The following is a 42,706-nucleotide window of genomic DNA, read 5'->3' as shown; positions in this document are numbered from 1 at the left end:
AGGCGGCAAACAGCTGGCGCGCGAACATGCACAAAGCCAACTCGACGCCGCCCTCAGCCTCAGCCAAAGCCTGGGCGACACCGCTGCCGCGCAACTGGCCGACAGCATGGAAACCGGGCCGGACGCCATCAACCCCGACAACGGCAAAGACGGCCACAAAGACAGCGGCCACCTGCAACACCACGCCGCCGCACTCAAAGCCTGGGAAGCCGGCAGCAATACCGACAAAGACGGCAAAACCGCCAGCAGCGGCAACAGCAGCCAGGCCGGCCAACAGCCGCTGCTCATCCTGTCCGCCCCGGCCGGCATTGCCAGCCTGACCGAACAAAGCCAGACCCTCAGCGCCGGCAGCAACCTCAACCTCGTTGCCCAGCGCGATAGCAACGAAACCACCGGCCGCCGCTGGCTGCACAACGTCGGCCAGCACATCAGCCTGTTTGTGGCGGGGGTGAAAGACCAGATTGCGCTCAAGCTGATAGCAGCGAAGGGCAAGGTGCAGGTGCAGGCGCAGAGTGATGCGATGGAGCTAACGGCGGATAGGGAGCTGACGGTGACGTCGGCCAAGGGGGCGGTAACGCTGGCCGCCAAGGACGAGATTCTTCTCACCAGCGGTGGCGGCTACATCCGGCTGAAGGGTGGCAATATCGAAATCCACTGCCCCAGTGCGGTGAGTGTGAAAGGTGCCAGCCACAACCTTTCCGGGCCGGATCGGATGACGGTGGCCCATCCGGCGTTTCCACAGAGTCTACCCAAGTCTGCACTCACCATTCAGATTGACCAGGCAGCGCAAGGTATGAAAAGTAGTTGGGCTGGCATGCCGTTTACCTTGTACGCCGATGGTGCCGTAGTCAAGAAAGACGTGCTGGACGAGAGTGGCAAGTTGCATATCGACCATGTGGTAACCAATCAGAAGTATCAAATTGAAATGGCGAACGGTATCAAATACGACATACCTGTTCCCAATGAATACACCAATCCCGCCCAAGGTAAACCCGCCAATCAAGGTTTTCATGGCCATATCGCAGGTGATGCTGATGAAGCGGGCCGGACCTCACCAATGAATTCTGTACGTGAGGATTTCTTGGCGATGGCCCAGAAGGGAAGTAAAAATGGGTAAGGCAGCAGCACAAAAGCCGATTCCGGCACCTGTTGCACAAAACGAAACCATGCAGGCAACGATTACCCCTCCATGGTTCGTCAATGGCTCCGAATATCACGTCCTCAATGCTAGTTTTCAGGTGCTGGTTAATGGAGAACGAGCATTCCGTGCGGTATACCAAGCCATTGCAGCCGCAAAGAAATCGGTTTGCATCATTTGCTGGGGATTCCAGCCATCCATGTATTTTATCCGTGATGGTGCTTCGCCTTGTATCGGCCAGTTGCTCATGCAAAAAGCGACACAAGGGGTAAAGGTAAAAATCCTTGGCTGGACAATGGGGGCAGGTAATCTGGCCCAGCTCGGGCCTGAGAATAATACACCTGGGTACAGTGCATTCTTCAGCCGCAGCCCGACAGAAACAGACCAGCAGCATTCATTTGATGTGATGTGGTATGCCAAGGCAAAAAGCGCGCAAGATCCAAACCTACGCTTTGTGGGCAGAGGATTTACCTTGGATGAACGCACGGAAATCCTGTATCGCTCTCGTTTCCAAGCCAAAGATTCCAACCTGGGCTGGCAGACCAAGGCTGCGCATGCCGGGGCCGTCACGCACCATCAAAAGATGGTGGTGGTGGACTATGAAGACCCGGAACATGCTGTTGGCTTTGTCATGGGTCACAACATGCTGGACGAATATTGGGATACTGATCAGCACAGTTACAAGCGCTACGGTCCAAATCGCGGGCGAAACGGCCATGGTCCGCGCCAGGATATTTCCAGCCGTGTCACAGGCCCCATCGTAGGCGACCTGTTTGCCAATTTCTGGCAAGCATGGAAAAAAGAAACTGGTGAGGCACTACCCAAACCTGATTTTAGCCGCTACCCCGTACATGCCGACAGCCAGAATCTACCGATTCAGGGGCAATTGTTGCGGACCCAGGCCCAATACAATGTCAAAAACATCCAGGATCTTTACCTGCAGGCGGTCAACAACGCCAGCACGATGATCTACATCGAAAACCAGTATTTCCGCTGGCCACCATTGGCTGCAAAAATACAGGAAGCGGCTAAAAAACAGACACAGGGTGGACGAGACCCTGGCAAGCACGACTCGCTTTATTTATTTGTCGTCACCAACTCCAGCGACGAAGGCATGGGCGATGGCACAGTCAAAACCTATGAAATGCTCAATAGCCTGGGGCGGGCAGACACCATTCCGGCAGTCGCCCGCCTGGAGCGGGCTGACGACGCCCAGGCAAGATTAAATCGCAATGAAGTAGAGTCCCGGCTATCTCAGTTGGAACAAAACCAGTTATTGCCGCCCAGCCGTTATGGTGGTGCCGCCAAGATTGCAGCCTATCAAAACAAGCTCAAGGCACTACAGCAAAAACAAGCCGCACTCAAGGCGCAAAACGAATCGCTGCGCCGACAGGTAGAAGCCGCCCGTAAACCCGATGCGCCCGTGTTGCCGGAAGAGCGCCCAGGTTTGAAAGTACATGTCTGCACACTGGTCGCCCCAGACTCACTGCCACGAGTTGCTGCTAGTGTGCAGGCCAGCCCGAGTGGCCAAACCTACCCGGCAGCTAAAGTCACCCAAACGCCGGGGCGGGACTGGACACCAGTATACGTCCACGCCAAGCTGATGATCGTCAACGACACCTTTATGACTTTGGGCAGTGCCAACATTAATACCCGCAGCATGCAAGTAGATAGCGAACTGAATATTGCGCACCATCGCCCGGAAATTACCGTGCCGCTGCGCAGGCAGTTGTGGGGTTTACATACAGCAGGTAGAGGGGCACAGGATAAGCCGAAAGATGCATTCAAGGCTTGGCAAGACATTATTGATGAAAATAAAACTGCGCAATCAAAATGGAAGAAACCCCAAGCTTCTCTAGTTGAATTTTCTCGCCCCAGCCCTGTGCGTACCAATAAGGACTAAGCCGTGAAGCGCTTGCTGTCATTAATTTTGTGCCTGCTGCTGGTCGCCTGTAGCAATAAGGAAAGAACCGTGCCTACTTTAGAAGAAGTCAAAACCAATCTAACCTTTACCTGCGTGCATGAAAAAGATCATCTCCCCAAGCTGGATGCCGAGGCCGATCAGCTGTATCGCTATGCGCGCTATCTCCAGAAAAACAATCAGTTGCAAGAAGATGTCAGCATCTATCCCGAATTGGAACGCTACTACCGTATTGCCACTGCCCATGGCCATTACAAGGCCAATCTTGAATTACGCCAGATGATAGGTAAGGGACAAGCCTGGACCGCAGACCCGGTAAAGGAAACGCTGGATCTGACTCAGGAACTGATTGATCGCGGCATTCCCGGCGGCTATTACGACATGGCACGATATCTTGAAGCAGGCTATGGCGTTAAACAGGATGCGGAACTGGCTTTGCGCTATTACCGTAAGTCTGCCGATTTGGGTAATCCTGAGGGGCAGTATTTAGTAGCGGAGAAATTGGCGCCGCTTGATAGGGCACCTGATGTTGCACGGCAAATGCGTCGTTGCGCTGCGATACAAGGTCAGGGCCGAGCTGCGACGATGCTCGCCATTGATTTGAAAGATGACAAGCATTTTGCTGATGCTCAGATTGCGCTGCAACTCGGAGTTAAAGCAGGTGATGAAAGTGCGGCTTCACGTTTAGAGCATGGCTTCTCTGCACCTGCTGAGACTGATGAGATGTATTTCTTGGCATTAGTCCAAGATCCCGAACGTAGTCGCCGCTACAAAGAAATTGGGGACATCCTCGGCCGCTATTCCTACGCCCATCCCACAGTTCCTGAGCTGGATGACATCGTCCCCCTGCCGCCAGCCAAACTGCCACCTTGGGATGGCAAGATTCAATGGCTGAAAGATCACGAAGCCAATATTGCGCCCCCCAAACCCAGTGAAGCCTTACTGGAAAAACTGGCCAAGGCCAAGGGGCTGGACCACAAGACAGGAAGACCGCTGGGTGCCGAGCATTCCTAAAACATGGCTATTGCTGTTGTGCCTGCTCACTGCTTGCGGTGAGCAGCACAGAACGCTGCCCGATCTGAACGAGGTCAAAACCAATCTGGCTTTTAGCTGCGCATATGAAAAAGATCATCTCCCCAAGCTGGATGCCGAGGCCGATCAGGTCTATCGCTATGCGCGCCATCTCCAGAAAAACAATCAGTTGCAAGAAGATGTCAGCGTCTATCCGGACTTGGAGCGCTATTATCGCATTGCCACTGCACATGGCCATTACAAGGCCAATCTTGAATTACGGCAGATGATAGGAAAGGGGCAGGCCTGGACCGCAGACCCGGTAAAAGAAACGCTGGACTTGACCGAAGAGCTGATCCACCAAGGCGTACCTGGTGGTTACTACGATATGGCACGTTATATTGAAGCGGGCTATGGGGTCAAACAGGATCAGGAACTGGCTTTGCGCTATTACCGTAAAGCAGCGGATTTGGGTAGTCCTGAAGGGCAGTATTTAGTAGCAAATAAGCTAGCCCCGATGGAAAATGCACCAGAGGTTGCCCGGCAGATGCGAAAATGTGCAGCTAGACAAGGACATGGTGATGCTGCTACTGATTTAGGCATTGATCTTAAGGATGATGTCAAAGTACTTTCTCAGGCGTGGGAGGCATTTCAGCTTGGAGTCAAAGCCGGAAATGAAAGTGCAGCTTCATTTCTTGAGCATGGTTTTCTCGCTCCTTCCAATGAGGATCGACTTTATTACATGGGCCTAGAAAAAGACCCCGAACGTAGTCGCCGCTACAAAGAAATTGGCGACATCCTCGGCCGCTACTCCTACGCCCACCCCACTGTCCCCGAACTGGATGACATCGTCCCCTTGCCTCCAGCCAAACTGCCTCCCTGGGATGGCAAGATTCAATGGCTGAAAGATCACGAAGCCAATATTGCGCCACCCAAGCCCAGTGAAGCCTTGCTGGAAAAACTGGCCAAGACCAAGGGGCTGGACCCCAAGACAGGAAGACCGCTGGGCGCCGAGCATTCCTAAAACGTAGCTATTGCTGTTGTGCCTGCTCACTGCTTGCGGTGAGCAGCGCAGACCAATGGCGGGGGTGTCGGGTTTCACTCCTCTCTGAGGATGGATACTGTGTAAATGAGACTGGGCATTGCTGATACTGCGGAGCGTTGATAGGCTTTATTCATCTTGATGTAGCAAAGGCATAGGGTGAAAGCATCAATAGTCGGGGCAAGAGGATACCGCCGCCTGATTCCTTCAATGACGGCAATACTTGAGTTTGAGGCAGTTGCGCGTCTGGGCAGCTTTACCCTGGCAGCGCACGAGTTGGGTGTTACTCAGGCTGCTGTCAGTCATCAGGTTCGTTTGCTGGAAGAAACACTGGGCGTGCGGCTGTTCGACCGGCTGCACCGGGCGATTCGGCTGACCCGCGAAGGGGAGGTTCTGTATCGCGTGGTGGCCGAAGCCATGCAAAAAATGGCGGGTGTGTTTGATCACTTGTCCAGCTCGGTAAAGCAGCAGGAGCTGGTGGTGGCGGCTACATCTGCATTCTCCCAGTTTCGCCTGCTTCCCAGATTGTCCGGTTTGCAAGAAATGGTGCCGCAATTGCAGCTGCGCTTGGCGACCCAGATGTTCAACGCCGACTTGCTGCACAAGGATGTGGATGTGGCCATCCGCTTTGGCAATGGCAAATGGCCGGATGGTGTGGCTACTTTGCTGTTTGACGAAGAAGTGTTCCCGGTTTGCTCACCGCGCTGGCTTGCCGAAAACGGAAGGCCGGCCACGCTGTCCGAACTTGCGCAGTCGGCGTTGATTGAATCCGACTCAACATCAGAAGGCTGGATGGGCTGGAGTGCATGGTTGCATTCGGTCGGCGAACCACATGCGCGCTTGCAGTACGCCTTCCGCTGCAGCTTGTATACCGATGCGGTACAGGCTGCAGAGGCCGGGCTTGGCGTGGTGTTGGGCTGGGGCAGGTTGGTGGGGCAGCAACTGGCCAGTGGGGCGCTGGTGCGTTTGCCGCTGGCCAGCTTCCAGCCCACCGAGGCCTATTACCTGCTATTGCCGCATGGCCGCTCCATTACGCCTGAGATACAGGCCCTGATTGATATCCTGCGGGCCGAGTTGCCCATCAGCCGGTCTGATGCGGCGGCTCAGTAGTCTAGCTGTACGTTGCTGCGGGGGCGGGTACAGCAGCTCAGCACATAGCCTTCTTCAATTTCTTCATCGGTGATGCCGCCATTGTGTTGCATGTCGGTTTCCCCACTCAGTACCTTGACCCGGCAAGTACCACAGATGCCCATGCCACATGCCTTGGGCAATTTGATACCGGCACTGGCCGCTGCAGCGTGCAGGGTGATCTCTGCCGAGACCTGCACCGATTTGCCCGAATCCTTGAAGCTGATGCAATGCGTGGCGGTGTCTGCCGCGCTGTCTGTTTGCGCGGAGGCCGCCTGCGCGCTGGCCAGGCTGGCGTCCGCCTCCGGCGTGGCACCGAAGGATTCTTCGTGATAATTCGCCATGTCGAAACCGGCCTGTTGCAATAGTTGGCGCACGGCTCGCATGTATGGCGCGGGACCGCAGCAGAACACTGCACGCTCCATGAAGTCAGGTGCAATCAGCGCCAGCATGTCCTTGCCCAGATAACCGCGATAACCGCTCCACGCCTGGCCGACCGGGGTGTGTTCGCAAATCAGGTGCAGATGGAAATTGTCGATGCGGGTGGACATGTAATCCAGTTCGGCACGGTAGATGATGTCGGCCGGTGTACGCGCACTGTGTACAAAAGCCATGTCGACCTCGGCATTGGTATTGAAAAACCAGCGTGCCATGGACATCAGCGGAGTGATGCCCACACCGCCGGACAGCAGCAGAACCTTGCGGGCCGGATGGTCGATGCAGTTGAACTGACCGGCCGGGCCGTGTATGGCAAGCAGCATGCCTTCGACAAGATTGTCGTGCAGCCAGTTGGAAACCACACCGCTTGGCACGCGTTTGACGGTAATGGAAAAACTATAGGGAATGGAAGGCGCGCTGGAGAGGGTATAGGAGCGCATCTGCGGCTCTCCGTCGATTTCCAGCTCCAGCGTGACGAATTGGCCGGGCTTGAAGAAAAACAGCACCGGCTCCTGCATGCTGAAGCAGAAGGTGAGCACATCGTGCGTTTCGCGGATCAGTTTGCAACAGCGCACCAGATGACGGCCATTGACCCAGTTTTGTGTGTGAACCGGGTTCAGGTATTCGGAGCGGGTCAGGCTGGACATGCGTTCTCTCTTTTACTGCAGCGCAGTACATGCTGGCACCACATTGGCTATGCCGCTGCGTGCCGGGGTGGGGGTGGCCGCCAGCCGGGCGCATAGCCCGGGCGTGACAGAATGGATGGGGCGTTCAGGCCTCAAGCCGTTGTTGCATGGTCGTGCAATACCAGTCGTCAAACTGGTTGGGGCCATGCTCTGCCACATCGGAGTAACGTCCTGGCTGGTAGGCGGGGGAGCTGACACCTGCGTGGGTGCCTTCCACCAGTTCGCGGTCCTGATCGTTGGTGGCAATCCACACCCGGGTCAGATTGTGCAGATCGTAGTCCACGCCTTCTTGCGCGGTTTTTGGTACCAGCCATTTGGTGGTGACCAGGGTTGCATCCGGGCCCAGTGGCAATACGCGGAAACTGAGGGCATGGTCGCCCAGAAAGTGGTTCCAGGTGGAGGGGTAGTTGAAGTACAACAGCGCACCGATATCTTCCACATCGCTGGAATCCAGGCGGCCACGCACGGCAGGTTTGCCATCCATGGTGTAACTGACCGCACCGGGAGCCAGTGGAATGCGCGTCATGCGGAACTGGCCGTTTTCAGCCATCAGCAGGTGACTTGGTAGCCCGCCAGCTTCGCAGCGATCCCAGAACGCAGTCAGTTGCGGGTCATCGCCGTCGCTCACACCGGCTACCGAATGGTTTTCCACAAAGGAATTGAGCAGTTCCGGGTGGGAGCCGTCGCAGTGATAGCACTCGCGGTTGTTTTCGAATACCAGTTTCCAGTTGCCCTTTTCCACGATGGATGACTCATGGGCCACTTTGCAGTTAGCCAACTGATGTGGGGCGAGGAAAGGGCGTAGCGCACAGGCAAAGGTATGGAAGTCCGGTGCGACATCCGCCACGCAGACATAGATACAGGTTTCCACGATGGCACAATGCACCGGTTTCAGTCCGTGTGCATCAGGATCAAAACCTTCCCCCATATTGCCGGCGTACAGCAGCTTGCCATCCAGTCCAAATGTCCATTTGTGGTAGGGGCAAACCAGTTTTGCGGATTTCCCACTGGCATCCTGACATACCTTGGATCCGCGATGGCGGCAGACATTGTTGAAGGCCCGTACCGTGCCATCGTTGCCACGCACCACTGCAACCGGGTGATCCCCGATTTGTACCGTCATGTACTGGCCCGGCTGTTCCAGCTCCAGAGTATGGCCGACAAAAATCCATTCGCGATGCCAGATTTGCTCCAGATCCGCGCGGTAGACCGCCGGGTCGGTATACAGCTCCCGGCTTAGCGTGTGGCGTGCTTTACGTTGCTTGATCAAGGCCAGCGTTGTTGATTCCTGCGTCATGACTGCTTTCTCCTTTGATGATGTGGTGCAGCCCTTTCTGTGACGGGCTGTCAGCCATGGTTTTGCACTGTGCTGATGGTGTTGGCATCAGTTTTACTGAGTATTGAAGTGCTTGGAGATAGCGTCAATGCGGTTTATTTTGTTCTATGCATTACTTTAATTTATGTGAAATGGGGTGGTGTACTGATGTGTGCCGGTCTGATATGAAAGCAAAATCTGATACTGACAGGCATGCCCTGGCAGGACGCAAGCTGATTGACCGCAGGCCAGCGCTCTTGTTACTCGGCATGCTGGTTTGTTGGCATGGCGCAGTTGCGTGTTGACGGATTAGAGCCATTCCTCACCGGTTTTGCACTGTCGGATACGTGGGATTCCTTGGTACAACAGATAATGTTGTTCCTCGGGTTTGGAGGGGCAACCCCTTCCTTTTTGACCTGTTTGCTGGATTCGACCGCGTGGTGGTCTCTTTGGTCTGCCATTCTTCCGGATGGCAGTTTTTTTTGATATGGCATGCCTTGATCTTGCATGTCCTGATTGATTGCTGCCGTCAGATGGCTGGGAGATATTCTGAATGAAGGTTGTTAGTCGCAAGGCAAACGGTGCAGAGTTCTCACTACGCGCGCACTTGGTCCTTGCTGGCTGTTCTGCCGAAGGGCTGACATTTCAGCAAGTGCTTGAGGTCGGATGCTATTTGCAAAGTGCCTGGGAAGCTTCCTGCCTGGAGTTCAAGAATCCGCCTCGTGTGCTGGCCAAGGCAAAGCATGTGCTGACGGACTGTCTGGATCGGCTGGAAAACGCAGAGCACTGCTCCGTCTCAAACGAGCATTGGTTATTGCTCAAGGATGGAATTGTCTGTGCTGATGGCGTTTGGGAAAAGGTTCAGAGTGCTCGTATCAATGTGATCAATCTTGCTTTACGCAGAGAATGCGGAATCAGCTAGTTTTATTGTATTGCGAGGTATAAACCGGTTTGTCAGTCCGGGTCGGCCCGGATGGGGGTGTCTTTTGTCCCAGACGTCCCGCAGCGTTGGCAGCAATACTGATGCAGCATGCTGCTTGCAAGTCCACCTTCAACGTTTTCTGGCCTGGGTATGGGGACGCTGGCGCAAACGCTTTTGCGTCACTGAAGGCAGTTCACCAAACAGTTGCTGGTAGTCATGTGCAAAAGCACCCAGATGCAGAAATCCCCACTGTGTTGCGGCATAGGTAACTGACCGGCCATCAAGAAGTGTTTGCCGCGCATGGTTCAGCCGGATTGCACGTAGAAAGCTGACGGGGCTCATGCCCGCTGCGTATTCGAATGCATATTGCAAGGTCCGGCGGCTCATGTTCAGCTGAACGCACAGTTCAGATACTGACAACGCGCAGCTGGCCGGATCGGCAAGAAGCGCCTCAACGTGTTGGACAATTTTCCAGCTTTTGGCGCGATGAAGCCGGAAATGTGTCGGATGCGACGGTACGCTGAGTGTTTCAATCAGTCCATAAAGCAGCTGCTGCTCCAGTTGCTGCCGCCAAATTTCATGCAGACCTTGAACCTGGTCGGGTGCGGGTGAAATCAACAGCCTGGCCGCGGCAATCATGTTGCGAAGTGCATTGGCCGTATCCGGTTGCAGCGATATGGACGGTCTGTCGAGTAGAGCCAGAAGTTTCTTTGCCAGGTCCTGGCCTGTCCGGCTTAGTGTGCTTGGATTGAACTCCAGATTCATGAGCAAATGGTTCTCTGGCGAGGCGAATTCAAATTCCGGATAACAGGAAAATACATGCAGGGTGTCCTGACTGCTTGCCGAGCCGCACATGCTGGAGTGCCCCTGCAGAACCAGCGGAATACCTACTGCAATCTGCCCTTGTGGTACACGTCCACGCTGCAGGATCCTCTTGTTGAGCTCTTCAGCATGAATGCTGAAGCCTGGCCAGCGTGTAATGCTGGAGCGTGCACAAAAACGGCCTCCGGAAAGTTGCCGGTATTGCAGCGTCCATCCTGTAAATTGGCCAACCTGTTCTTCCGGGGTGTAACTCACGCTGTAGCTATGCTGTTGCAGTAACGCACGATCAGTTGCTGAAGGTTGTTGCATGAGTGCCTCCCGTTAAATGTTGTTGCACTAGCATGCACGCAAAGCGTGCAGGACTCTTGCTCTTGCACGACATGATGAACAACGGTCATGCAGTGCAGTACATCGTTAGCAAGAAATGCACCTGCGACAATACTGCCAACCATCATTGCCAATATCTGATAGTTGTTGCGAATTTCTTCCCGTAGATTTTTTGCGTGCAGCCAGAACTGCACCGGTTGTCACAACAAATCATCTACATCAGGACGAAAAAGAGCATGGACATCGAGAACAGAAGCATTGAGTTCATTCCGGAGAATGAACGTTATGGGTCCGCCAGGCGGTTGTTTACCATCTGGTGCAGTGCCAATATGCAGGTCACTACCATGGTCATTGGTGCATTGGGCATCGTTGCCGGGCTGGATCTGGGCTGGACGTGTATCGGTCTGATCCTGGGTAATCTGATTGGCTCCATTTTCATGGCGGCACACTCTGCGCAAGGCCCCCATCTTGGAATACCGCAGATGATCCAGAGCAGGGCGCAGTTTGGTGTAATTGGTGCAGGCGTTCCACTTGGCATCGTGGTGATTGCCTACATCCTGTTTACCGCGGCCAACGGCGTGGTAATGCGGGATTCCATCAAGGCGGTGGTGTCGGTTTCGGATAACGAGGCCATCATTCTGTTTGGCGCACTGACACTGGTGGTGGGCTTTATTGGCTACGAACTGATTCACAAGATCGGTGCTTACATGAGCGCCGTCTCACTGGTGATTTTTGTCGTTGCCGGTTACGTGGTGCTACAAAAGGGATTGCCTGCCGGGGTGTGGGATGTGTCAGCTCACAGCTTCAAATTTGCCACCTTTTGTCTGGTGGTCACGCAGGCTGCATCCTGGACGCTGGGGGCCGGGCCTTACGTGGCGGACTATTCGCGTTACTTGCCCTCCGCCATCTCGACCCGTTCCACTTTCTGGTACAGCTATCTGGGTATTGTGGTGGGTTCCGGTGTCGTTATGTTACTGGGAGCCGTGATGGCCGCTGCGGCCATGGACGTCACCACCGACCCGGGTAGTGCGATTGCCAAGCTGTTTCCTGGTCACAGCCAACTGGCCTATTACGTGATCATTCTGGGTGTACTCGAGTGGAACGTGATGAACCTGTATAGCTCCTACATGTCCACCACCACCATTTTTACCGGTTTTAAAGGTGCACAGCAGATCGGCATGCTGGCCAAATTCGTCATCATGGGGATTGTGGCCATCATCGTTACCTGGATTGCCATCGCAGCGCAGTACAACTTCAATGCCTACTTCAGTGACATCCTGATTGGTCAGGTGTATGTGCTGGTGCCATGGAGCGCCATCAATCTGGTGGATTACTACCTGATTCGCAAGGGAAATTACAGCGTGCCAGCCATGTACGACGTGAATGGCATTTATGGCAAGGTCAATTGGAGCACCTTGTGGATCTATGGTCTGGCCATCATTGTGCAGATTCCCTTCATGGAGCTGTCCTTCTACAAGGGGCCGATTGACCATCTGGTAGGCACAGACATTGCCTGGCTGCCCGCCTTGGTGGTGCCCGGCGTTCTTTATTATCTTGCCAACCGCAACAAGCAACTGCATTTGGACGTGCAGCTTGGGACTCAACTGGCTTACAAGTCCAGATCCTGATTCGGGAGGCCGCATGAACAAATCATCAAGACTCGCTGGGAAAGTAGCCATTATCAGTGGCGGGGCCAGTGGCTGCGGTGCAGCAGCTGCCCATTTGTTTGCCCGCGAAGGTGCGGTCGTCGCCATCGTGGACCGTAACCGGGAACAGGCTGAGACCGTCGCGGCCATCATCCGTGACGAGGGGGGGAGGGCGTCGGCGCATCATGCGGATGTTTCCAGCCATGAGCAGGTCCGACGGGTGATCGCGGACATCCAGTCCCGACATGGCGATGCTGACATTCTGCTGAACCACGCTGGTACGCTTATCGTCAAACCTTTCCTTGAGGTGGAAGAGCGCGAATGGGACTGGCTGATGAGTGTGAACGTGAAGAGCATGTACCTGATGACTCAGGCGGTTCTGCCGCAAATGCTGCGCAAGGGTAAGGGCAGCATTGTCTGTACATCTTCCATTTCTGCGGTATGTGCTACGCCGGGAGAAGTGCTGTACGACACCACTAAAGGTGCTTGTCACATGTTTGCTCGTGCCATTGCTGTGGAATACCGCGACCGTGGCATCCGCTGTAATGCTGTGGCGCCGGGTTTTATTCGTACGCCGCATGGCATGCGCGAACTGGAAGACCTCAAGGCCATGGGCGTGGATGCGAGCGAAGCAGTCATCATTCAGCAGCAGGGCAGGCTGTGCGAGCCAGAAGAAGTCGCCAGGGCGGCGCTATTTCTTGCGTCGGATGAAGCCAGCTTCGTCAACGGGACCCAACTTTTTGTAGATAACGGTTTCAGCGCAATGTAACAAACCCGGCATCTGCGCTATGTGGATGCCGGGGCTACGTCTACTTTCCTGGCATTCATGCCGGCAGGTGAGCTTGACCACATATGCCAGCAGCTACCGCGCTGTAAGGGGGAACAGCGCGGGGTGATAATGCCTCAGGCAAAAACGAAATACTTGCGCACCGTCTCCACGACTTCCCAACTGCCCTTCATGCCCGGTTCGATCACGAACACGTCACCGGCTTTCAGGTGCACAGCGTCCTCACCCTCGGGGGTAATGATGCAGTAGCCCTCAAGGAAGTGGCAGTACTCCCATTTTTCGTAGTTCACTTCAAATTTGCCCGGTGTACAGATCCAGGTGCCCATGATCTTGCTGCCATCCTTGGACAGATAGGCGTTGAGGTTGACGGTCTGCGGGTCGCCGCCAATGCGCTTCCACTTGGTGGCGTCTACCACCGGAGTGGGACAGGTTTCACGCAGGACGGTGATGAAATCGGACATGAAAGCTCCAGACAATCTGTTGAGTGAGCGGCCATTATCCGTACTACCCGATGCAAGAAATTGTCTGGTTCCGACCAGATTTGTTGGTGAATTGGCCGCACACTATCCGTGTTTCATGCAGGGTGACGGGAAGTGGGCTTGCGCTTGCCCTTGTCACTTTTAAACCGTAGGCACGCGTCATGGTGCCGAGAACCACGACCAATGAGGGAGCGGGTGATGCACGCAACAGATAGTATTTCTGCTGGCGATTTTGAATTCCAGCTACACGGACAGCAGGTTTGCCTGGACGATGTGTTCCCGGGGTTCCATCCTGCAGATCGCATCGGGGTGGTGGTTAACGGGCCTTGTCGTGCCATGGGGGTGAGTGCACTACTGATGGCGGCAACGACCCGGTTTTATGATGTGTACCGTCCGGCGTTGGGAAACGCCCCGGACAAACTCAGAATTTACCCGGACTATTTCATTTTCCATGTCGGCCAGTGCCAGGGGAATCACGCTCAGCTGGATGTGTGGCCACCGCACAAAGAAGTCATGGTCGATGATGATGCCGAGCAGATTCTGGAAGCCATCAATGACCGAGGAATCACGCGATTGCTGGTGGAGGAGAAACCCCTCTCTTCAGGTATTTTTCTACGCGAAACACTCAGTAGCGCCCGTAACCGGATTGTCAGTGCGCTGGCGTTTTCTGCAACGGGTCGTGTTGCAAACGGGGATGTCTGCGGTGCACATGATCTGAATGTTGAGGCTTATGTTCGCAAAATGATTGGGGATTCCTGCGCACTGCTGCAATTATCCGAACAACAACATGCTGCGATGCTGCAAATGAGGGCGTGCCTGGCAATCGACGGACGTGTTGTGGAGCACTACCGCCGACTCACTGTGGAGCGTGCGCTCGGAATGCTGACAGAGAATAAAGAACGCTCGCCGCAGACACAGCACTATATCGCCGCCAGCAACAAAAATGCAGCAACCAGATTGGCGTTTTGATCAAGCGCAATGGGGTGATGCGCTGCCAAGGGCTGGCAAGCCTATGCTGCATCTGCGATACGCAACGCGAGCGACAGTCACCCCTTGATCAGGCGCTCTTGCTTGTCCTTACAAATACCAGAACGCTAACTGGCAGGCTTGCAAGCTGATCATCCGGCAAGTGGCAGCGCCTTGTCTTGCTTGGCAAAGCCATGGGCTGACAGCCACTTCCCAACGGTAAACGGGGCTGCCAACTTGCTCAGAGATGTATCTCACCGGACAAGCCGGTCTGGCGCTCGATCTCATTCACATAACCAGTATCACTTCATGCACCAAGGCCGGCATCAAAGGTAAAGCAGCGAAAACCGTCTGGTATTCGCTGAGGATGGGAAGACATGGTTTGTGGCTGGCTCAGGCTGCTGCTTTTTGCTGGAATTTCTTGATGGTGCCGCGCTTGATGCGCATTTCTGTCGGTGTCAGGCCGAATTCCAGTTTGAAGCGTCTGGAAAAGTGGGAGCAGTCAACAAAACCACATTCAAAAACAATGAAGGAAATGCGGTGGTCGGTGTTCAGGATAAGGTGCCGGGCGTGATCCAGCCGCAGCTTGGCTGAATAGCTTCTGGGCGTCATGCCCAGCTCGGCATGGAATAATCGTTCCAGATGGCGAATGCTGACATTCACTTTCTGCGCGATGTCATCCACGCTCAGCGGGTTGCTGATATTGCGTTCAATCAGCTGCACCGCTTTGCGCACACTGCGGTTATATACCTTGTCGGTGATGACTGCGTGCGGCTGTGGTGTGGAGGCGGGCAGGGGCATTTCTTCCAGCATGATGCGCAAGGCCTGGGCTGCCTCGAACTTGCCGCAGTGTTTTTCAATCAGATGCGCCGCCAGATGCATGACACCGGCACCACCGGCACAGGTCATGCGCTTGCCATCAATATTGAACAGTTCGTCGGAGCTGACCGGGTGCTTGGGGAATTCCTGCTCGAAGTGATGGTAATGAAACCAGCTGACGCAGCTGTGATAACCATGCATCAGCCCGGCACGCGCCAGAATGAAACTGCCGGTACATACGCCAACCAGGGTGACTCCGGCCTCGTCAGCCTGTTTCAGATAGGCAGAAATCTGTGGTGAGATTTTTTTGCCGGCATGCAACAAGCCGCCCACCACCACGATGTAATCGAAGTGCTGCGGGTCTTCCAGACCAGCGGTCGGGATGACCTCAAGCCCGCTGCTGGACAGAATGGGCCTGCTGTCATGACTGAGAATCTTCCATTTACAACGGATCTGTCTGCTGAAATCACCTTCATCCGCCGCCAGACGCAGGACATCGACGAAATTTGAAAATGCACTCAGCGTGAATTCCGGAGCCAGGATAAATCCGACTGACAAAGGTTTTTGCGGTGGGTAATGGTCGGTATGGACTGACTGGTTCATTTTGCGGTCCGTTTATAAACAGGTCTGTTTGATTTCAGAATGATTTGAATGACTGTTTTATATGTTTTACGTCGAAATAAGCATGGTGCAGTGCATTATATGTGGCGCACCAAGCAGTATTTCTGTGCCGGTTTTAAGCTTGGCCTGCCCTGATTGCAGCTTGGCAAACCGCGCTTGTTTCCAGCAGATCATTGCAATCCTGTGATTGCCCAGTCAAGTTGCCCTCCTGCACCGTTGTGGTGCTTTTCCTCTTCCACTTACGACATCTGGCTAGCCATTATTCGCCAGATTTTTCATTTTTTTATCATGTAACTTATTGATATTTATGTGAAAAAATAAAGTTGGCTGTCGCTTTTGTACCGGACGGCCAAATCCGCACATTACGGATGCATTACCAAAAGTAGGTGAAAGGGTGCAGAAAATGTAACTGGAGGTAATGAAGAGAATTGGTAGGCTTGTTTGCAAGCGTTACACGCAGATGACGACAAGCGGAATGGTGAGTCGGCAACGGTGTTAATGCGGCAATGTGTCGTTGTTTATCTGACCCTGCATTTTTTGTTGCATTGCACGATAAACCACACAGATTGCCAATGCTGAATGAAGCCCCGGATGGGAATTGCATGCAGTGGGTAAGCCTGGGGGCTTCGATTTCTTGAACTTGCAAGTTGGGATAAAGAATGGCCCCAAATATGGCATACACACTGAAAGAAGCCGTTGCGCCTGGTGCGGTGACACAGCTTGCTCCACCGCAAAGCACCTATGGCAGCGACATTCTGACGGTGAAGAACCTGTCCAAGATCTTCGGCCCCAAACCTGAGCGTGCTGCGGCATTGCTCAAACAGGGCATGGGTCGCAACGAAGTACTGGAACAAACCGGCAATATGGTGGCGGTCAACAATGTCAGCCTGAGTGTGAGGGCGGGGGAGATCTTCGTCATCATGGGACTGTCCGGTTCCGGCAAGTCCACCCTGGTGCGGCTGCTGAACCGTCTGATCGAACCCACTTCCGGTCAGGTCATTCTGGAGGGGCGCGATATTGCCCCGATGTCCACGCTGGAGCTGCGCGAAGTACGGCGCAAGAAAATGGCCATGGTGTTCCAGTCCTTTGCCCTGCTGCCCAACCGCACAGTGCTGGACAACATTGCCTACGGGCTGGAAGTGGCCGGTATCCCTAAAGCCGAACGTTATGAAGTGGCACGCAAGGTGCTGGTGCGGGTGGGCCTGGGTTCCTACGAGAAGTTCTTGCCCAGCGAGCTGTCCGGCGGCATGCAGCAGCGCGTGGGCCTGGCCCGTGCGCTGGCAGTCAACCCATCGGTGTTGCTGATGGATGAAGCCTTCTCCGCGCTGGACCCGCTGATCCGCTCTGAGATGCAGAACGAACTGCTGCGTCTGCAAAAAGAAGAACAGCGCACCATTGTGTTCATTTCTCACGATATCGAAGAGGCCATCAAGATCGGCGGTCGCATCGGCATCATGAAGGATGGCAGCCTGATTCAGGTGGGCACGCCTGCCGAGTTGATCCAGTCTCCTGCCGATGACTATGTGCGTGATTTCTTCCGCAATGTCGATATCTCCCGTTTCCTGAAAGCTTCCAGCATGCTCAGTCCGGCGGGGCGTGCCCAGGTCCACTGTAGCCTGGCCAGTCCGGCCCTCTCCCAGCTTAACCATCTGATCGATAGCGGTGCCGAATGTGGCTATGTCTGCGATGAGAGCGGGCGCTATCTGGGTTGTGTCACCCCCGGTTCGCTGCATCAGGCTGGCGACGCAGCGGTAGCCGATGCCCTGCTGGGGAATGTGCGCACAGTGACGCTGGATGCGGACCTGAACCAGTTGGCCGCCATTGCGCTGGAGCAGGAACACGATGTCCCGGTGCTCGATGGCGCCGGCAAGCTGGCGGGCGTGGTGTCCTGCCGCAACATTCTGAAACAAGTGATGGAGCGCAGACAGTCATGAACTCTTCCGGAATCGGCAAGTTTGCCGAAGATTTCGTCAATTATCTCTTCTTGCACTTCCGTGGTGTGTTTGATGCCTTCTCGGCCAGCCTGGGGGCGGTGGTCAAGCTGCTGGAAGACATGATGCTGGCACTGCCTTTCATGTTGGTACTGGTGGCGCTGGTGGTGGTAGCCCTGTGGCGCCGTGGTGTGGTGTTTGCCATTTTTGTTGGGTGTGCCATGCAGGCCATTCACTTCATGGGTTTGTGGACGCAAACCGCTTCCACCCTTGCGCTGGTGATTGCCGCCACCTGTTTCAGCCTGGCATTGGGCGTACCGCTGGGTATCTGGGGGGCACGCAACAACCGGGTGGAAATGGTGCTGCGCTCCTTGCTGGACTTCATGCAAACCATGCCGGCCTTTGTTTACCTGATTCCTGCGGTGATCCTGTTTGGCCTGGGCCGGGTGCCTGCCGTGATGGCCACCATCGTGTTCTCCATGCCGCCAGTGGTACGGCTGACCACGCTGGGCATTCGCCAGGTGCGTGAAGAACTGATGGAAGCCGGGCGCTCCTTTGGCAGTACCGAGCTGCAACTGTTGTGGAAGATCCAACTGCCCAATGCGCTGCCGTCCATCATGGCCGGTGTGAACCAGACCATCATGATGGCGCTGTCCATGGTGGTGGTGGCCTCGATGATTGGTGCCGGTGGCCTGGGTGAGTACGTACTCAGCGGCATTCAGCGGCTGGATATCGGTATCGGCTTTGAAGGTGGCCTGGGCGTGGTGTTGCTGGCCATCGTGCTGGACCGTCTGACCGAGAGCTTTGGCATGAAGGCCAAGAAGAAACCCAAGACCGTGCGTGCCAGCAAACCGGCAAGCAGCAAGGCAGTACAGGGCTGAGCGTAGTGCAAGCAGGGCACGGCCATCCGGCTGACCTGTGGTAGTGAACGCGCGGTATAGAGGACAGCGCGTGATTCAAAAAACCAAAGCGGTGACAAAGGAGAAACACGATGAAAAAGCATTTTTCCCAATCGATGGCACGCAAGCTGCTGGTATCCATGGTGGTGGCTGCTGGTGTGAGTGCTGCGCCTGCAGCATCTGCTGCCGAGCCGGTCAAGATTGCCGTAACCAACTGGGCTGACGTACTGGCAGTGGCCAATGTGGCCAAGTACGTGATGGAAACCAAGCTCAAGCAGCCGGTGGAATTCGTGCAGGCGGCCATCGGTATTCAGTACCAGGGCGTGGCGCGTGGCGACCTCGACCTGATGGTGGGCGGCTGGCTGCCGGTGACCCACGGTACTTACTACGCCAAGTACAAGGACAATCTGGACGACGTGGGCATCATCTACACCGGCGGCAAGAATGGCTGGGTCGTGCCTGCTTATGTGCCGGAGTCCGAAGTGTCCACCATTGCCGACCTGAACAAGCCCTCGGTCAAGAGCAAGCTTAACGGCATCATCCAGGGTATCGAGCCGGGTGGTGGCCTGATGCAGGCATCGGAAAAAACCATCAAGGATTACAACCTGTCCGGTTACAACCTGCAGTCCTCCAGTGAAGCCGGCATGCTGGCCGGGGTATCGCGCGCCTACCAGAGCAAGCAGTGGATTGTGGCCACCGTATGGAGCCCGCACTGGTTGTTCCAGAAATGGAAAGTCCGCTACCTGAAAGACCCGAAAGGCACGCTGGGTGGTGAGGAGCAGATTCACGCCTTTGCCTCCAAGGCCTTTGCCGGCAAATTCCCGCGCGCCAATGTGTTCATGAAGCACTTCAAGCTGACCCTGGCTGACGTGGAAGCCATCGAGCTGGAAGGCAATAGCACCAATGACTACGCCACGGCCGCGATGAAGTTTGTCGACAGCCATCCGGAAAAACTGAAAGCCTGGTTGCAGCAGTAAGCCCGGCATGGCAAGGCCTGCTGCCAGTGGCAGGCCGTGGATGTTGTGTTGACTGGCGCAGTTGGCGTCACCCTGTGGAGCTTGTCCATGAATGAAATTTCGCGCTTCTTTGCCGAACCACTGCTGAGTCGGGACCCGGTCATCGCCTCGGAAGTGGCGCTGGAATTGCGCCGCCAGCAAATGCAGGTGGAAATGCTGGCATCGGAAAACCTGGTCTCCGCCGCCGTGCTGGAAGTGCAGGGCACGGTGCTGGCCAGCCGGGGCAGCGAAAGCCATTTCATGCCACGCGACTATCCCGGTTGCGAGCATCTGGACCGGGTGGTGTCACTGGCCGAAGACCGGGTGAAAGCCCTGTTTGATGCCAACTACGCCAATGTGTTGCCGCACTCCGGCTCGCATGCCAGTCATGCTGCAATGCTGGCGCATGTACAGCCCGGCCAGACCGTGCTGCGCATGCTGCCGGATAAGGGAGAGGGCGCCCAGCTACCCGGCAAATGGTATGACACCGTGTATTACGGCAGGCAGATGGAGAGTGGCCTGCTGGACTACGCGGACATTCGCCAGCTTGCCATGCAGCACCGTCCCACCGTGCTGGTGGCTGGCGGGTCGGCCTATCCACGGCAACTGGAGCTGAAGCGCTTCCGGGACATTGCGGATGAAGCAGGCTGCTTGCTGGTGGTGGACATGACCCACATCGCCGGACTGGCAGCGGCTGGGCTGCATGCCAATCCTCTGCCCGAGGCCGACCTGGCCATTCTGCCCACGCACCGGACCCTGCGCGGGCCACGTGGCGGCGTCATCCTGAGCAACCGTGCCGAACTGGCGGCCAAGACCGATGCTGCCGTGTTTCCCAGTCGACAAAGCAGCCCGCTGATGCATGTGATTGCGGGCAAGGCCGTGGCTTTTGGCGAGGCGTTGCGGCCGGAGTTTTCCCGTTACATCCAGCAAATGCTGCGCAATGCCCAGGCGTTGGCGCGGGTGTTGCAGACGGGGGGTGTCCGGCTGCAAAGCGACGGCACCGACAACCACCTGCTGCTGCTGTCGCTACCAGACAGGGAGAGTCTTGCCTTTGCGGCAGAAAGCTCACTGGTCCGTGCCGGTATCTCTTGCAGCCTGTTCGGCATGGATGCCAAAGGGCAAGTCGTATCGGACGCCGGCATTTGCCTGTCGACGGCAGCCGGTACCAGCCGGGGCTTTGGCACAGCCCAGTTTGAGCTGTTGGGCGAGTTGATTCTGCAAGTACTGCATGGCCTGCAAGCCTGTCCTGACGGGGACGAGCAGGTCGAGCGACTGGTACGCAGCAAGCTGCGCGAGCTGTGTTGCCAGTTTCCCATCTACCCGATGAGTGACACCCATATCTGATTGATGCGCCAGTCCGGTTCTGGCCGGGCTGGGCGCTCCTGCATCCCTCCATGTTCGTGGAGGGGAGGGATGCTGTTGTCTTTTGCATGCCTCCACGGCGTTGTCGGCCTTGTTGCAAGGCCCGCGCCAAGTGGAAAACAAGGAGAAATGAAATGCGTTTTGAAGGCGTACACACCCCCCTGGTCACCCCGTTCTTGCCGGATGGCGAAATCAACCATGGCCTGCTGGCCGAGCACGCCGCTGACCTGGCCGCCAAGGTGGATGGCCTGGGCGTGGGCGGCACCACCGGCGAATACTACGCACTGAGCTTTGACGAGCGCGTGCGCACATTCAACACCGTGGCCGAAGCGGCTGGCGGCAAGAGCTGGCTGACTGCCGGTATCAACGCCACTACCACCAGCGAAGTCATCCGCCTGGGTCAGGCTGCCAAGGCTGCGGGCATGTCCGCCCTGCTGGTGGCCGCACCGTACTACGCCCAGCCCACGCAGGAAGAGCTGCTGGAACACCTGCTGAAGGTGGACGATGCGCTGGACCTGCCCATCATGCTGTACAACTTCCCGGCCCGTACCGGCACCGCCATTGGCGATGAAATCCTGGAAACCCTGCTGCAACGGCCTAATTTCCAGGCGATGAAAGAAAGCACCGGTGATATCGGCCATCTGCATCACCTGTCCACCCACTTCAAGGATTCGCTGGTGCTGAGCTGCGGTATGGACGATCAGGCACTGGAATTCTTTGCCTGGGGTTGCCGCAGCTGGGTATGCGGTGCTTCCAACTTCCTGCCCGAAGCCCACGTGGCCTTGCTGGACGCCTGCGTCAAACAGGGCGATTTCCTGCGCGGCCGCCAGTTGATGGCGCAATTGCTGCCGGTGCTGGAACTGCTGGAACGCAGCGGCAAGTTCATCCAGTACGTGCGCTATGGCTGCGAACTGGCTGGCAAGGCAGTCGGCGCAGCACGTGCACCGCTGGGTACGCTGAACCAGGCTGAGCGTGAAGCCTTTGCTGCCCTGGTTAACCCGATGATTCAGCAGAGATAAGCATCATGGCGGAAAAACTGGAATTCGCCCGTTTCCCCACGCCGGATGGTGAGAATGGCTGGTGGGAAAGCCTGCCACCTGCCGCCCCTGTGCGGCAGGTGGTCAGCGGCAAGCAGTACGACTGGGTGGTGATTGGTGGTGGCATTACCGGGCTGTGTGCGGCGCGTCGCCTGGCCGAGCTGGCGCCGGATGCCAGCATCGCCTTGCTGGAAGCCGACCGGATCGGGCGTTCTACTGCCGGGCGCAACTCCGGTTTCTTTGTCGACCTGCCACATGACATCAGCAGCGAAAGCTACTCGCACAGCGTGGAGGCGGACCAGGCCGATGTCCGCTTCCAGCGCCACGGTATTGATTATGTGCGCACGCTGGTACAGCAGCATGGCATCGACTGCGACTGGCGTGATGACGGCAAGTTTCATGCCGCCGTCAGCCGCAAGGGCGAGGCCGCACTCCAGCATTTTGCCGACGGGCTGGAGCGCATCGGCGAAGATTTCAAATGGCTGGACCAAGCCGCCATTGGCCGGGTAACCGGCTCCGGCTTCTACCACCGTGCCATTTTTACGCCCGGTTGCAGCACCGTGCAGCCGGCGGCACTGATGCGCGGGCTGGCCACCAGCATGCCGGCCAATGTGCAGGTGTTCGAGATGAGCCCGGTACGCGATATCACCAGCCAGCCGGACGGCCATGTGCTGCGGCTGGATGGCGGGCAGATCCGTGCGCGCCGCATCATCCTGTGTACCAATGCCTACGCCGCCAGCTTCGGCTTGCAGCATAACGGCCTGCTGCCGGTGTACACCTTTGCCTCGCTCACGCGGGTGATGACCGCACAGGAAGTGCAGCAGTTGGGAGGGCAGGTTTCCTGGGCGCTGATTCCGGCCGATCCGATGGGCACCACAGTACGCAGGCTGAGCACCAACCGTATCTGCGTGCGTAATCACTTTGCCTTCCGTCCCGGGGTCAGCGTCAGTGCGGCGGACCTGGCGCGGGCCAAACGCTTGCACCAGCGTTCTTTTGACCGGCGCTTCCCCATGTTGCCGGGGGTGGAACTGCAATACACCTGGGGTGGCGCGCTGTGCCTGTCGGCCAATAACGGCGTGCTGTTCGGCAAGCGGGAAAACAACATCTACCAGGCCATCGGCTGTAACGGGCTGGGGCTCAGCCGGGGTTCCACTTCCGGCAAGCTGATTGCCGAATTTGCCCTGGGTCAGGACAGCAGCCTGCTGCGCCAGGTGCAGGAAATTCCGCTGCCGCGCCCCTTGCCGCCGCGGCCACTGATGGACATTGCCGTTTCCACCGCCATCTGGGCCAAGGAAAAGGCTGCCGGAACCGAACTTTGACACACACGATAAAAGGATAAAGAGAGATGAAGAGCTATCAGGAATGGCAACAATACGCTGCGGCACTGACGCTGGATGGCCGCGCTTTTATTGACGGTCAGCGCACTGGCGCAGAGTCCGGCGAAACCTTCAGTACGCTGAACCCGGCTAGCGGTCAGCTGCTGGCCAATGTGGCCTGCTGCGACGCAGCCGATGTGGACCGTGCGGTCAAGGCGGCACGGGTGGCGTTTGACAGCGGTGTGTGGGCCAAGGCTGCACCGGCCCAACGCAAGGCGGTGCTGCTGCGTCTGGCCCAGCTGATTGATGACCATGCCGAAGAACTGGCGCTGCTGGAAGCGCTGGAAGCCGGCAAGCCGATTGCCGAGTGCATGGGCCTGGATATTCCCGAATCCGCTGCCTGCATCCGCTGGCATGCCGAAGTCACCGACAAGCGTTACGACGCGCTGTCGCCCTCTGGCTCCGGCGTGGTGTCGATGATTACCCGCGAGGCCATTGGCGTGGTGGGCGCGGTACTGCCGTGGAACTTCCCGGCGCTGATGCTGGCATGGAAAATCGGCCCGGCACTGTCGGTGGGCAATAGCGTGGTGGTCAAACCGGCCGAGCAAACCTCGCTGTCCACGCTGCGTATCGCCGAACTGGCGCTGGAAGCAGGGGTGCCTGCCGGGGTGTTCAGCGTGGTGACCGGCTTTGGCAGTGGTGCCGGTCAGGCACTGGGCTGCCATCCGGATGTAGACCTGATTGCCTTTACCGGCTCCACCGAAACCGGCAAGCGCTTTTTGCGTTATTCCGCCGACACCAACCTCAAGCGCGTGGTGCTGGAGTGCGGTGGCAAGAACCCGCAACTGGTGCTGCCGGATGTCAGCAATCTGGATGCAGTGGCCGAGAGTGCCGTGGCTGCGGCGTTCTGGAATATGGGCGAAAACTGTAGCGCCGGTTCACGACTGCTGGTGCCCAGCAGCATGAAGCAAGCACTGCTGGACAAGATCCAATCGGTACTGGCGACCTGGAAAACCGGCAATCCGCTGGACCCGGAAGTGAAGCTGGGGGCGCTGATCGAGCAAAAGCATTACCAGAAGGTGCTGGACCATATCGCCGTGGCCAAGGCCGAAGGCGCGAATCTGGTGTGCGGCGGCAATGCCACGCTGAGCGAAAGCGGCGGCTGGTTTGTTGAGCCCACCATTTTCGATGGGGTCAGCCCGGCCATGCGCATTGCCCGTGAAGAAGTGTTCGGCCCGGTGTTATGCGTGATCGAATATCAGGACGTGGAAGAAGCCATCCGCATTGCCAACGATACCTGCTATGGCCTGGCGGCATCGCTGTGGACTGACAATGTCAACAGCGCGCACAAGGTGGCCGCACGCATCCGCGCCGGTACGGTCACGGTCAACTGCTTTGGCGAGGGCGACCTGAGCACGCCGTTTGGTGGCTTCGGCCAAAGCGGATTTGGTGGCCGCGACAAATCCGTCTATGCTCACGACCAGTATTGTGAACTGAAAACAACCTGGCTCAAGCTGGATTGATTCCGCACACCTGCAGACAGGGTCCGGCAAGTTTGCCCGGCCTTGCCTGCCGTGTACCTGCGGCCTCCCGCTTGCAGGCAATTGCCCCGCAGGGACGGCTGCCGACCAACAGGGCCGGGTATGAAAAGCAGGCAAAGGTTGCATCCATGCAGAAAAGGCAGTTGTTTACCGACCGTTTACTGGCACAAATGCCCTCGCTGAGGGCTTTGCGCTGTTTTGTCACCGCGGCACGCTACGAAAGCTTTACCCAGGCGGCCGAAGTGTTGTGCGTGACCCAGGCTGCCATCAGCAAGCAAATCAAAGAGCTGGAAGATTCGCTGGATGTGGCACTGTTTCAGCGTACCGGGCGCCATATCGCTCTGACCGATGCCGGACGCATTCTCTACAATGCTTCCTACCTGTCCATCATGAATATCGCCGAGGCAGCCGAAGCCGTGCGGCGCACCGAAAAACATGCGCTGACACTCTGCGTTTCGCATACCTTCTCGGCGCTGTGGTTGTCGCCACGACTGGCCGCCTTCCGCCGCTGCTATCCGGGTATTCGCCTGCATGTCACCGTGACCGACCAGTTCATGGAACTGGACGAGTTGATGGAGCCGGATGTCATCATCACCAAGAACCCGCCGCGCGAACCGGAATACGAAGTAGAGCCCTTGTTCCACGATGTGGTTTACCCGGTGTGCAGCCCGACATTCTTCGAACACCATTTTCACGGCAAGAAAATCAAGCCGCTGGACTTGCTGGCCCATCCTTCGCTACACCTGTCACCGCTGGGACGCGCCCAGGTATGCGAGCATGTGGATTGGCGGGTATGGCGCAACTGGTTCCAGAAAGGCGACGATTCGGACCGGGTAAGCGAAGATAATTATCTGGAAAGCAATGACTACCGCCTGCTGGTGGCCCAGGCTGAGGCTGGCGAGGGCACCCTTCTGGGCTGGCACCATCTGGTACATCGTCAGGTGGCGCAGGGGCAGCTGCGGCGTCCAGTCAACGAATCCATTGTCTTCAATGACCGGCATCATTATCTGATTACCCACCGCAACGCCCATCATCGTCAGGAATACCAGCAATTGCGCGAATGGTTGCTGGCCGAGGTGGAAGAGATGATGAACGGACTGCGTGTGCCGCAAAGCTGATGTGCTCGATACCATCCCCGTCGCTGTCATGGATAACTGGCATTTGTCCGGGCTGCTGTCAGGGCTTGGTACTCTGCCTGACGCGTACCAGCTTGATGGCGTGTTCCGGACAGGCCGACACACACGCGCCACAGGCACGACAGGCTTCTGCATTCGGGGTGAATGCGGTTTTACGGCCATGCGCCCATACTTTCAATTTTGCCAGCATGGGCAGTTGGGAAAACTGCTGATCCGGCATCCTGCCGATTACAAATACATCAAACGGACAGACAACGGCACAGTCCCCTTTGCCTTCACAACGATGTGCATCGACCGATGGTTGAAACACGCCGGGGTCTGCCTTGCAGTCTGATCCCGCGGTTTGGCGGAAGATACGGTTTTTTCTCATATTCCATGCTCCTGGCTGAGTGATGGCATCTGACCCATGCGGCCACTGTGGTAACGCTGTATGGCCGTTTCGATCTGTTGCTGGTTGTTCATGACAAATGGTCCGAGCATTACAACGGTTTCGTGTATGGTCTGACCACACAGAAACACGGCTCTGGCTCTACTGTCCGTGGCCATCCGGATATGCCCCGTACCGACGAGGTGGACGCCTTGTCCTGACTGTAAAGACACTGTGTCTGCGCCGTTGTGAAGGCTTATTTCTCCGGATTGGACATAGACAAATCCGTGCTGATCTGGGGGCACGCTCACATCCAGTTCGCTATGAACATCCATATCCAGCATGGTGAATGGTTCGGCAGGCCGCAGCGGGGAAGCCAGCTCCTGGTACTGGCCTACCGCCACGCGCACGCTATCACCCTTTGTATTGCGCCATACGGGCAGGGCCTTGCCATCCAGCCACCAGGTTTGCGGGGCCAGTTGCTTGTTGGTGCTGCGCAGGTTGACGAAGAACTGAATGCCATGGAGTTCGTGTTCTCCGGATACGGGCAGTTCCTGATGCAGGATGCCGCTGCCCGCCTGGGTCCTGACAATGCTGCCTGCACCAAGCTGAATATCATTGCCGGTGGAGTCGAGAACGCGCAGGCTGCTTGCCGAATCTTCAAACACATAGCTGACGGCCGAGAATCCGGCATGGGGATGTGCAGGAAAGCGGTGTCCCCTTATCCGGAACTCATCCAGCAGGAGCTATGGCGATTGCTGATCTGTCGGTGAATACAGATTGAAACTGCGGACCGAAAAGTGCGCGTCACCACGTGACTGTGCGCTAAGCGGTGCGGAAATCTGGATGGACATGATGTGTGTATCCATGCGTCGGATAAGGGGAGGCGGCCAGTCACACCGCGAGTGTGGCAATAGTCAGTTCCGCATCGCTCAAGGCTTTGGCGCGGTGTTCCGGGCCTAAGGCCAGTCCTTCGGCCCTGCAGCGCAGTCATCCCCGGTAGTGGGAAATCACCTTGCCGCACCATCCCTAATCCGGCTCGAACAGAATTTCTCAGGATTGATACAGCCTGCGCAGGTGGAATGGGTGGTCTTGTCCAGTAAACACCGGCTCCATGTGCTGCACATCTTCTGCTTTGGGCCGCCCGGCGGCGGCTATTGCGGCTTGTTTGCCGCTTTCTGTTTCAGTTCTGACACAAGTGCCTAAACACGATGGCATGGAAAATTTGAATTTCCCTTATGTCATAAGACCTTGGCACGTCTGGCATGCTTCCTGCGCTAGAGAGGGCATGACAAAGCAGCCGGGAGCCGATGATGAAACTACCTATCCATCAACTGCTTCTGCTGTTTCTGGTCGGTTCCGCCTTGCCTGCGCTGACACTGGCCGCCGGGGATGGCGACATCATCATCGGCAGGGAAGTGCCCAGCCGCAGTGCCATCCGGCAGGGCGACCCCAGTCCCGATGTGAGCAAGGTGAGTGCATCCCCGGCTGAGGTGATTGTCGGTGGCACACGGCAGGTTGTCAGTATTGGTGGTCAGGCCGGTGAAATGGTGCTGGGGGCAGTACACGGCAGTGTGAACAATCTGGCCGGTCCCTTGCCTGGGCTGTCTGCCACGCCGCTGACTGTGCTGAGCGTGACGGCAGCAGCCAGGCCCGGTACCGCCAGTGGTAGTGGAGTAGGCGTGGGTAGCGCAGGCATCAGCCAGCAGCTGCAGTCAGGTTTGCAGCCCTTGAGCGGGCTGGCTCATTAGGAGAGACAACATGCGGATCCTGCAATTGTTGTGGCTTGGCAGTTGTCTGGGGCATGCGCTGGCGCACGCCGAGCAGGCTGTGATCGACAACAGCGGACAGTCAGTCAGCGGAATACTGGCGGTGAATCAGGCCGCTGGCAACGCCAATCAGCAGGGCAATCTGCAGGCCCTGGCCGTGTCCACCACGGCCAGCCATGCCAGTGTCTTCTTGTCCCGGCAGCCCTCAGGGGCGACCACCGCCGCCTCGACGGATGCCACGGCCAGCATTACCGGGTCGGCTTTTTCCGGCAGCCAGGGGCTGATGGCCATCAACCAGACTGCAGGTAATGAAAACCAGTCCCTGAATGCCCTGAGCCTGGCAATGTCACCCCGGCCGCAAGCCACCGCTCAGCCATCGGTAGCTGCCGACAGCCTGCTGGCCAGTACCGCGGGTAATGCTCCGGCCGTGGCCAGCGATAACAGCCACAGCCGAACCGATATTTCCGCCACCGCCTTCCAGGGTAGCCGGGGGCTGGTACAACTGAACCAGATTGCTGGCAGCCACAATCAGGCTGTCAATGTAGTGGCCGTGCAATGGGCCAATCCGTGAGCAGTACCGGCTGTCACCCGCATGGTGATGACCGGCATTCAAGCAAATCGCCTGGAGAATAATCATGACCGCAATGCTGCAGAAAAAAGTGCTTTTCCTCGCTCTTGTTGGTGTGTTTGGCGTAGCCTATGCCGGAGGGGCTGACCGCCCTGACGACCCGTCGTCTTCCACCAGTAGCAAGATCAGCAACAATCTGTCCAACAACTACAACAATACCAATGTCAGCCTGACAGGCACGGCCTATCTGGAAGGCATTGCCGTTTACGAAGTGTTCGATCCCAAGGCGGATGCCCTGGCCTCGGCCCGGGTGGATGATGTGCAGAAGAACCTGAATAACAGGCTGAACGTGACTGACCCGTCCAAAGCCACGGTGAAGGGTAGCGTCACCGGCATCCAGGGTAATGCCGGGGTGAACAATGCGTCCGGCTACTTTAACCAGCAAGCCAACAATGTGGCCATTGCCTCGGTATCCGGCAAAAAGAGTGGTGCGGCCGCAGCGGTTTCCTTCGAGCAGTTGAATGACGGCAACACCTACACCTTTGCCGAGCCGCTGCGCGGCACCTCCAACAGCATGGATGCCAGCGTTACCAACTCGGTAAACGGCATCCAGGGTAATGCTGGTGTCAACAATGCTGCCGGTGCCGGCAACCAGCAAAAGAATGATGTCGCCCTGTCGTCCGCCAGTGCTGCTGTGTTGGCCACGGCTTCTGCCGGTGGCACCCAGGTCAATCAGGGCACTTCGGTTACCACATTCTTCCCGCTTAACAGCACGGCAGGCATCTCCGGTTCCGTTAACAACATCAGTGGCAATGTGGGCCTGAACAATGCCGCAGGCTTGTCCAACCAGCAGGTCAACAGCCTGTCGGTTGCTGCAACCCACTAAGATCGGGAGAGACCGGCAGCGCAGTCCTGTGGCCGTGCTGCCGGTTTGTAACCATGAAACTTCCTATCCGCTTGCTATTGTCGATTCCGCTCTTGCTGTTTTGTTCAGGGGGCGGTCAGTTTGCCCAGGCTGCCGACATGGCGCTGCCTGCTTACACCGGTGAGGGTAATGTCTACAAGCAGGTGCACAGCCTGCGTGAGTTGCGCTTTCGTTATGTGGTGGAACAAAAAACCGATTTCAGCTGTGGTGCCGCCGCCCTCACCACCTTGCTGCGCTACGGGTTTGGTCTGGACCTGAACGAGCAGCAGGTCATAGCCGGCATGATGGCCGGTGCCAATCCCGATGTGGTCCGGCAGCAGGGGTTTTCCATGCTGGACATGAAGCATTTCGTGAATGTGCTGGGCTTGCGTGCCAGCGGCTTTGTCAGTGGTGCCGAACGCCTGCCTGCATTGCGCATTCCGGCGTTGATCATGCTGGACATCAATGGTTACAAGCACTTTGTGGTATTGAAGATGGCCACGCGCGACACGGTGTACGTGGCGGACCCTGCCTTGGGTAACCGTGCCATTCCCATGGCGGACTTCACGCGGCAGTGGAATGGCGTATTGCTGGCGGTGGCTGGGCCGGGTTACCGGCCACAAGGGCCGTTGCGCCAGTTTCCCAGCCCCTTGTCGGCCCGCCAGCTGATGGTGAACATGACGCCGGTGTCGCCGGCGGACCTGGTGGAATACGGTTTTCTTTACAGTGATTTCTTGTAGCCTGAGCCTGCTGGCCGAACAAGGTCGCCAGGCAGGGGCAGGGAGCTGAGCATGCGTACCTTGACTACGGCATTGCCGGCAGTATTGCTGATTGGCTTGAGTGTGCCGGCACACGCCATGCTGGCCTATGTGGATGATACGGTGCTAGACAGCATGCGCGGGCGCTATGTGGATGCCGGGCAGATTGTGCGTTTTGGCGTGCAGATGCTCAGTACCTGGCAAAATGCCGCAGGTGTGGTGCAGGGGGCGGGTGTCCAGCTTACCGCCCAGGCCGGTGCCGTACCGGTGATCAATCGCTATACCCTGGATACCACGACCGTGAGTCATGCCGCCAACAGCTTGCCCAGTGGCCTGGCTTCGGTGCAGGGCATGGTGCAGGTCAACCAGCAAGCCGGCAATGGCAATGTGTCACGCAATATCACCACGATTGATATCAATGACAGTGCCGCGTCGGCCGGCATGCCGGCTGGCTGGCAAGCCACTTCCCAGGGCAGTACCACCCAGAACGGGCAACTGGGGGTGAGCATCGATATGGGCAGTGCCGGGCAGATGGGGCAATCGCTGGGGCAGGGCCAGTTGGTCCAGTTCTCGCGCCTGACGGGTAACGGCATCGTCACCAGCAACACCCTGCATATCCAGCTGGTGTTGCAGCCACAGGCAGGCTTGATGAACTTCATCATGCCCAGCCGCAGCATGATGTCCGGCATCGGCTTGCACTGAAGTTTTGCCGGTCCTTACCCCTGCTGATCTACACCTCTGCAGGACTGTACCTTTCCTGCATGAAAGCCAGGCCTGGCTAGTCGCCAAGGCCTATCCCATATTTCTTCACCAGCCGGTACAAGGTGGCACGCGAGATGCCCAGCTCGCGCGCGGCCTTGCTGCTGTTCTGGCTATGCAGCTCCAGCGCCATTTCCACCGCCTCGCGCTCCGCCTTTTCCCGGATGGCATCCAGACTGTTTTGCTGGGCAGGGAGGATAATCCCGCCCAGCCCCATGTCCTGCGGCCGGATGACCTTGCCGCTTGCCATGGCCAGCCCCTGGCTGATGCGGTTTGACATCTCGCGGATATTACCCGGCCAGTCATGTTGCAACATGATGGCCATTGCCTCGTACGACAGCCGTTTTTGTGGCAAAGCCAGCCGCTGGGCGTTTTGCGCCAGCAGGTGTCTGGCCAGCAGGGGGATGTCGGAACGTCGTTCGCGCAAGGGCGGCAAATGCAGCTGGCAGACGCACAGGCGGTAGTACAGGTCTTGCCGGAAACGGCCGCTGCTGATGGCGGTGGGGAGGTCGACATGGGTGGCCGATACCACACGGGTGTCGATATTGCGGCTGCGGTTGTCACCCAGCCGGTCTATGGTGCCCTCCTGCAGGAAGCGCAGCAGGTTGACCTGCGCTTCTATCGCCATGTCACCGATTTCATCCAGAAACAGCGTGCCGTTATGGGCAGCCTCGATACGGCCTACCCGGCCGGAAGACGCACCGGTAAATGCACCGCGTTCGTGGCCGAACAATTCCGACTGCACCAGGTTGACCGGCAAGCCGCCGCAGTTGACGGCCTGGAAGGGGCCAGCGGCCCGGTCGGAGTGTTGATGTAACAAGCGGGCCACCAGCTCTTTGCCGCAGCCGGACTCCCCAGTAATGAGAACAGTGACATTGACACGCGCCAGCCGGCGGATTTCCTGATGCAAACGCCGTATGCAGGCATGTTCGCCCACCAGCTGTTTGTCTTCTGCCGGCGCTTCTTCCTGTTGCAGATGCCGCCGCAGGCTGGTCTTGCCGTGCAGCCTTCCCAAGGTCACCGCCAGCCTGGCGCTTTCGACCGGCAGGCAGTGGTAGTCGTAGCAGCTGTCATTGATGAAACTGCGTACCGCCGGGTGCTCCAGCTGCTGACGGTCGGTCAGCAGCACCCACTCCATATCCAGTTGACTGCCAAGCAGTTGCAGCATGTCCAATTTGCGTTGCAGCTTGTTGTCCAGTAATACCAGCCCCGCACTGAATGGGCCTGTCTGTCGCGGCTTATGTTGCTTTACTTCGTGCAGGTGGGTGATGTGCCAGTGCTGCTGGTGCAAGTCCTGCAGCACGGGGTGCAAGGCATCCGACCCCAGTGCCAGCAGTGTTTTGCTCATTTTCATTGCTGACTCCGTCAGAAGCGGTAGGGGAACTTCACCGAAAAAGCATAGTTGGGGCTGTCCGGTGTCATGCCCAGTGACAGATTGGGAATGATGGAAAGCCGTTTGCTGTAGGCATAGGTCAGGCCCAGGTTCAGGTTGGCGGCATTGGCGCTGCTGCCCACCACACTGCTCCAGCCGCTGCCTTGTTGCCGTACCTGGGCCTGGCCGACGATCTGCTGTGAGTAGGACAAGCCGAGGCTGAGCTTGTCGTTCAGTGCAAAGGCGATGCCTGCTCCCCAGTTCCAGCTGTCGCCCAGCCTTACGTCACCCGGCTGGGTGACGCCTGCCGTAGGGCTGATATCGCTGAAATGCCCATCCAGATAATGGGTGTAACCCACGCTGGCAAACAGCACGGCCGGGTCCACTGTCTTGACGAATGACAAGCCGGTGGTGATACCCCAGACCCCATTGCCGGTGGGCAGACGGTCGGGCATGGAAAGATTGTTGTTGCCGGCCGATTGCACCAGCTTGATGCCATAAGGGCTGCGCCCGGTAGGGGCCTTCACGCGCAAACTCCACACCACATCCGGCCAGTCGGCGTTTTCTTCCACCAGCTTGTAACCCAGCCCAAAACTGATATCACCCAGGGTTGGCCCCTGGCGTACCGAGCCTTGGGAAACCGTGCTGGCGGACCCGCCAGCTCCGCCCGAAAAATAGGTGGCGTCCCGTGCCACAAAGGGAATGTCCATATCCAGCTGCCAGCGCGGGCTGGGCGAGTATCGGGTGGTGAGGTCCAGCGTCAGGCTGTCGCTAACCACCTTGTCCAGGTTGATATTGCCCAGAAAGATGGAGTCCAGCGCCAGAAAGCCATTGAGCACCAGCTCGCGGGTGTCGTAATGGGTGTAAGTGAAACTGGGTTCGATGGAGAACTTTCCGGGAGCAAAGCCGCTGGCTTCCTGATAAATGTCTTCCACGCTTTTTGGCACTTCACTCACCACCGGTAGCGCCGGGCCATTGTTGCCCGCCATGGCTGTGGCGTTTGCCGGGGTATCGGGACCGGGGTTTCTGCTGCCGAGGCCGTTGTTGCCAGTGCTTGTGGCGGCAACTTGGCCATCGCGGCGCGTCAGCCCGGCCAGCTGCTGCTCCAGTTGCCGGATGCGTTGTTCCTGCTGGCGGTTGGTCTGCGCCAGATCGCTCAGCTGTTGTTGCAGGCTTTCCAGGGTGATGTCGGCCCTGGCCTGCATGGGAAGGGATAAGGACAGTACGGCTAGAAAAAAGCTGTTACGCGCGCATTGCAAAGTGGTCGGCTGCATGATCGTTTCCTTGCTGTGCAGGAGCGGTCGGCCCACCTGTTTCCTCGGCTGGTGCTGGCAGCCGAATGCAGCAAGAAGACTTCCCCGCTACCTCATCGATAGAGTGATGATGCCCCTTGGATATTTTAATTGGTAATGGTTTAAACTGTATTAATTATTATTTTCTTCTTCATTCTAGTTTCTGTCCAAGCCAACGCAAGCCCTACCAAGTTGTCATTGACATTTTTTACGCACTGGTAATTTTCACCCGCCTGAATGCCTTGAGAGTAAAAACGGCTGTTGCAAGGGATAAAGGGCTGCTCTGTCGGGCGATGCATCAATGGATAGCTGGAAAAGCAAACACCCCGCATAGGGGCGGGGTGTGGCTTAGGCTACTGACAGTCGCTTGTTTGCAAGCCCGCTTGCGGGCTTGGTGAATCGAAATGCAGTCATTCCGGTTAATCGGCCTGACTTATGCAGCGGTCTGACGTTTACCTGCCGCCTCCTCGCGGCGGCGCTTGGCTTCTGCCAGCAGGTAAACCTGGTAGTCGTCCAGGTCGCCGTCAAAGTCGCTGACACCGCCGCGCGACACCATCCAGAACTCGTCACACACCGCACGCAGCAGGGCGCGGTCGTGGCTGACCAGCATCACCGAGCCTTCAAACTCGTTAAGCGCCACACTCAGCGCCTCGCGCGTGGCCAGGTCCAGATGGTTGGTCGGTTCATCCAGCAGCAGCAGGTTGGGGCGCAGCCACACAATCATGCACAGCACCAGCCGGGCTTTTTCGCCGCCGCTCATGCTGCCCACCGCCTGCTTCACCATGTCTCCGCTGAAATTGAAGGTACCCAGGAAGTTGCGCAGTCCTTGCTCGCGGCAGTCGTTGGCAGGTGGGCGCAGTTGAGGCGGAGTTTCCCGCACCAGGCGCAGCATGTGTTGCAGCGGGTCGTCTTCCGGGCGCAAGACATCCAGCTCCTGTTGCGAGAAGTAGCCTATGCTCAGGCCCTTGCCACGGATGATTTCGCCGCTGGTGGCTTTCAGTGCTTCGGCCACTGTTTTCACCAGGGTGGACTTGCCCTGACCGTTGGCACCCAGGATGCCGATGCGCTGGCCGGCCAGCACCGAGCGGTTAACCCCTTTGACAATCACCGTAGGCGGCGTGCCAGCCGGTGCATCCTCTGCTGCCGGATAGCCGAACGAGGCCTGCGACATGGTCAGCATAGGGTTGGGCAGGCTGCCCGGTTCCTTGAACTCGAACTGGAATTCGGCATCGGCCAGCACCGGTGCAATCTTCTCCATGCGCTCCAGCGCCTTCACCCGGCTTTGCGCCTGCTTGGCTTTGCTGGCCTTGGCCTTGAAGCGGTCGATGAACTTTTGCAGGTGGGCCATCTTTTCCTGCTGCTTGGCCTGTGCGGCCTGCTGCAGAATCATCTGTTCGGCACGCATGTCCTCGAACTTGCTGTAGTTGCCGCCATAGCGCACCAGCTTGCCGTGGTCGATATGCAGGGTGACGTTGGTGACCGCGTCCAGGAATTCGCGGTCATGGCTGATGACCACCATGGTGCCGCTGTATTGCTTGAGCCAGGCCTCCAGCCACACCAGTGCGTCCAGGTCCAGGTGGTTGGTGGGTTCGTCCAGCAGCAGCAAGTCGGAAGGGCACATCAGCGCCCGTGCCAATTGCAGGCGCATGCGCCAGCCGCCGGAGAAGCTGTTTACCGGCTGATCCAGCTCCGCCACGCTGAAACCCAGGCCCAGAATCAGCGCCTGTGCCCGCGCCGGTGCGTCATGCTCGCCGGCATCATTCAGCGCGGTATAGGCGTGGGCCATGCGCATATAGTCTTCGCCCGCTTCGGCTTCGGCCACTTCGCGCCGCGCCGCCAGCAAGGTGAGGTCGCCTTCCACCACGAATTCCGTCGCGCTCTGTGCAGTTTCCGGCATGTCCTGCGCCACCTGCGCCATGCGCCACTGGCTGGGAATGGAGAAATCGCCACCGTCTTCGTGCAGATTGCCGTTGAGCACGGCAAACAGCGATGACTTGCCCGCGCCGTTACGCCCGACAAGGCCGACTTTTTCGCCGGGGTTGATGCTGACAGTTGCGTTGTCCAGCAAGACTTTGGTGCCGCGACGCAAGGCCACGTTTTTCAGAATGATCATGAGGGAATGCCGTGCTGCAAGGGTTGGGTGGCGAAAAGCGGTAGCCCGGCGTTTACTTTCGTCGCGACGGAATGCCAGGAAAAAACACCGCCCTCAGGCTCATGGGCCGAGGGCGAAGTGGGGATTATACGCAGATGCTCTGCGCGCCGCGCAGGCTTCTGCCAGCCTGCGGTGTCATGTTCCGTGCTTTGTTGACTGCGCTGGCGTGGGATGGGATGGAAATGGCGTGGCGGAACGCCCCGATAGTGCCGGGGCTTCCGCCATACGGGGCAGGGACGTGGGGGGTATGGTCTGTCAATCCGGGCTGAAGCGGTCGCCCAGGTCGGCCCGGATGGTGTGGGTGTCGTAGATGATGACCAGCTTTTCAATCAGACCATCAGCATTGAAGTCAAACACGTCCACGCAATCAAAGCCGACGGTGCTTTGGTCTTTCAGCACCCAGTCATAGCGGAAGTAGGCGGTGGCACGGCGGCTGCCCTGGCTGCTGTGGAAGAGGTCCAGCAGGGTGATCTTGCTGTTGCCGGAGGCCTCGGCCAGCTTGCGGTAAAACGAGGCGGGGCTGACCCACCCCAGCAGCGGCGAATAAATGGTGGCCTGCGGGGCAAACAGGGCCACCACTTCATCCACATTGCTCTGTTCCAGTGCCTGCAGGTAGTCTGTCAGCCTGGCTGCGTACTGCGCCGTATCGATAGCGGACATCGCTGTATTCCTTGTTTGGTATGAGTCACCACCTTAGCCTTTAGCCCATGAGCCGAATATCGACAAATTCTGAAGCCGGCTATGCAGCGGATGCATACCCGCTTGGCGAACTGACCAAACCCCTGCCATCCATCATGGGCTTGCAGGCCTTTGTCGCCGTCGCCCGGCTGGGCAGCCTGTCGCGTGCCGCCACCCAGCTGCACCGCACACAGGGGGCGGTGAGCCGTCAGATCCAGCAACTGGAGCAGTACTACCAGCTGGCCTTGTTCTGGCGCAGCGCCAGCGGCATGCAGCTAAGCCCGGAAGGCGAGCAGCTGCATCAGATTGCCCTGCGGGTATTGGCCGAGCTGTCCGCTTTTTCGCAGCTGGCTTGTCAGCAACAGCAAGTCATCCGCCTGCGCCTGCCATCCACGCTGGCACTGCGCTGGTTCCTGCCACGGCTGGACAGCTTGCAACAGTTGCTGCCCGGCATGCGTATCGACATCAGCACCTCCATCAGCGATAGCCCCGATTTCACCGGCACAGAGCTGGACGCCATGCTGGTGCGCGGCAATGGCCAATGGCATGGCCTGCATGCAGAACGCCTGTTTACCGAACACCTGACCCCGATGTGCTGCCCGGAACTGGCGCGCGACTTGCACACCCCGGCCGACATGCAGCAGCACTGCCTGATTCATGCCGATGCCGGCCAGCAAGCGTGGCAAGCCTGGTGGCGGCAATATGGCAGCGGGGAAATGGCAGGGCGGCATGTCGAGTTCGACTCGCTGGAATCCGCCATCGGGGCCGCAGTGCTGGGCTACGGCATTGCGCTGGGCGACCCGCGCCTGGCACAAGACCGGCTGGCCAGTGGCGAGCTGGTGCTGCCCTTTGCCGACAGCTACACCGGCGAACTGGCGTATTTTCTGGTGATGCCAGAGCCAGGCCGCCACAGCCCCAAGCTGCGCGAACTGACGGCGGCCCTGCTGGCCCTGGCATAAGGCGGATGCCCCGGTGGGGTAAGCCGCCCGCAGCCAGTCCTCTGCGGAAAATCAGAACGCCGTCACCACCGTCACGCCCGCACCCTCAAACTTGTCCATATTCATCAGTACCTCAATAGACTGTTCAAGGCTGATGGTGCGGCCAATCAGCTGCTCCGGTGCCAGCTTGCCGGCGGCCATCATGGCGAACATGGCATCGTAACGGTGCGCCTGCATGCCGTGGCTGCCCAGGATTTCCAGCTCGTGCGCAATCACCTTGCTCATCGGAATGGCCGGGGTGCTGTGCTCGCCCAGCATCAGGCCCACCTGCACGTGCTTGCCGCGCTTGCGCAGATTGCTGATGGAGTTAAAGCAGGTTGCCGGGTGGCCCAGCGCATCCAGTGACACATGCGCACCGCCACGGCTGATGTCCATCACCGCTTCAACCACATCCGGCACCTTGCTGGCATTCACCGTAGCCACAGCCCCCAGCTTGCGCGCCAGTTCCAGCTTGTCATCCGCAATATCAATGGCAATCACATTCGCCCCGATGGCATTGGCAATCATGATGGCAGACAGGCCAACGCCACCGCAGCCATGCACCGCCACCCACTGACCGGCCGAGGTTTTGGCCTGATCCACCACCGCGTGGAACGATGTCACAAAACGGCAGCCCAGACTGGCCGCCGTGGTGAAGTCCAGCGATTCCGGCAAGGCCACCAGATTGATGTCCGCCTGATGGATGGACACATACTCGGCAAACGAACCCCAGTGGGTGAAGCCGGGCTGGAACTGGTGGTCGCACACCTGATGATGACCCGAATGGCACTCCGGGCAATGACCACAGCCCGCCACAAACGGCACGGTCACCCGATCGCCAATCTTCCATTTGCCCACCTGCTTGCCAACTGCCGTCACCACCCCGGAAAACTCATGACCGGGCACATGCGGCAGGTGAATGTCCGGGTCGTGGCCAACCCAGCCATGCCAGTCACTGCGGCACACGCCGGTTGCCATCACCTGGATGACCACACCGCTGTTGTCCGGCGTCGGGTCCGGCACGGTAGTCAGTTGCGGCGGGGCGGAAAACGATTCGTAAACAATGGCTTTCATGCAGTACTCCTCGGTGGAATGGTGCATTTATTGTGAACGTTTGCCGAGAAATTACCTGTCAGATTGCCATTGGAATAAGCCGTAATCTGAAATAGGATTTCACTGATCAAACCTCCAGTGAAAGCTTTCTTCAAAATGACCGATCTCGACAAAGTAGACCTCGCCATCGCCGACAAACTGCAACAGGATGGCCGCCTGTCCAACGCCAAACTGGCCGAGCAATTTGCCATGAGCGAAGCCTCCTGCTGGCGACGGCAGAAACGGCTGGAAGAGCTGGGCGTCATCGAGGGTTACAAAGCGGTACTGAACCGGCGCAAGCTGGGAATAGGGGTGATGGCCTTTGTGCAGATTGTCTGCACCCAGCACAGCGAAGAAGCCACCGCCGCATTCGAACGCATCATCCAGGCCTGCCCGCAGATACTGGCCTGTCACAACACCACTGGCGAAGCCGACTTCCTGCTGCAAGTAGTCGCACGGGACCTGGATGACTACAGCCGCTTTGTCGAGAAAGTACTGCGCAAATTACCGGGGGTGTTCAGCATCCGCAGCAATATCTCGCTCCGGGAAATCAAGGTGATGAACAAGCTGCCCATCACCGATATCGAGCCAGGGCATGGCTGAGTGGCCATGATCTGCGCGGGTGGGTGGTGATTGGCGGGTGAGGGGGAGGTTGTTGCTATAGGGTGGATGCCCCGCAGGGGGTATAGGATGGTGGCGCGGGGTGATTGGTCGTTGGCAGAAATTCGGCCTAAGCGGTCAGTTGCATTTGCTCGCCTTGCGTTCCGCTTTCATTAGGAAACCGGCCACCAAGCTGGCCGGTTCATAAAAGAACAATGCAATCCGTGGATTACCTGACACCTTGTCATGAACCAGGCTCAGCAACCGTCATGGTAAATATCAGCAAGCCATCGCCATGATTAGCGTAATGATGCGGTGCATCGGTACGGGCCACCGCAGCATTGCCAGCGCTTATGGTTGTCACCGTATCTGCCACGCACAATTCCAATACGCCTTGTTCAACATGGAACAGTTCAAATGTGCCATGCGGGTGACCAGGGGAGGTAAATACCTCTCCAGGATGTATTTCCCAGCGCCACAACTCCACCATGTCCGGGCCACTGGTTCCTGCCAGCAAACGTGCGCTGCCTCCTGCTGGCCCCGTCCAGAGCACTGGAATGTCCTGTTGTTCGATTACATGAATCGATGGAGTGCTGGCTACATTCACAATGTCTGCAACGGAAATGCCCAAGGCGGCTGCCAGTTTGCAAAGGATGGCAATACTGGGATTGGCATTGCCCTTTTCGATTTCCACCAGCATGCCCTTGCTGACCCCGGCCCGGCGCGAGAGCTCATCAAGGGACAGTTTCTGCTCTTTGCGATGCTGCTTGAGTCGGATGGCGAGGGCTGCGCTGATGGCTTCTGCATCCGAACCCGAATTGGTCGATATATTGACTATTTTGGACATTGGTCGTTAATATGGGATGAAGCGGTCAGTAAAGGATACCTCAATGTCGGAATTTTTACCTTCCATCAGCCCGGAAATTGCTTCAATTGCACCAGGATTCCGGGCCCTCAGCATTCGTGTAGCGGCAACCAAACTGACTGTGCCTGACTTTGGCACACAGCAGCTACAGGCGGCCTGTGGCTTTGTTCAGACAGGAGGCCCTACATGGGCAGATGCGCATTTGCAAGCATGGGCCGAGGTCTTCCGTACCTTTGGAGCCAAGCCTCAGCGCACGCCGTGTTCGGCCGAGGCCTTGCGCAAACGTGTATTGAAAGATGGCGGCTTGCCTGCCATTGACCCTGTCGTTGATCTCTACAATGCCATCAGCTTGCGCTACGCCATTCCGGTTGGAGGTGAAAATCTGTCGGCTTACATCGGCTCCCCCCGCCTCGTTATTGCCGATGGCAGCGAGCTGTTTGACACCATGAAGGCAGGCGAGCCGGCAACCGAGTCACCAGAGGTCGGGGAAGTGATCTGGCGTGATGACGCAGGCGTCACCTGCCGGCGTTGGAACTGGAGACAAGGCGTCAGAACCAGGCTCAGCGCCACTGATCAACACATGTGGTTCATTCTGGAAAGCCTGCCGCAAATGCCGCTCGAGGCACTGCACCAAGCGGGTGAAGAACTGATGCAAGGTATAGCACACATGATGCCGGGTTCGGTGATTGACTCCCATCTGATTACCTTGTCTTGCATATCAGCGGAGAATTAAACAGCCATGTTGCTTTCATTCCCATTTTTGCTGGCGGCGGTATTACTGGCCATCATCCCAGGACCCGGCATTGCTTATGTTGCAGCCAGGACAGTGTCAGGGGGAAAGGCAGAAGGTATTTCCTCTTCACTTGGTACTGCGCTAGGTGGCATGGTGCATGTCATGGCGGCGGCGCTGGGATTGTCATTGCTGATTGTCAGTTCGCCACTTGCCTATGGCTTGCTCAAATATCTTGGCGCAGCTTACTTGATCTATCTGGGTTACAAGACCTGGAATGCACCGGCAAGTAGCAGCAATACTGCAGCGGACCAGGGGCATGGTGTATGGAAGGCTTTTCGGGACGGTATCGTGGTTGAAGCCATGAATATCAAGACAGCCATGTTCTTTCTGGCCTTCATCCCGCAATTCATCCAGCCACAACAATCAGCCACAGTCCAGTTTGTGTTGATGGGTTCGGTATGTGTCCTATTGAATACCAGCGCAGACCTGATTGCCGTCTTTCTTGCTCATCAACTGGTATCCGGCAGTAGTGGCAAAGCACTTCGTGCCAGACTCATGACACGTGTCTCAGGCTCAATTATGGTCGTGCTGGGCTTGATGGTTGCGTTGGCGAGTCATTCATGAACGAATGTGGTGCAATTGCCCTGATGGCAGCAAATGGAGATATCTATGTACTTGCCTGAACACTTTGCTCAGACGGACATTTCAGCTCTGCATGACACCATTACTGCACACCCATTTGGTAGCCTGATCACACACGGGACATCCGGGCTGGACGCCAATCACTTGCCATTCGAACTATTGCGCAACGAGGGAACACTGGGGGTGCTCAATGCACATATCGCCAGACGAAACCCCTTGTGTAGTGAAGTAAGTGATGGAGATGAAGTCCTGGTGACATTCCGGGCGGCGGATGCTTATGTATCACCCCATTACTATCCCAGCAAACAGGAAACTCAGCGCCAGGTTCCAACCTGGAACTACATGGTAGTGCATGCCCATGGACAGATCCGCTTTATCGACGATGACAAGTTTCTGAGAGCCGTGGTGGGTAGGCTGACCAAAATGCATGAAGGCAAGCAGCCTGTCCCTTGGAAAATGGCAGATGCGCCACCGGACTATCTGCAAGATCTGCTGAAAAATATTGTCGGTATTCAGATTGGCATTACCCGTTTAATCGGAAAAAACAAGCTGGGACAGGATGAGGAATTAAAAGATATGCGAGGAGCCGGGCAGGCGCTCCAGCTGGAAAGCTTCACTGATAGTCATGTCATTGGTAGCGCAATGTTGGAACTGGCGAGGCAAAGAAAATAGCGCACACTAGAATCTTGATATTTTTTTGTAACCACTGGTTTGTATTGCCTCTTCTTTCGTCTCACAGAGCACGAGAACGACTGAAAACCTTACAAAAGCGGAAGCCAATAATCTGTCGGTGAATGACCGCTTTGGCCGGAGGCTGTGTGAAAACGTCCATGGGATTATGATGTTTACAGCTCCACGCCGAGGGTTGCGCCATGACACGGTTTATCCAAGGA

The 42,706-nt window shown here is 57.3% G+C and carries 40 protein-coding genes; 27 read left to right on the top strand and 13 right to left on the bottom strand.

The annotated features are described in order from the left end of the window. The 5 genes from HWX34_RS21440 to HWX34_RS19640 form a co-directional block, all read left to right on the top strand. Positions 1 to 1,117, top strand: a 1,117-nt coding sequence (locus tag HWX34_RS21440) for a DUF2345 domain-containing protein (protein WP_255497590.1), incomplete at its 5' end; no start/stop codon positions are given. Continuing rightward, positions 1,110 to 3,041 carry a phospholipase D-like domain-containing protein gene (locus HWX34_RS19655; RefSeq protein WP_178973869.1) on the top strand — a complete coding sequence of 644 codons (1,932 nt, stop codon included), beginning with the start codon at positions 1,110 to 1,112 and terminating at the stop codon, positions 3,039 to 3,041. The genes HWX34_RS21440 and HWX34_RS19655, both read left to right, overlap by 8 nt. A gap of 3 nt (positions 3,042 to 3,044) precedes the next feature. After that, positions 3,045 to 4,073, top strand: a complete 1,029-nt coding sequence (locus HWX34_RS19650; RefSeq protein WP_178973868.1) for a DUF6396 domain-containing protein — start codon at positions 3,045 to 3,047, stop codon at positions 4,071 to 4,073. Next, positions 4,057 to 5,094 carry a DUF6396 domain-containing protein gene (locus HWX34_RS21645; RefSeq protein WP_178973867.1) on the top strand — a complete coding sequence of 346 codons (1,038 nt, stop codon included), beginning with the start codon at positions 4,057 to 4,059 and terminating at the stop codon, positions 5,092 to 5,094. The genes HWX34_RS19650 and HWX34_RS21645 overlap by 17 nt, the downstream gene beginning before the upstream one ends. Positions 5,095 to 5,322: 228 nt before the next feature. After that, a complete protein-coding gene (locus tag HWX34_RS19640) occupies positions 5,323 to 6,222 on the top strand; it encodes a LysR substrate-binding domain-containing protein (RefSeq protein ID WP_178973866.1) in 900 nt (299 codons plus the stop codon). Here the strand turns inward: HWX34_RS19640 and HWX34_RS19635 are convergent. Together HWX34_RS19635 and HWX34_RS19630 are read right to left on the bottom strand one after the other, a co-directional pair. Then, positions 6,216 to 7,325, bottom strand: a complete 1,110-nt coding sequence (locus tag HWX34_RS19635) for a hybrid-cluster NAD(P)-dependent oxidoreductase (protein WP_178973865.1) — start codon at positions 7,323 to 7,325, stop codon at positions 6,216 to 6,218. The genes HWX34_RS19640 and HWX34_RS19635 overlap by 7 nt on opposite strands. 124 nt (positions 7,326 to 7,449) lie before the next feature. Continuing rightward, a complete protein-coding gene (locus HWX34_RS19630) occupies positions 7,450 to 8,661 on the bottom strand; it encodes an SRPBCC family protein (protein WP_178973864.1) in 1,212 nt (403 codons plus the stop codon). A gap of 571 nt (positions 8,662 to 9,232) precedes the next feature. Here HWX34_RS19630 and HWX34_RS19625 point away from each other — a divergent pair. Beyond that, complete coding sequence (locus HWX34_RS19625; protein WP_178973863.1) at positions 9,233 to 9,601, top strand: hypothetical protein; 369 nt, start codon at positions 9,233 to 9,235, stop codon at positions 9,599 to 9,601. 129 nt (positions 9,602 to 9,730) lie between these two features. On the opposite strand, the gene HWX34_RS21520 is transcribed toward HWX34_RS19625, so the two are convergent. Next, a complete protein-coding gene (locus HWX34_RS21520; RefSeq protein ID WP_178973862.1) occupies positions 9,731 to 10,732 on the bottom strand; it encodes a helix-turn-helix domain-containing protein in 1,002 nt (333 codons plus the stop codon). Positions 10,733 to 10,986: 254 nt separating this feature from the next. Here HWX34_RS21520 and HWX34_RS19615 point away from each other — a divergent pair, with 254 nt between their 5' ends. Beyond that, the gene (locus HWX34_RS19615; protein WP_178973861.1) at positions 10,987 to 12,378 is read left to right on the top strand and encodes a cytosine permease; all 1,392 of its coding nucleotides are present in this window, start codon (positions 10,987 to 10,989) and stop codon (positions 12,376 to 12,378) included. A 13-nt stretch (positions 12,379 to 12,391) separates the two neighbouring features. Further along, positions 12,392 to 13,165: an SDR family NAD(P)-dependent oxidoreductase gene (locus HWX34_RS19610; protein ID WP_178973860.1), complete on the top strand. Its 774-nt coding sequence runs from the start codon at positions 12,392 to 12,394 to the stop codon at positions 13,163 to 13,165. A gap of 134 nt (positions 13,166 to 13,299) precedes the next feature. Here HWX34_RS19610 and HWX34_RS19605 read toward each other — a convergent pair whose 3' ends face one another. After that, the gene (locus HWX34_RS19605; protein WP_178973859.1) at positions 13,300 to 13,644 is read right to left on the bottom strand and encodes a cupin domain-containing protein; all 345 of its coding nucleotides are present in this window, start codon (positions 13,642 to 13,644) and stop codon (positions 13,300 to 13,302) included. 216 nt (positions 13,645 to 13,860) lie between these two features. Between HWX34_RS19605 and HWX34_RS19600 the strand changes: the two genes are divergently transcribed. Then, the gene (locus HWX34_RS19600) at positions 13,861 to 14,631 is read left to right on the top strand and encodes a hypothetical protein (protein WP_178973858.1); all 771 of its coding nucleotides are present in this window, start codon (positions 13,861 to 13,863) and stop codon (positions 14,629 to 14,631) included. Between the two features lie 390 nt (positions 14,632 to 15,021). Here the strand turns inward: HWX34_RS19600 and HWX34_RS19595 are convergent, their stop codons facing one another. Continuing rightward, the gene (locus HWX34_RS19595) at positions 15,022 to 16,050 is read right to left on the bottom strand and encodes a GlxA family transcriptional regulator (protein ID WP_178973857.1); all 1,029 of its coding nucleotides are present in this window, start codon (positions 16,048 to 16,050) and stop codon (positions 15,022 to 15,024) included. A gap of 689 nt (positions 16,051 to 16,739) precedes the next feature. On the opposite strand from HWX34_RS19595, the gene HWX34_RS19590 reads away from it, so the two are divergent. The 8 genes from HWX34_RS19590 (at position 16,740) to HWX34_RS19555 (ending at position 26,267) form a co-directional block, all read left to right on the top strand. Beyond that, positions 16,740 to 18,002, top strand: a complete 1,263-nt coding sequence (locus tag HWX34_RS19590; RefSeq protein ID WP_255497588.1) for a glycine betaine/L-proline ABC transporter ATP-binding protein — start codon at positions 16,740 to 16,742, stop codon at positions 18,000 to 18,002. Beyond that, the gene (locus HWX34_RS19585) at positions 17,999 to 18,880 is read left to right on the top strand and encodes a proline/glycine betaine ABC transporter permease (RefSeq protein WP_178973855.1); all 882 of its coding nucleotides are present in this window, start codon (positions 17,999 to 18,001) and stop codon (positions 18,878 to 18,880) included. Before HWX34_RS19590 ends, HWX34_RS19585 begins: the two co-directional genes overlap by 4 nt. Before the next feature lie 110 nt (positions 18,881 to 18,990). After that, positions 18,991 to 19,875: a glycine betaine ABC transporter substrate-binding protein gene (locus HWX34_RS19580; RefSeq protein WP_178973854.1), complete on the top strand. Its 885-nt coding sequence runs from the start codon at positions 18,991 to 18,993 to the stop codon at positions 19,873 to 19,875. 87 nt (positions 19,876 to 19,962) lie between these two features. Then, positions 19,963 to 21,237 carry a serine hydroxymethyltransferase gene (locus tag HWX34_RS19575; protein ID WP_178973853.1) on the top strand — a complete coding sequence of 425 codons (1,275 nt, stop codon included), beginning with the start codon at positions 19,963 to 19,965 and terminating at the stop codon, positions 21,235 to 21,237. A gap of 152 nt (positions 21,238 to 21,389) precedes the next feature. Continuing rightward, positions 21,390 to 22,274, top strand: coding sequence for a dihydrodipicolinate synthase family protein (locus HWX34_RS19570; RefSeq protein WP_178973852.1), 885 nt, complete (start codon positions 21,390 to 21,392; stop codon positions 22,272 to 22,274). A 5-nt stretch (positions 22,275 to 22,279) separates the two neighbouring features. After that, complete coding sequence (locus HWX34_RS19565; RefSeq protein WP_178973851.1) at positions 22,280 to 23,611, top strand: FAD-binding oxidoreductase; 1,332 nt, start codon at positions 22,280 to 22,282, stop codon at positions 23,609 to 23,611. 26 nt (positions 23,612 to 23,637) lie between these two features. Continuing rightward, positions 23,638 to 25,131: an aldehyde dehydrogenase gene (locus HWX34_RS19560; protein ID WP_178973850.1), complete on the top strand. Its 1,494-nt coding sequence runs from the start codon at positions 23,638 to 23,640 to the stop codon at positions 25,129 to 25,131. 146 nt (positions 25,132 to 25,277) lie between these two features. Then, positions 25,278 to 26,267: a LysR substrate-binding domain-containing protein gene (locus HWX34_RS19555; RefSeq protein ID WP_178973849.1), complete on the top strand. Its 990-nt coding sequence runs from the start codon at positions 25,278 to 25,280 to the stop codon at positions 26,265 to 26,267. 58 nt (positions 26,268 to 26,325) lie between these two features. Here HWX34_RS19555 and HWX34_RS19550 read toward each other — a convergent pair whose 3' ends face one another. Beyond that, a complete protein-coding gene (locus HWX34_RS19550) occupies positions 26,326 to 26,655 on the bottom strand; it encodes a ferredoxin family protein (RefSeq protein ID WP_178973848.1) in 330 nt (109 codons plus the stop codon). Further along, positions 26,652 to 27,377: a pirin family protein gene (locus HWX34_RS19545; protein ID WP_370459800.1), complete on the bottom strand. Its 726-nt coding sequence runs from the start codon at positions 27,375 to 27,377 to the stop codon at positions 26,652 to 26,654. The genes HWX34_RS19550 and HWX34_RS19545 overlap by 4 nt, the downstream gene beginning before the upstream one ends. A gap of 585 nt (positions 27,378 to 27,962) precedes the next feature. Here HWX34_RS19545 and HWX34_RS19540 point away from each other — a divergent pair. From HWX34_RS19540 to HWX34_RS19520, 5 genes are all read left to right on the top strand, one after another. Beyond that, positions 27,963 to 28,403, top strand: coding sequence for a hypothetical protein (locus tag HWX34_RS19540; RefSeq protein WP_178973846.1), 441 nt, complete (start codon positions 27,963 to 27,965; stop codon positions 28,401 to 28,403). Between the two features lie 10 nt (positions 28,404 to 28,413). Further along, positions 28,414 to 28,992, top strand: coding sequence for a hypothetical protein (locus HWX34_RS19535; protein WP_178973845.1), 579 nt, complete (start codon positions 28,414 to 28,416; stop codon positions 28,990 to 28,992). Positions 28,993 to 29,056: 64 nt separating this feature from the next. Then, positions 29,057 to 29,875 carry a hypothetical protein gene (locus HWX34_RS19530; RefSeq protein WP_178973844.1) on the top strand — a complete coding sequence of 273 codons (819 nt, stop codon included), beginning with the start codon at positions 29,057 to 29,059 and terminating at the stop codon, positions 29,873 to 29,875. A 53-nt stretch (positions 29,876 to 29,928) separates the two neighbouring features. After that, positions 29,929 to 30,633 (top strand): C39 family peptidase, encoded by a 705-nt coding sequence (locus tag HWX34_RS19525; RefSeq protein ID WP_178973843.1) that lies wholly within the window; start codon positions 29,929 to 29,931, stop codon positions 30,631 to 30,633. Between the two features lie 51 nt (positions 30,634 to 30,684). Further along, complete coding sequence (locus tag HWX34_RS19520) at positions 30,685 to 31,353, top strand: hypothetical protein (RefSeq protein ID WP_178973842.1); 669 nt, start codon at positions 30,685 to 30,687, stop codon at positions 31,351 to 31,353. Positions 31,354 to 31,429: 76 nt separating this feature from the next. Here the strand turns inward: HWX34_RS19520 and HWX34_RS19515 are convergent, their stop codons facing one another. From HWX34_RS19515 to HWX34_RS19500, 4 genes are all read right to left on the bottom strand, one after another. Then, a complete protein-coding gene (locus tag HWX34_RS19515; RefSeq protein ID WP_178973841.1) occupies positions 31,430 to 32,758 on the bottom strand; it encodes a sigma-54 dependent transcriptional regulator in 1,329 nt (442 codons plus the stop codon). Between the two features lie 17 nt (positions 32,759 to 32,775). After that, positions 32,776 to 34,056 (bottom strand): transporter, encoded by a 1,281-nt coding sequence (locus tag HWX34_RS19510; protein ID WP_178973840.1) that lies wholly within the window; start codon positions 34,054 to 34,056, stop codon positions 32,776 to 32,778. 451 nt (positions 34,057 to 34,507) lie between these two features. Next, entirely contained in the window at positions 34,508 to 36,187 is a 1,680-nt protein-coding gene (locus tag HWX34_RS19505; RefSeq protein WP_178973839.1) for an ABC-F family ATP-binding cassette domain-containing protein, read from the bottom strand. 294 nt (positions 36,188 to 36,481) lie between these two features. Further along, on the bottom strand, positions 36,482 to 36,886 hold the full coding sequence (locus tag HWX34_RS19500; protein ID WP_178973838.1) for a nuclear transport factor 2 family protein: 405 nt from the start codon (positions 36,884 to 36,886) through the stop codon (positions 36,482 to 36,484). Between the two features lie 47 nt (positions 36,887 to 36,933). On the opposite strand from HWX34_RS19500, the gene HWX34_RS19495 reads away from it, so the two are divergent. Then, positions 36,934 to 37,863, top strand: coding sequence for a LysR substrate-binding domain-containing protein (locus tag HWX34_RS19495; RefSeq protein WP_178973837.1), 930 nt, complete (start codon positions 36,934 to 36,936; stop codon positions 37,861 to 37,863). 51 nt (positions 37,864 to 37,914) lie between these two features. On the opposite strand, the gene HWX34_RS19490 is transcribed toward HWX34_RS19495, so the two are convergent. Then, entirely contained in the window at positions 37,915 to 38,955 is a 1,041-nt protein-coding gene (locus HWX34_RS19490; RefSeq protein WP_178973836.1) for a zinc-dependent alcohol dehydrogenase family protein, read from the bottom strand. 135 nt (positions 38,956 to 39,090) lie between these two features. Between HWX34_RS19490 and HWX34_RS19485 the strand changes: the two genes are divergently transcribed. Further along, the gene (locus HWX34_RS19485; protein ID WP_045848252.1) at positions 39,091 to 39,576 is read left to right on the top strand and encodes an Lrp/AsnC family transcriptional regulator; all 486 of its coding nucleotides are present in this window, start codon (positions 39,091 to 39,093) and stop codon (positions 39,574 to 39,576) included. Positions 39,577 to 39,817: 241 nt separating this feature from the next. Here HWX34_RS19485 and HWX34_RS19480 read toward each other — a convergent pair whose 3' ends face one another. Next, a complete protein-coding gene (locus HWX34_RS19480; RefSeq protein WP_178973835.1) occupies positions 39,818 to 40,420 on the bottom strand; it encodes a helix-turn-helix domain-containing protein in 603 nt (200 codons plus the stop codon). Between the two features lie 43 nt (positions 40,421 to 40,463). On the opposite strand from HWX34_RS19480, the gene HWX34_RS19475 reads away from it, so the two are divergent. Genes HWX34_RS19475 through HWX34_RS19465 form a run of 3 tightly spaced genes read left to right on the top strand, consistent with a single transcriptional unit; the run spans position 40,464 to position 42,485 of the window. Then, positions 40,464 to 41,171, top strand: coding sequence for a B3/4 domain-containing protein (locus tag HWX34_RS19475; protein WP_178973834.1), 708 nt, complete (start codon positions 40,464 to 40,466; stop codon positions 41,169 to 41,171). Between the two features lie 6 nt (positions 41,172 to 41,177). Next, positions 41,178 to 41,795, top strand: a complete 618-nt coding sequence (locus HWX34_RS19470) for a LysE family translocator (protein WP_131360637.1) — start codon at positions 41,178 to 41,180, stop codon at positions 41,793 to 41,795. A 45-nt stretch (positions 41,796 to 41,840) separates the two neighbouring features. Further along, complete coding sequence (locus tag HWX34_RS19465; protein WP_178973833.1) at positions 41,841 to 42,485, top strand: FMN-binding negative transcriptional regulator; 645 nt, start codon at positions 41,841 to 41,843, stop codon at positions 42,483 to 42,485. The last annotated feature ends 221 nt before the right edge of the window (positions 42,486 to 42,706 follow it).

The sequence above is a fragment of the Aquitalea sp. LB_tupeE genome, assembly GCF_013391415.1.
GTDB lineage: Bacteria > Pseudomonadota > Gammaproteobacteria > Burkholderiales > Chromobacteriaceae > Aquitalea.
The sequence above is the reverse complement of the archived record's forward strand: the minus strand, read 5'-3'. Positions and strand labels throughout refer to the sequence as shown.

Bases quoted from the DNA above. Each gene is read 5' to 3' on its own strand.
- HWX34_RS19490 (WP_178973836.1), bottom strand. From the start codon at position 38,955: ATGAAAGCCATTGTTTACGAATCGTTTTCCGCCCCGCCGCAACTGACT.
- HWX34_RS19580 (WP_178973854.1), top strand. From the start codon at position 18,991: ATGAAAAAGCATTTTTCCCAATCGATGGCACGCAAGCTGCTGGTATCC.
- HWX34_RS19625 (WP_178973863.1), top strand. From the start codon at position 9,233: ATGAAGGTTGTTAGTCGCAAGGCAAACGGTGCAGAGTTCTCACTACGC.
- HWX34_RS21520 (WP_178973862.1), bottom strand. From the start codon at position 10,732: ATGCAACAACCTTCAGCAACTGATCGTGCGTTACTGCAACAGCATAGC.
- HWX34_RS19535 (WP_178973845.1), top strand. From the start codon at position 28,414: ATGCGGATCCTGCAATTGTTGTGGCTTGGCAGTTGTCTGGGGCATGCG.
- HWX34_RS19480 (WP_178973835.1), bottom strand. From the start codon at position 40,420: ATGTCCAAAATAGTCAATATATCGACCAATTCGGGTTCGGATGCAGAA.
- HWX34_RS19630 (WP_178973864.1), bottom strand. From the start codon at position 8,661: ATGACGCAGGAATCAACAACGCTGGCCTTGATCAAGCAACGTAAAGCA.
- HWX34_RS19565 (WP_178973851.1), top strand. From the start codon at position 22,280: ATGGCGGAAAAACTGGAATTCGCCCGTTTCCCCACGCCGGATGGTGAG.
- HWX34_RS19510 (WP_178973840.1), bottom strand. From the start codon at position 34,056: ATGCAGCCGACCACTTTGCAATGCGCGCGTAACAGCTTTTTTCTAGCC.
- HWX34_RS19575 (WP_178973853.1), top strand. From the start codon at position 19,963: ATGAATGAAATTTCGCGCTTCTTTGCCGAACCACTGCTGAGTCGGGAC.
- HWX34_RS19595 (WP_178973857.1), bottom strand. From the start codon at position 16,050: ATGAACCAGTCAGTCCATACCGACCATTACCCACCGCAAAAACCTTTG.
- HWX34_RS19550 (WP_178973848.1), bottom strand. From the start codon at position 26,655: ATGAGAAAAAACCGTATCTTCCGCCAAACCGCGGGATCAGACTGCAAG.
- HWX34_RS19500 (WP_178973838.1), bottom strand. From the start codon at position 36,886: ATGTCCGCTATCGATACGGCGCAGTACGCAGCCAGGCTGACAGACTAC.
- HWX34_RS19615 (WP_178973861.1), top strand. From the start codon at position 10,987: ATGGACATCGAGAACAGAAGCATTGAGTTCATTCCGGAGAATGAACGT.
- HWX34_RS19585 (WP_178973855.1), top strand. From the start codon at position 17,999: ATGAACTCTTCCGGAATCGGCAAGTTTGCCGAAGATTTCGTCAATTAT.
- HWX34_RS19555 (WP_178973849.1), top strand. From the start codon at position 25,278: ATGCAGAAAAGGCAGTTGTTTACCGACCGTTTACTGGCACAAATGCCC.
- HWX34_RS19560 (WP_178973850.1), top strand. From the start codon at position 23,638: ATGAAGAGCTATCAGGAATGGCAACAATACGCTGCGGCACTGACGCTG.
- HWX34_RS19605 (WP_178973859.1), bottom strand. From the start codon at position 13,644: ATGTCCGATTTCATCACCGTCCTGCGTGAAACCTGTCCCACTCCGGTG.
- HWX34_RS19495 (WP_178973837.1), top strand. From the start codon at position 36,934: ATGAGCCGAATATCGACAAATTCTGAAGCCGGCTATGCAGCGGATGCA.
- HWX34_RS19610 (WP_178973860.1), top strand. From the start codon at position 12,392: ATGAACAAATCATCAAGACTCGCTGGGAAAGTAGCCATTATCAGTGGC.
- HWX34_RS19515 (WP_178973841.1), bottom strand. From the start codon at position 32,758: ATGAGCAAAACACTGCTGGCACTGGGGTCGGATGCCTTGCACCCCGTG.
- HWX34_RS19655 (WP_178973869.1), top strand. From the start codon at position 1,110: ATGGGTAAGGCAGCAGCACAAAAGCCGATTCCGGCACCTGTTGCACAA.
- HWX34_RS19470 (WP_131360637.1), top strand. From the start codon at position 41,178: ATGTTGCTTTCATTCCCATTTTTGCTGGCGGCGGTATTACTGGCCATC.
- HWX34_RS19475 (WP_178973834.1), top strand. From the start codon at position 40,464: ATGTCGGAATTTTTACCTTCCATCAGCCCGGAAATTGCTTCAATTGCA.
- HWX34_RS19590 (WP_255497588.1), top strand. From the start codon at position 16,740: ATGGCATACACACTGAAAGAAGCCGTTGCGCCTGGTGCGGTGACACAG.
- HWX34_RS19540 (WP_178973846.1), top strand. From the start codon at position 27,963: ATGATGAAACTACCTATCCATCAACTGCTTCTGCTGTTTCTGGTCGGT.
- HWX34_RS19525 (WP_178973843.1), top strand. From the start codon at position 29,929: ATGAAACTTCCTATCCGCTTGCTATTGTCGATTCCGCTCTTGCTGTTT.
- HWX34_RS19520 (WP_178973842.1), top strand. From the start codon at position 30,685: ATGCGTACCTTGACTACGGCATTGCCGGCAGTATTGCTGATTGGCTTG.
- HWX34_RS19640 (WP_178973866.1), top strand. From the start codon at position 5,323: ATGACGGCAATACTTGAGTTTGAGGCAGTTGCGCGTCTGGGCAGCTTT.
- HWX34_RS19465 (WP_178973833.1), top strand. From the start codon at position 41,841: ATGTACTTGCCTGAACACTTTGCTCAGACGGACATTTCAGCTCTGCAT.
- HWX34_RS19600 (WP_178973858.1), top strand. From the start codon at position 13,861: ATGCACGCAACAGATAGTATTTCTGCTGGCGATTTTGAATTCCAGCTA.
- HWX34_RS19635 (WP_178973865.1), bottom strand. From the start codon at position 7,325: ATGTCCAGCCTGACCCGCTCCGAATACCTGAACCCGGTTCACACACAA.
- HWX34_RS19505 (WP_178973839.1), bottom strand. From the start codon at position 36,187: ATGATCATTCTGAAAAACGTGGCCTTGCGTCGCGGCACCAAAGTCTTG.
- HWX34_RS19530 (WP_178973844.1), top strand. From the start codon at position 29,057: ATGACCGCAATGCTGCAGAAAAAAGTGCTTTTCCTCGCTCTTGTTGGT.
- HWX34_RS19485 (WP_045848252.1), top strand. From the start codon at position 39,091: ATGACCGATCTCGACAAAGTAGACCTCGCCATCGCCGACAAACTGCAA.
- HWX34_RS19570 (WP_178973852.1), top strand. From the start codon at position 21,390: ATGCGTTTTGAAGGCGTACACACCCCCCTGGTCACCCCGTTCTTGCCG.